General features: G+C 50.7%; 54 protein-coding genes and 1 pseudogene (1 of these 55 running past the window's edge). 29 read left to right on the forward strand and 26 right to left on the reverse strand.

Translation table 11 applies throughout. The features are described from left to right. A pseudogene (locus tag L2725_RS13095) lies at nt 1–786 on the forward strand (IS630 family transposase); the annotation flags it as partial. A 100-nt stretch (nt 787–886) separates the two neighbouring features. Next, nucleotides 887–1,171, forward strand: a complete 285-nt coding sequence (locus L2725_RS13100; protein WP_249249384.1) for a PliI family lysozyme inhibitor of I-type lysozyme — start codon at nt 887–889, stop codon at nt 1,169–1,171. A gap of 42 nt (nt 1,172–1,213) precedes the next feature. Here L2725_RS13100 and L2725_RS13105 read toward each other — a convergent pair whose 3' ends face one another. Together L2725_RS13105 and L2725_RS13110 are read right to left on the reverse strand one after the other, a co-directional pair. Further along, nucleotides 1,214–1,567, reverse strand: a complete 354-nt coding sequence (locus L2725_RS13105) for a hypothetical protein (protein WP_249249385.1) — start codon at nt 1,565–1,567, stop codon at nt 1,214–1,216. 189 nt (nt 1,568–1,756) lie between these two features. After that, nucleotides 1,757–2,788, reverse strand: a complete 1,032-nt coding sequence (locus L2725_RS13110) for a Leu/Phe/Val dehydrogenase (RefSeq protein ID WP_249249386.1) — start codon at nt 2,786–2,788, stop codon at nt 1,757–1,759. Nucleotides 2,789–3,112: 324 nt separating this feature from the next. On the opposite strand from L2725_RS13110, the gene L2725_RS13115 reads away from it, so the two are divergent. Beyond that, nucleotides 3,113–3,577, forward strand: coding sequence for a DUF4826 family protein (locus L2725_RS13115; protein WP_115137654.1), 465 nt, complete (start codon nt 3,113–3,115; stop codon nt 3,575–3,577). 87 nt (nt 3,578–3,664) lie between these two features. On the opposite strand, the gene L2725_RS13120 is transcribed toward L2725_RS13115, so the two are convergent. Then, nucleotides 3,665–5,164 carry a Ppx/GppA phosphatase family protein gene (locus L2725_RS13120; protein ID WP_249249387.1) on the reverse strand — a complete coding sequence of 500 codons (1,500 nt, stop codon included), beginning with the start codon at nt 5,162–5,164 and terminating at the stop codon, nt 3,665–3,667. Next, nucleotides 5,143–7,335 (reverse strand): polyphosphate kinase 1, encoded by a 2,193-nt coding sequence (gene ppk1 / locus L2725_RS13125; protein ID WP_249249388.1) that lies wholly within the window; start codon nt 7,333–7,335, stop codon nt 5,143–5,145. The genes L2725_RS13120 and ppk1 overlap by 22 nt, the downstream gene beginning before the upstream one ends. A 244-nt stretch (nt 7,336–7,579) precedes the next feature. Here ppk1 and yegD point away from each other — a divergent pair, with 244 nt between their 5' ends. Continuing rightward, nucleotides 7,580–8,950: a molecular chaperone gene (gene yegD / locus L2725_RS13130; protein ID WP_249249389.1), complete on the forward strand. Its 1,371-nt coding sequence runs from the start codon at nt 7,580–7,582 to the stop codon at nt 8,948–8,950. Nucleotides 8,951–8,962: 12 nt separating this feature from the next. Next, the gene (locus L2725_RS13135) at nt 8,963–9,427 is read left to right on the forward strand and encodes a CreA family protein (protein WP_249249390.1); all 465 of its coding nucleotides are present in this window, start codon (nt 8,963–8,965) and stop codon (nt 9,425–9,427) included. A 69-nt stretch (nt 9,428–9,496) separates the two neighbouring features. Here L2725_RS13135 and L2725_RS13140 read toward each other — a convergent pair whose 3' ends face one another. The 4 genes from L2725_RS13140 to pdsR all read right to left on the reverse strand — a co-directional run bounded on the left by L2725_RS13140 (nt 9,497) and on the right by pdsR (nt 15,184). Then, nucleotides 9,497–10,795, reverse strand: coding sequence for an anaerobic C4-dicarboxylate transporter (locus L2725_RS13140; protein WP_249249626.1), 1,299 nt, complete (start codon nt 10,793–10,795; stop codon nt 9,497–9,499). 208 nt (nt 10,796–11,003) lie between these two features. Then, a complete protein-coding gene (locus L2725_RS13145) occupies nt 11,004–12,197 on the reverse strand; it encodes a cystathionine beta-lyase (protein ID WP_249249391.1) in 1,194 nt (397 codons plus the stop codon). Nucleotides 12,198–12,317: 120 nt separating this feature from the next. Then, nucleotides 12,318–14,492 (reverse strand): proteobacterial dedicated sortase system histidine kinase, encoded by a 2,175-nt coding sequence (pdsS, locus tag L2725_RS13150; protein WP_249249392.1) that lies wholly within the window; start codon nt 14,490–14,492, stop codon nt 12,318–12,320. Further along, the gene (gene pdsR, locus L2725_RS13155; protein WP_249249393.1) at nt 14,492–15,184 is read right to left on the reverse strand and encodes a proteobacterial dedicated sortase system response regulator; all 693 of its coding nucleotides are present in this window, start codon (nt 15,182–15,184) and stop codon (nt 14,492–14,494) included. The genes pdsS and pdsR overlap by 1 nt, the downstream gene beginning before the upstream one ends. Nucleotides 15,185–15,403: 219 nt before the next feature. On the opposite strand from pdsR, the gene pdsO reads away from it, so the two are divergent. Genes pdsO through L2725_RS13170 form a run of 3 tightly spaced genes read left to right on the forward strand, consistent with a single transcriptional unit; the run spans nt 15,404 to nt 18,969 of the window. Further along, entirely contained in the window at nt 15,404–16,156 is a 753-nt protein-coding gene (pdsO, locus tag L2725_RS13160) for a sortase-associated OmpA-like protein PdsO (protein WP_249249394.1), read from the forward strand. 57 nt (nt 16,157–16,213) lie between these two features. Further along, complete coding sequence (locus tag L2725_RS13165; RefSeq protein WP_249249395.1) at nt 16,214–18,352, forward strand: marine proteobacterial sortase target protein; 2,139 nt, start codon at nt 16,214–16,216, stop codon at nt 18,350–18,352. Next, entirely contained in the window at nt 18,349–18,969 is a 621-nt protein-coding gene (locus L2725_RS13170; RefSeq protein ID WP_249249396.1) for a class GN sortase, read from the forward strand. The genes L2725_RS13165 and L2725_RS13170 overlap by 4 nt, the downstream gene beginning before the upstream one ends. A 61-nt stretch (nt 18,970–19,030) precedes the next feature. Here L2725_RS13170 and L2725_RS13175 read toward each other — a convergent pair whose 3' ends face one another. The 6 genes from L2725_RS13175 to L2725_RS13200 form a co-directional block, all read right to left on the reverse strand. Continuing rightward, nucleotides 19,031–19,642, reverse strand: coding sequence for a PqiC family protein (locus L2725_RS13175; protein ID WP_249249397.1), 612 nt, complete (start codon nt 19,640–19,642; stop codon nt 19,031–19,033). Further along, complete coding sequence (pqiB, locus tag L2725_RS13180) at nt 19,639–21,291, reverse strand: intermembrane transport protein PqiB (protein ID WP_249249398.1); 1,653 nt, start codon at nt 21,289–21,291, stop codon at nt 19,639–19,641. Before pqiB ends, L2725_RS13175 begins: the two co-directional genes overlap by 4 nt. Continuing rightward, complete coding sequence (locus L2725_RS13185; RefSeq protein ID WP_249249400.1) at nt 21,269–22,498, reverse strand: paraquat-inducible protein A; 1,230 nt, start codon at nt 22,496–22,498, stop codon at nt 21,269–21,271. Before L2725_RS13185 ends, pqiB begins: the two co-directional genes overlap by 23 nt. A 225-nt stretch (nt 22,499–22,723) precedes the next feature. Further along, nucleotides 22,724–23,749: a GGDEF domain-containing protein gene (locus L2725_RS13190; protein WP_248937063.1), complete on the reverse strand. Its 1,026-nt coding sequence runs from the start codon at nt 23,747–23,749 to the stop codon at nt 22,724–22,726. A gap of 147 nt (nt 23,750–23,896) precedes the next feature. Next, entirely contained in the window at nt 23,897–24,895 is a 999-nt protein-coding gene (locus L2725_RS13195; RefSeq protein ID WP_248937064.1) for an ATP-grasp domain-containing protein, read from the reverse strand. A 22-nt stretch (nt 24,896–24,917) separates the two neighbouring features. Then, a complete protein-coding gene (locus tag L2725_RS13200; RefSeq protein ID WP_205407347.1) occupies nt 24,918–25,340 on the reverse strand; it encodes a MaoP family protein in 423 nt (140 codons plus the stop codon). Between the two features lie 117 nt (nt 25,341–25,457). Here L2725_RS13200 and L2725_RS13205 point away from each other — a divergent pair, with 117 nt between their 5' ends. After that, nucleotides 25,458–26,312 (forward strand): LysR family transcriptional regulator, encoded by an 855-nt coding sequence (locus tag L2725_RS13205; protein WP_249249401.1) that lies wholly within the window; start codon nt 25,458–25,460, stop codon nt 26,310–26,312. A gap of 87 nt (nt 26,313–26,399) precedes the next feature. Here the strand turns inward: L2725_RS13205 and L2725_RS13210 are convergent, their stop codons facing one another. Continuing rightward, complete coding sequence (locus L2725_RS13210) at nt 26,400–26,771, reverse strand: diacylglycerol kinase (protein WP_248937066.1); 372 nt, start codon at nt 26,769–26,771, stop codon at nt 26,400–26,402. Nucleotides 26,772–26,916: 145 nt separating this feature from the next. Here L2725_RS13210 and L2725_RS13215 point away from each other — a divergent pair, with 145 nt between their 5' ends. Beyond that, nucleotides 26,917–27,765: a DNA ligase gene (locus L2725_RS13215; protein WP_249249402.1), complete on the forward strand. Its 849-nt coding sequence runs from the start codon at nt 26,917–26,919 to the stop codon at nt 27,763–27,765. 57 nt (nt 27,766–27,822) lie between these two features. After that, complete coding sequence (locus L2725_RS13220; RefSeq protein WP_249249403.1) at nt 27,823–28,284, forward strand: low molecular weight protein-tyrosine-phosphatase; 462 nt, start codon at nt 27,823–27,825, stop codon at nt 28,282–28,284. 56 nt (nt 28,285–28,340) lie between these two features. Here the strand turns inward: L2725_RS13220 and ylqF are convergent, their stop codons facing one another. Both ylqF and L2725_RS13230 read right to left on the reverse strand, forming a co-directional pair. Then, nucleotides 28,341–29,276: a ribosome biogenesis GTPase YlqF gene (gene ylqF, locus L2725_RS13225; RefSeq protein ID WP_115137674.1), complete on the reverse strand. Its 936-nt coding sequence runs from the start codon at nt 29,274–29,276 to the stop codon at nt 28,341–28,343. 106 nt (nt 29,277–29,382) lie between these two features. Beyond that, nucleotides 29,383–30,222, reverse strand: coding sequence for a 2OG-Fe(II) oxygenase family protein (locus L2725_RS13230; RefSeq protein ID WP_115137675.1), 840 nt, complete (start codon nt 30,220–30,222; stop codon nt 29,383–29,385). Between the two features lie 178 nt (nt 30,223–30,400). On the opposite strand from L2725_RS13230, the gene L2725_RS13235 reads away from it, so the two are divergent. Continuing rightward, nucleotides 30,401–31,309 carry a bifunctional methionine sulfoxide reductase B/A protein gene (locus tag L2725_RS13235; protein WP_249249404.1) on the forward strand — a complete coding sequence of 303 codons (909 nt, stop codon included), beginning with the start codon at nt 30,401–30,403 and terminating at the stop codon, nt 31,307–31,309. A gap of 63 nt (nt 31,310–31,372) precedes the next feature. Here the strand turns inward: L2725_RS13235 and L2725_RS13240 are convergent, their stop codons facing one another. After that, complete coding sequence (locus L2725_RS13240; RefSeq protein ID WP_249249405.1) at nt 31,373–32,932, reverse strand: SulP family inorganic anion transporter; 1,560 nt, start codon at nt 32,930–32,932, stop codon at nt 31,373–31,375. Nucleotides 32,933–33,137: 205 nt separating this feature from the next. Continuing rightward, nucleotides 33,138–36,557 carry a ribonuclease E gene (rne, locus tag L2725_RS13245; RefSeq protein WP_249249406.1) on the reverse strand — a complete coding sequence of 1,140 codons (3,420 nt, stop codon included), beginning with the start codon at nt 36,555–36,557 and terminating at the stop codon, nt 33,138–33,140. 592 nt (nt 36,558–37,149) lie between these two features. Here rne and rluC point away from each other — a divergent pair. Further along, nucleotides 37,150–38,115, forward strand: a complete 966-nt coding sequence (gene rluC / locus L2725_RS13250; RefSeq protein WP_249249407.1) for a 23S rRNA pseudouridine(955/2504/2580) synthase RluC — start codon at nt 37,150–37,152, stop codon at nt 38,113–38,115. Nucleotides 38,116–38,192: 77 nt separating this feature from the next. Continuing rightward, nucleotides 38,193–38,879, forward strand: a complete 687-nt coding sequence (locus tag L2725_RS13255) for an HAD-IIIA family hydrolase (RefSeq protein WP_249249408.1) — start codon at nt 38,193–38,195, stop codon at nt 38,877–38,879. A 96-nt stretch (nt 38,880–38,975) separates the two neighbouring features. On the opposite strand, the gene L2725_RS13260 is transcribed toward L2725_RS13255, so the two are convergent. Then, on the reverse strand, nt 38,976–39,563 hold the full coding sequence (locus L2725_RS13260) for a Maf family protein (protein ID WP_249249409.1): 588 nt from the start codon (nt 39,561–39,563) through the stop codon (nt 38,976–38,978). Nucleotides 39,564–39,849: 286 nt separating this feature from the next. On the opposite strand from L2725_RS13260, the gene yceD reads away from it, so the two are divergent. From yceD to L2725_RS13315, 11 genes are all read left to right on the forward strand, one after another. Then, nucleotides 39,850–40,374, forward strand: coding sequence for a 23S rRNA accumulation protein YceD (yceD, locus tag L2725_RS13265; protein WP_115137680.1), 525 nt, complete (start codon nt 39,850–39,852; stop codon nt 40,372–40,374). Between the two features lie 17 nt (nt 40,375–40,391). Further along, nucleotides 40,392–40,562 carry a 50S ribosomal protein L32 gene (gene rpmF / locus L2725_RS13270; RefSeq protein ID WP_011496728.1) on the forward strand — a complete coding sequence of 57 codons (171 nt, stop codon included), beginning with the start codon at nt 40,392–40,394 and terminating at the stop codon, nt 40,560–40,562. Nucleotides 40,563–40,576: 14 nt separating this feature from the next. Next, a complete protein-coding gene (gene plsX / locus L2725_RS13275; RefSeq protein WP_249249410.1) occupies nt 40,577–41,605 on the forward strand; it encodes a phosphate acyltransferase PlsX in 1,029 nt (342 codons plus the stop codon). A gap of 9 nt (nt 41,606–41,614) precedes the next feature. Then, nucleotides 41,615–42,574, forward strand: a complete 960-nt coding sequence (locus L2725_RS13280; protein ID WP_115137682.1) for a beta-ketoacyl-ACP synthase III — start codon at nt 41,615–41,617, stop codon at nt 42,572–42,574. Nucleotides 42,575–42,675: 101 nt separating this feature from the next. Then, nucleotides 42,676–43,602, forward strand: a complete 927-nt coding sequence (gene fabD, locus L2725_RS13285; protein WP_249249411.1) for an ACP S-malonyltransferase — start codon at nt 42,676–42,678, stop codon at nt 43,600–43,602. Between the two features lie 11 nt (nt 43,603–43,613). Continuing rightward, complete coding sequence (gene fabG, locus L2725_RS13290; protein WP_115137684.1) at nt 43,614–44,360, forward strand: 3-oxoacyl-ACP reductase FabG; 747 nt, start codon at nt 43,614–43,616, stop codon at nt 44,358–44,360. 165 nt (nt 44,361–44,525) lie between these two features. Further along, on the forward strand, nt 44,526–44,759 hold the full coding sequence (acpP, locus tag L2725_RS13295) for an acyl carrier protein (RefSeq protein ID WP_006081231.1): 234 nt from the start codon (nt 44,526–44,528) through the stop codon (nt 44,757–44,759). Nucleotides 44,760–44,940: 181 nt separating this feature from the next. Further along, nucleotides 44,941–46,182, forward strand: a complete 1,242-nt coding sequence (gene fabF, locus L2725_RS13300; RefSeq protein WP_249249412.1) for a beta-ketoacyl-ACP synthase II — start codon at nt 44,941–44,943, stop codon at nt 46,180–46,182. Between the two features lie 352 nt (nt 46,183–46,534). Next, nucleotides 46,535–46,903: a hypothetical protein gene (locus L2725_RS13305; RefSeq protein ID WP_248937080.1), complete on the forward strand. Its 369-nt coding sequence runs from the start codon at nt 46,535–46,537 to the stop codon at nt 46,901–46,903. Nucleotides 46,904–47,074: 171 nt separating this feature from the next. After that, the gene (locus L2725_RS13310; RefSeq protein ID WP_248937251.1) at nt 47,075–47,554 is read left to right on the forward strand and encodes an acyl-CoA thioesterase; all 480 of its coding nucleotides are present in this window, start codon (nt 47,075–47,077) and stop codon (nt 47,552–47,554) included. A 171-nt stretch (nt 47,555–47,725) separates the two neighbouring features. Continuing rightward, nucleotides 47,726–48,601: an NAD(P)-dependent oxidoreductase gene (locus L2725_RS13315; RefSeq protein WP_249249413.1), complete on the forward strand. Its 876-nt coding sequence runs from the start codon at nt 47,726–47,728 to the stop codon at nt 48,599–48,601. Between the two features lie 68 nt (nt 48,602–48,669). On the opposite strand, the gene cdd is transcribed toward L2725_RS13315, so the two are convergent. Further along, nucleotides 48,670–49,560, reverse strand: a complete 891-nt coding sequence (gene cdd / locus L2725_RS13320) for a cytidine deaminase (protein WP_249249414.1) — start codon at nt 49,558–49,560, stop codon at nt 48,670–48,672. Between the two features lie 30 nt (nt 49,561–49,590). Continuing rightward, entirely contained in the window at nt 49,591–51,006 is a 1,416-nt protein-coding gene (sbcB, locus tag L2725_RS13325; protein WP_249249415.1) for an exodeoxyribonuclease I, read from the reverse strand. A 307-nt stretch (nt 51,007–51,313) separates the two neighbouring features. On the opposite strand from sbcB, the gene rlmA reads away from it, so the two are divergent. Together rlmA and L2725_RS13335 are read left to right on the forward strand one after the other, a co-directional pair. Further along, complete coding sequence (rlmA, locus tag L2725_RS13330; protein ID WP_249249416.1) at nt 51,314–52,147, forward strand: 23S rRNA (guanine(745)-N(1))-methyltransferase; 834 nt, start codon at nt 51,314–51,316, stop codon at nt 52,145–52,147. Between the two features lie 299 nt (nt 52,148–52,446). Beyond that, the gene (locus L2725_RS13335) at nt 52,447–52,656 is read left to right on the forward strand and encodes a cold-shock protein (RefSeq protein WP_115137691.1); all 210 of its coding nucleotides are present in this window, start codon (nt 52,447–52,449) and stop codon (nt 52,654–52,656) included. Between the two features lie 266 nt (nt 52,657–52,922). Here the strand turns inward: L2725_RS13335 and L2725_RS13340 are convergent, their stop codons facing one another. The 4 genes from L2725_RS13340 to L2725_RS13355 all read right to left on the reverse strand — a co-directional run bounded on the left by L2725_RS13340 (nt 52,923) and on the right by L2725_RS13355 (nt 56,386). Continuing rightward, a complete protein-coding gene (locus tag L2725_RS13340; protein WP_249249417.1) occupies nt 52,923–53,834 on the reverse strand; it encodes an ABC transporter ATP-binding protein in 912 nt (303 codons plus the stop codon). Further along, on the reverse strand, nt 53,831–54,661 hold the full coding sequence (locus tag L2725_RS13345) for an ABC transporter permease (protein WP_249249418.1): 831 nt from the start codon (nt 54,659–54,661) through the stop codon (nt 53,831–53,833). Before L2725_RS13345 ends, L2725_RS13340 begins: the two co-directional genes overlap by 4 nt. Nucleotides 54,662–54,679: 18 nt before the next feature. Continuing rightward, nucleotides 54,680–55,324 (reverse strand): YceH family protein, encoded by a 645-nt coding sequence (locus tag L2725_RS13350; protein WP_248937087.1) that lies wholly within the window; start codon nt 55,322–55,324, stop codon nt 54,680–54,682. Nucleotides 55,325–55,552: 228 nt separating this feature from the next. After that, nucleotides 55,553–56,386 (reverse strand): CvfB family protein, encoded by an 834-nt coding sequence (locus L2725_RS13355; protein WP_249249419.1) that lies wholly within the window; start codon nt 56,384–56,386, stop codon nt 55,553–55,555. Nucleotides 56,387–56,840: 454 nt separating this feature from the next. On the opposite strand from L2725_RS13355, the gene L2725_RS13360 reads away from it, so the two are divergent. Together L2725_RS13360 and speE are read left to right on the forward strand one after the other, a co-directional pair. After that, nucleotides 56,841–56,987: a hypothetical protein gene (locus tag L2725_RS13360; protein ID WP_205407348.1), complete on the forward strand. Its 147-nt coding sequence runs from the start codon at nt 56,841–56,843 to the stop codon at nt 56,985–56,987. A gap of 107 nt (nt 56,988–57,094) precedes the next feature. Beyond that, a protein-coding gene (speE, locus tag L2725_RS13365) for a polyamine aminopropyltransferase (RefSeq protein ID WP_249249420.1) crosses the window boundary here: on the forward strand, nt 57,095–57,671 show its 5' portion. It continues 299 nt past the right edge of the window; only the first 577 of its 876 coding nucleotides appear in the window; its start codon is at nt 57,095–57,097; its stop codon lies beyond the right edge, outside the window.

The raw sequence follows: 57,671 nt of genomic DNA on the forward strand, positions 1-57,671 counted from the left end.
GACTCGCCAGATATATTAAGTTCAAAGCACAATCGGATGAGGGCGGCAGGCTAACCGGGGCAGATATCCAGCAATACATATCGAGTGAGTTTGGTGTTGAGTACCACCTCAATCATATCTACAAGCTACTCAAGAGCATGGGGTTCAGCTGGATAACCAGCCGCTCCAGGCATCCAAAACAGACTCGGGGCGTGCAGGACGCTTTTAAAAAAGTTTCCTCTGGAAACGATCCTTCACACACCTATTCATATACAACCACACCAGATTGATATTTGGTTTCAGGACGAAGCCAGATTCGGTCAGCAAAATACAACAACACGACTCTGGGCACCGAAAGGCAGTAGACCCAGAGCGCTAAAACAGCAGCAGTTTGAATATGCACACCTCTTCGGCGCTGTCTGTCCTGCAACGGGAGAAACTGAAGCGCTTATCACACCCTTTGTTAATAAGGACATCATGCGCCAGCACCTGGAACTGATCGCCAATCGCACGAAACCAGGAAGACATGCTGTGGTAGTAATGGATGGTGCAGGGTGGCATACCAATGACATTGCAGTTGATATCCCCAACTTATCGATACTCAAATTGCCACCCTATTCCCCGGAACTAAACCCCATCGAACAGGTGTGGAGTTGGCTGCGGCAACATCATCTCGCTAATCGCTATTTCAAAGGATATGAGGACATAGTGGATGCTTGCAGTCAGGCTTGGAACAACTTCATCAGCAGTACAAACCGAGTGATAAAGATGTGCGCCAGAGACTGGGCAAAGGTGACTGAACTTTAATGCGGAATGGTATGACCCGTCAGCCATTAACGTGTCAGCGAGCAGTCCAGCTCTTTCGCAATCTAATATACCGCCCCATGAGTCAGGGATATTCAGTCAGGTGATCAAGCTTGATGATGGCCGCGACCTGGTGATTACAGAAGGGAGTGATGAGCCCAGATCTATCGGCAGCGTGACGGCGCTGTTATATCGTAATCTGGACGTTGGTGACTTTGAAATGGGCCTGAGTTTTGCCCGGGACGGCTTTGTGACTGACGCCGTACTGCAAGAAAATGGAAAGGTAAAAGTGACGACAACCAGTGCCGGCAGTGGCAGTTACCGGCAGGAGTACTATATCTGCATTGGCAAAGCGTCTCTTAACTTGTGTGATGCCGGTTTGGAGTGACAATCTGAACATTCGCCCGGCAATGGGTCCATTCTTCCAGAGTTACCAAATCAGCAGTGTAAATGCTGAACCCATGGCGGCCGCTGACAGCAGATAGAGCCGGCGAGCCTGCCGTTGCTGGTGGTTTTTTCCCTGTTTCAGTGAGCATACATGCTCAAAGTCCCGGTTATGGTGGCGGTACAAGCGGCAAATTATCAATTGGCTGTCCGGCTCCACCAAAGTCGTAAGGCGATAATCATTGCCACTTTCCGTACTGACCTGGTATTCAGTCTGCCCTGAAATATTAAATCGCTGTGATACCAGTTTATCGTCGACCCACAGTTTCTCCCATCCAGCCCAGTTGCTCGCCTGCAACTTAAATGTATGACCGCGATCCTGATGGAGAAAACTGATCATTGGTGCCTTCCTTTGCGTGATGATGGAGTACTAAATTAAGCAAAGGAAGTTGAAGTTTTCCAGCGTCTAAATTCCGGATTGTAGGTATAGCTTTGTGGCTATTGGGAAAATTAATTTATAGCAAGAAGACATAAAAAAGGGAGCTGTAATAAGCTCCCGTTATCAAATCAAATAAGGTCTTGATGTGCCTTATTTTGCTGCATTGATAATGGCGCGAGCCATCTCATCTGCGACATCACCTGTGGTGCGGTTCTGTTCGTCAGCCTGTTTGAAAATGGTGCTCAAGGTATCATAAATCTTTTCAACCTTGGCCGTTGAAGCTGCGGCATCATATTCATTTTCAAAGGAAACATTGATAATGCCTCCTGCATTTATCACATAGTCCGGCGCGTACAGAATACCCATCTCTTTCAGCGCTTCACCATGACGACGTTCTGCCAGCTGATTATTGGCACAACCGGCCACAATGCTGGCTTTCAGCAGGGGCAGGGTATGGTCATTGATGGACGCACCCAGAGCGCAGGGGGCATAGATGTCGACATCCTGAGTGTAGATATCCTGAGGAGCAACCACAATGGCACCAAAGTCGTTCTTAACTGTTTCCAATGCCTCTTGATTTATGTCAGTGACGATCAGTTCGGCACCTTCTTCGTGCAGGTGTTTACACAGGTAATAACCTACATGGCCAATTCCCTGTACAGAGATTTTCAGACCTTTTACCGTGTCCAGACCTCGCTGATGCTTTACCGCGGCCTTAATACCCAGAAAAGTGCCCAGTGCGGTAAATGGAGAAGGGTCGCCACTCTTGCCCTCCAGGCCAGCCATATAAGGCGTTTCCTGATGAGCAATCATGATATCTGTAGTGGACACGCCCACGTCTTCTGCAGAGTAGTAACGGCCACCCAGGCTGTCTACGGCACGTCCGAAAGCGCGGAACAGTGCTTCTCTGTTGGCAGTTTTAGGGTCTGCCAGGATCACAGACTTTCCACCACCCATGCTCAGGCCTGCCAGGGCATTTTTATAAGTCATGCCCCGTGAAAGGCGCAGCACATCCGTCAGGGCCTCTTCGTCAGACTCGTACTGCCACATGCGGCAGCCGCCAACGGCAGGGCCAAGATTGGTGTTATGGACGGCGATAATGGCCTTAAGGCCGGATTCTTCGTCATGGCAAAACATGACATGTTCGTGATTGTCAAAAGAAGGGTGATTGAATACAGCCACTTGCTTGTCCCCACTGAGAGTGTGTCCTTGGCCAGCAACGCGGTGCTATGGGGCCGGACTTAGTGATATTGTTTGCGAAAACATAGCATTTCGGGATAAGCTCGACCAAAGACAGCCTGTATATTGAATGTGATCTGTGTGGCAATTTTGCTTTCCACTTTACGTTAACGTAAAGCTGGTCGGACAAGTTAATACAGCTTAAAACGACCCGGCAACATTCGGCAGGCGGTGAGTATGTCAGAGGTAAACAATAATAATCTAATCTGGCCGCTCTAAGCAGTGAAGCAGCATGAAACAATAAGAACACAAGAATTAGGAAGCAGTATGACTGAGCAGACAGTACCACCTACCTCCGAAGCCCCTCAATTGACACCAGAACAGGCTGCCCAGATGCAGCAGGAATGGGTGCGTGAACAGTTCCAGAAAGCCAACAAATTCCTGGCAGAAAAGGGAGTCATTCCCGGAAAGGTATTAACGGATCAAAGCCGTTATCTGGTGCCTTATGTTGCCGTATGGAAGATGGAATCCTCTCAACCAAAGAAAAAGCAGTTTTGGGTGATTTCCGGTGACTTGCCAACAGATTATGTGCCTGCGGATGTTGCGCCAAGCGCCCGTGAAGCCATTAAACACTTCTCTTTGACCTGGCAATTAAAGGCTGAAAACCTGATCCAAAGCGGCGCGGTTAAAGACCCGACTCAGGCCAAATTCGCCAATATGCTGGTCTCCCGTGCCCAGAGCCTGTACAAAATGCAGCAAGATGAAAAGCTGTGGGGCGAACAGCAGGCCTGATCTATGCCTTAGCACCTGTCTGAATCCGGTGTGTTTAAATACAACAAAGGACGCTACTGCGTCCTTTGTTGTATTCGGCTAAAGCACTCAGCTTTTTCTTTCAATCACAGCTGTGACAATTAGCTCTATCCCAAGAGGCTGCAGCCATCTGGCTTCCCGTTCCAGATCTGCCATCAGCAGAGTGATTTTTCGTTTGCCCCGGGGCAGGGCGATGTGCAATTGATTGGTATCTGCATTGATTTTCACACTAACGCTCTTGCCCTGTCGCCCCAGATTCAGCAGCACTGCCAGACGTAAAATACTGGTGAGGCGAGCCAGTGGCAGGTCCTCAGCCAGCGTCTCATCCGGGCGTTTTCTATGGTTACCTATCAGGCTTGCCAACTCCTGCTGCATCGCTTCGTCAAAGCCTGGCAGGTCAGCATTGCTGATGATATAGGCGCCATGGCGCTGGTGCGCCCGTGAGTTAATATGTATGCCGACTTCATGGAGTGTGGCAGCATAAGCCAACAGGCGACTGTAACCTCTGAGTTGCCAAGTGTCGGCCACCTGCTCAAACAGCTGCATAGCGGCATCCCGAACCCTGAACGCGTGGCTGCGGTCTACATGATAGAGACGGGCTATACTGTCGACGGTTCTGAGCCTGACGTCCTGATACTGGCCTATTTGGGCCATCTCATAGAGCACGCCTTCACGCAGAGCGCCATAGGTGTATTTAAGTGATTTAACCGATAAACGGCGGAAGAAGCTGATAAGAATGGCTAATCCTGCAGGCAGTATACCGGCACGTCTTTCATCTATGCTGGAAAAGCGTCCGTCGAGGTTGCCCCACTCAACCAGTTGCCGCTTGAGTTTTTTCAGGTTTGCGAGAGTGATTTCGCTGTCGTTATAGAGCTCATTCAATACTTCTGCAACCGCTTTGACTGTACCTGAACTTCCCAGCACCAGATCCCAGTCTTCGCTGAAATAGGCTTTGGACAGGGTTGCAAACTCTTCATCGGCAGCCCGCCCGGCAGAGTGAAATTGCTCCAGGGAGATGGGAGTATTTTTGAAAAACTTTTCGTTAAAGCTGACGCAACCACAGCTGAGGCTGGTTAGCTGACGGGACTTCTGACGTCTGCCAACAATGACTTCTGTTGAACCGCCCCCTATGTCTATAACCAGATTATTCTTTTCCAGTACTTCAGACTGCGCGATACCATGGTAGATGAGCCTGGCTTCTTCATGACCGGATATCACTTCAATGGGGTAGGGCAGTGCTGCTCTGGCCTGAGTGAGAAACTCGTTTCGGTTGGCTGCAACCCTCAGGGTATAGGTAGCCACTAAACGGATTTCGGCGTTACTAATGTCGGCAAACCTGAGGTTAAAGTTTTTAAGACAATCAAGGCCCCTTTGCATAGCGTCTTCGCTTAACCGGTTATTGTCATCCAGCCCCTGAGCCAGCTTAACCTGCTGCTTTTCCTTATGGACTATTTGTAGCTGGCCATCCTGCTCTCTGGCGATTACGAGATGAAAACTGTTTGACCCCATATCTATGGCGATATAGTGCTTGGGTCTTGGGTTCAAGGTTAAGGAGTTATTTTCTGGCATTTCAGAGGGGTACCTGCTTGCTTGTCGGCAGCGATAACCGGCTCACTTGTGTGTTTGTTGTCATTGCCGATTTCCTGCTCTGTATTCTCTTCCTGTTTTAATTCTGCCAGCTTTTTCTCTCTTTGTTGCAAATAATCCAGAATTGCAATTTGTGAACGTACTTTGCGTTTGTTACCCCGGGTGCGATAGGGGTTGGTTTGATCCTGATTAATCAGGCGATTTTTAGTGTTATCACTAAACTGTATCGCCATGATATCCATTATGGTTTGTTTGAGAGCTTCATCCAGTATTGGGGCGCCGACCTCAATACGCTCATCCAGATTTCGTTTCATCCAGTCAGCCGACGTGATAAAGATGCGGTTTTCACCACTATGATGGAAGTGCATGACTCTGGCGTGCTCCAAAAAGCGGTCGACCACACTGTATATCTGGATATTGTCGCTTATAGCTTTCACGCCGGGGACCAGCGCGCACATGCCCCGCACCATAAGACGTATTTTCACTCCGGCTGCCGATGCCTGATACAGCTTGTCGATAAGTGCTCTGTCCACCAGATTGTTGACCTTAAGGTTGATGGCGGCTGGCTTACGCGAACTGGCCTTCTCAATCTCGTGTTCTATCAGGGCATCAATTTTTTCCCTGACATTGTAGGGGGATACCATCAGGTGGTTGAATTGGTACCTGCGATAAGGGTGCTCTATCAGCTCAAACACCTGGGCGACTTCTGAGGCTATCTCCTGGTTGCCGGTAAAGAGTGAGAAATCGGTATAGATCCTGGCTGTGCTTTCATTAAAGTTGCCCGTACCAATATGGGCGTAAAGTCGGGTTTTTCCCTCTTCCTCACGGCCAATAATGCAGAGTTTGGAATGAATTTTCAGGCTGGGGATCCCATGGTGAACTCTAACTCCGGCCTCGGCTAAACGTTTACTCCATTCGATATTGGCTTCTTCATCAAAACGGGCTGCCAGCTCTACCACTGCAGTGACTTTCTTACCGTTTTTTACTGCTTCCATCAGGGAGTGCATGATTTGAGACTGCCTGGCGACCCGGTATACATTAATGCGGATAAACTTCACCGCGGGATCATAGGCGGCCTGACGAACCAGTTCCGTGAAGTGAGAGAACCTGTGGTAAGGGTAATAAAGTAAAATATCCTGGCGTGCCAACGCATCAAACTTGTTGACCGACTTGTAAAACAGTGGATGTTTGAGTGCCTTGAGCTTGGGGTGTTCAAGATACTTGCGTCCCGGGTTGGGAAAGCCAATAAAGTCTTTGAATGAGTGGTAGCGGCCACCTGGCACCAGACACTCGGTATTGCTGATCCCCAATCTATCGGTGAGCATGGTCAGCATGTGCTCGGGCATATCCCGGTCAAATACCAAACGCACCGGCTCAGCGGTCAATCGTTGCTTGAGTGCCTGAGTCATCTTTTCGAGTTGGCTGTGCTCCAACTCGTCATCCAGATCGAACTCGGCATCCCGGGTGATTTTCATGGAGTAAACTTCAATGCTGTTGTAGTCGAAAAAAGGGCTGAACAGCTCGTGCACACAGTGACGAATCACATTATCCAGCAAAATAAGGTGTTTTTTGCGTTTGGTTTGCTCCGTAGGTAACTCGACAAAGCGGGGAACATTCTTGGTGGGGACTTCAATCAGTGCGTACTGACGCTGATGATCGCTGTTGAGGCTCACCGCCAGATAAGTGGTATCGTCCCGCAGCAACATGGGAAGGTCCTGATGGCGGTTGATGATCAGCGGCGTAATATGCTGTCTGAGGTTATCTCTAAAGTGTTTTTTCAACCAGGGACTGTGGAATTCGCTCAGCTGCTGTTCGTTCACCAGAAAAATATTGCAGCGCACCAGTTCGCGCATCAGCTCCGCATACATGGCGTCGAACTTTTCCTGCAGTGCCAGCACCTTGGTCTGAATTTTTTGCAGCAAATGACGGTTTCTGTCCCTGTCGCTGGTAATACTGCCAAGTTGCAATCTACGTCTGACCGCCGCGACACGAACCCTGAAGAACTCGTCCATATTGTTGGAGTAGATCCCCAGAAAGCGCACTCGCTCAACTATGGGCACGTTGGGGTCACAGGCTTCCTGCAGTACCCGTTCATTAAAAGAGAGCCAGGATAGTTCTTTTTCTACAAGCAGTTTATCTGAACCCGTGGTCACGGCTTACCTTCCTTTGCCAAATATTATATCACTGGCCTTTTTCAGGCTGGGCCTAACAGCAGCTAAAGTTCACTTGTCCCATGCTGAACACCCTCGTGAAAACAGCTGCTACTCTAGCGACCCACCATGTCAGCTATATGACATTTATGACCGAAGTGTTACATGAAAAAGACTGAATTTACTGTGTCTTGCTCGTCGGTTTTGTGTTAGTTTTGCCGGCTTTTTCCGGGATCTTGGAGTCTTCATGTTTGTTGGTTTCGATTATGGCAGTGCCAACTGCGCTTTGGGGGTAATGACGGCTGATGGTGTGCAGCTGCTGCCCATTGCCGGTGACAGTCGTTATATGAGTTCGACTCTGTATGCTTATGACAGAGAGCTGATTGCCGAAGCCGTTTATCAAAGACTCGACGTCAGCCGTCAGCCTGACTATGCCAAAAACCGCAGCGCCCAGCTAAGCAGAGCCAAAGTGGTGCGCCGGGAGCTGGATTTGCTTCCATCAGATGAAGTGGTGTTTTTCGGCGAGGCTGCTTTTAATGCTTATATGGAAGTCCCGGAAGAGGGCTTTTATGTCCGATCTCCCAAATCCTTCCTGGGTGCCAGCGGCTTGCGTCCGGACCAGATTGCGTTGTTCGAAGACATAGTGACTCTGATGATGCTGCATATTAAAGCCTGTGGTGAAACGGCGCTGGGCAATGGTCAGCAGATCACCCGGGCAGTGATTGGCCGTCCGGTTAACTTTCAGGGGATTGGCGGCGAGCAGGCCAATGAACAGGCCGAAAGCATTCTGACCACTGCGGCGCAAAGAGCAGGTTTCAGCGAAGTGGCCTTTCTGTTTGAACCCATAGCCGCAGGTATGGACTTTGAAGCACAACTGACTCAGGACAAAACCGTGCTGGTGGTGGATGTTGGTGGCGGTACCACTGATTGCTCTGTAGTGAAGATGGGTCCATCCCGGGTGGGAAATACAGACCGCAGTGGCGACTTTTTAGGGCACAGTGGTCAGCGTATTGGTGGTAACGATCTGGATATCGCCCTGGCGATGCACAGCTTTATGCCACATATGGGACTTGGCAGCGAACTGGTCACAGGCAAGCCTATGCCCAGCAAGGTGTTCTGGAACTGTGTCGCGGTGAATGATATCGCGGCTCAGCGTGACTTTTCCTCTGTGACCTGCAAGAAGCTGATTGACGATTTGATTAAAGAAGCCCGTCAACCTGAGCTGTTGAAGCGCCTGCTTACAGTGCAGCGTAATCAGCTGTCATATCAGTTGGTCAGACAGGCCGAGGGCGCCAAAATAGCTCTGTCAGATGCACAGAGCACCCAATCACAGCTTGGGTTTGTAGAGGCGCAGCTGCAAGCTGATATCAGCGCCTGCCAATTTGTGACGGCCATTGATGACCCCCTGAGCCGGGTGGAGTCGTTAATGCACAGTGCGGTGGAAACCGCCGGAGTTCAGCCAGAAATCATCTATGTCACCGGAGGAACAGCCCGCAGTCCGGCCATTTACGAGCGTATCGCCCGCTGTTACCCTGAGTGTGAAGTGATAGTCGGGGACCACTTTGGCTCTGTCACTGCAGGCCTGACCCGCTGGGCAAACAAGATATTCAATGCATAAGGAAATCATTGCATGAAAAAACTGGTACTCCTGAGTTTGTTGGCGCTGACCGGCTGTGGTGGCGATGATGTTGCCAAGGTCAGTCTGGGGCTCTTCACCACCAAAGATGTGGTGATTGACGCCAGGCAAGACCCCAAGATCCCCGGGGTAACCTGTTATATCAGTCGTATTGAAGCTGATTTGTCGTTGGCGGATCCATCGGATATGAGTATTGCCTGTCGTCAGACAGGGCCCATTAGCGCAGCTGAGATCGCCAGTATTGATAAGAGCAAAGGCGGTGAAGTGGTCTATAAGGAATCGTTAAGCATTTTGTTTAAGAACCTTAAGGTCAGACGCATCTATGATGCCGAGCACCAGACGTTACTTTACCTCTCATACTCTACCAAGGAGAGCAGTGGCAGTCATAAACACGCGCTGTCGGCCGTGCCTCTGTACGGCACTGATGCCTGGCAGACTTCGGGCGCGGTTAACAACTGAATACATTTGCTCTAATAACAAAACGCAGCCAATTGGCTGCGTTTTTCACTTTAGAAACCTGGTTAAGCCTTACAACACCACAGACCCTATGGCAAAGCCGAAGGCGACCGCGAGTGAAATCGCCAACAGCCCCGGGATCATAAAGGGATGATTGAACACGGCTTTACCTATGCGGGTTGAGCCTGTGTCATCCATCTCCACCGCGGCCAGCAGTGTTGGGTAGGTAGGTAGTACAAACAGGGCTGACACCGCCGCAAACGAGGCGACAGCAGTGACCGGCGCCACTCCCAGTGCCAGTGCCGCTGGCAGCAGAGCCTTGGTAGTGGCGGCTTGTGAGTAGAGCAGCATGGCCGCAAAGAAGAGTACCACTGCCAGCATCCAGGGATATGCCGACAGCAAGCTTGAAGCTGTATGCTTGATGGCATCCAGATTGGCTTCAACAAAGGTATCACCCAGCCAGGCAACGCCCATTACACAAATACAGGCTGACATGCCTGAGCGGAAGGTGGCGGCAGTGACAATCTGCTCTGCATCCAGCTTACACACCATGGTGATAGCCAGAGCCGCAGTCAGCATCAGGGAGATAATTGCCTGATCCCGTGACAGAGTGGGATCGGTTATCAGGCCAATAGTGGGTGAAATCGCGGTGGCGTAAGCCATTACCGCCATAATGGCGATAACAAAAATCATCACAGAGAATTTGGCACCGGGTTTAATCTCAATCTGACTTTGATCCGGCAGCTTGATTTCGCCATTGGCCAGACGCTGTTGATAAACAGGATCATCCTTCAGCTCACAACCCAGATGATTGGCGACAAAAGAGGTCAGGATAACTGCAGCCAGGGTTGAGGTAATACAGATGCCCAGCAGTTCCAGATAGCTGACGCCCCTTGGCTCCATAATGCTGGCAAAGAACACCATAGCGGCAGAAACCGGTGATGCAGTGATGGCGATTTGAGATGCCACCACAGACACAGACAGTGGTCGTGAAGGGCGGATCTGCTGCTCTTTGGCAACCTGGGCGATGACAGGCAAGGTGGAGAAGGCGGTATGTCCCGTGCCGGCCAGCAGGGTCATAAAGTAGGTGATAAGTGGCGCAACCAGAGTGATTTTGTCAGGGTGACGGCGCATCATACGTTCAGCTAGATGCACCAGATAATCCATACCGCCTGCCATTTGCATGGCTGCAATGGCGGAGATGACTGACATAATAATCAGAATTACATCCCAGGGAATATTGCCTGGCTCAACCCCGAGCAGGGCCAACACCATAACGCCCAGGCCACCGGCAAATCCAATCGCTACCCCACCAAGGCGGGCACCAAGGAAGATACTGAGCAGCACGACGCCCAACTCTATCCACATCATCATTCGTAAGTCTCTTAAGGAGCGGGTGATACTGAGACGAGGGGCAGGGACAAGGTCGGCAGGGCGTTCTTGTTTGCACTATCCCTGCGCGTATCAGTAAAAAGAAAATTAATTCTACCTGAAGTGACTTTAAGATGGTCTGATCCTTATCAGACCATGGCAAAGAAATATTAAATTGTGATGTGCGTCGCTGGATTGGTGTGAATTATCAAGCCTGCATCACAGCATTAAAGCGCTCAAAGCCAGCTTCCAGATCGGCAATCAAATCCTCCGGGTCCTCCAGGCCAATATGCAGGCGGATTAACGGCTTGCTGCTGTCCCAGTCGGTGGCACTGCGGATCTTGTCTATGCCGTTTACCGACAGAATAAGACTTTCATAACCGCCCCAGGAGAAGCCCATCTTAAAGTGCGCCATCTGCTCGACAAAAGCTGTGGTGGCTTTGAGGTTGCCTTGTTTCAGCACGAATGAAAACAGTCCATTGCTGCCGCTGAAATCCCGCTTGAAAAACTCGTGTCCCGGACAGGTTTCAAATGCCGGGTGGCGAATATGGTCCACTTCAGGTCTGCTGGCCAGCCAGTGGGCTATGGTCAGTGCGTTTTTTTCATGTTGCGCAAGGCGCACGCCGAGAGTTCTCAGGCCCCTGGCAGCAAGAAACACGTCATCCGGGCTAGTGCACTGGCCCATAAGATAGGAATGCTCCTGCAGTTGACGCCAGTGTTTTTCATTGGCGGTGGCTGTGCCCATCATCACGTCGGAATGACCGACAATATATTTGGTGGCAGCCTGGATTGAGATATCCACGCCCATCTCAAACGGACGGCAATTAATAGGAGAAGCCCAGGTGTTGTCCAACATGGTGATTAAATCGTGCTCATGGGCGATACGACAAAGGGTCGGGACATCCTGAACTTCCATGGTGATTGAGCCGGGGGACTCGAGAAACAGCACCCTGGTATTGGGTCTGATAAGCTCGCGGATCCCTTCTCCTATCAAGGGGTCGTAATAGGTGGTTTCGACACCAAAGCCTGCCAGTACCTGCTCACACAAATCCCGGGTAGGTTCATATACGCTGTCCACCATCAGCAGGTGGTCGCCGGATTTCAGAAAGGACAATAAAGCACCACTGATAGCTGCCGCACCTGAAGGGTAAAGCGCTGTGCCGACGCCACCTTCAAGCTCGGCAATGGCAGATTGAAACGCAAAGTGAGTGGGCGTACCTCGGCGGCCATAGAACATTTCCCCATCGGCTTTACCTGCACTGGCCTGACGCATTTGATCCATAGTGTCGAAGACTATGGTTGATGCCCTGAATACGGGGGGATTAATGACCCCTTTGGTCCATTTACTGTCACGGCCGGCACTGACGATACGGGTATCTCTTTTATGATTCTTGTCGCTCATTGCTCAATCCTAAGCTCACTTTTTGATTCACTATCCGGGTTAATTAACCTGGTGCCTGTTACTGTTTGCAACTGTTTGGCACAGGCTACCACTGTTTTGGCGTTCTTGCCATCTGGATGGCTAAATGTTTTCTGACTTACCCAATGGCAGTCGGAGCTGAACTGTTACGCCCAAGCCATCTTCCCGGTTAACGGCTTTGATATTGCCATGGTGGAATTCAGCCACCAGACGGGCGATATACAGGCCCAGACCCAGGTGGGGCTTCTCACCACCCTGTGGCGTACGAACCGATACCATGGACTCAAATATCTGCTCCGCCATATTTTCCGGTAGCAGAGGGCCCATATTACTGACCTGCAGCAGCGCTTGTTTACCGCTGACGCCAAGGCTCACTTCAATGGCTGTACTATCAAGACTGAATTCGCTGGCGTTGGCGATTAGTTTGTCCAGCAATTGGGCAATATATTCCGGGACGCCATTTATCATTAATGGCTCTTTGGGCAATTTGACTTCGAACTTTCTGTCCGGGAAGGTCATTTGATAACCCTGCATACAACCGCTGACCACGTCCCGCAGTGGGAAGTCACTGCGCTCAGCCTGTGCCAGGCTTTGTTCCAGTCGGGTTGCTTCACTCATATTGTTCAGGATCAGGCTGAGGCGACTGACCCCTTCTTTAGCCCGGGCAACGTATTTGCTGCTGTTTTCGTCCACCCCCTGAAGCTCCAGATGTTCTAGGGAGGAACGCACCACAGCGACAGGGGTTCGCAATTCATGGGAAAGGCGGGATGACATATTCTCCAGATAATGGGTATAGAGCCCCAGACGCTGAACGATGCTGGCGAAACTGCGGGACAGGTCGCCGATTTCGTCACGGATCCTGGAAGGGGTAATGCCACTGCGGACTCTGCCCTGATTGTCGATGGCAAGCTCGGCTTCATCTCTTAATCTGCGTACCCGCCTGGAAATATTGGACGCAAAAATAAACAGCGACAGGGTGCCTACGCCCATCACAATCAAAATGATATTGAACAGTTTCTCCAGCGCCTTGTTACGCAGGGTGCGGATACCGTGTGTCGTTTCTTCAGCGATCACCACGCCCATTACCTTATCGTCAATCCAGATGGGGCTGGCGGCAGCCAGTACCACGGCCTTGCTGTCCGGAGTCAAACGCCAGGTCGAGCCGAGTTTTCCCTGCAGCGCTTTCTCGATATGGCTGCCGGTCAATTCAGTGGAGTCCTGCAAAGAGTCAATAAAGTCTCTGGGAGGCTGGGTCAAAATCCGGTAATAGAGTGGACGCAGATATTGTCGACTGAATTCGCCCCACAGGCTGGAGTCCTGCTCTTCTTCCAGATCCCGGGTCCAAACGCTGGAGTTGCTGCGGATATCACCGGACTTGGCCAGTACCCGACCATGTTTATCTACCACCCAGATGCGGGAGGTGTTGTGGCGCATACCTTTAATGATCTCTTCGATTTCCGGCGAGGGCACCAGCACAGTCCCCAGTTTCAGCTGATCATCAGTGGCAGAGGTACCGACAATGGCCTCAAGGCTGCCGGAGCGTCTGTCGTTAACATCATAGACGGCAAATCCCAGTTTGCTGCCCAGCATCTCCAGCGGGATCCTCAGCTCAATCACATAGCCCTTTGGGCTTCTTCGCCACTGACCCTGAATGCGGTTTTCAGGGGTGACAGGACGGGTCAGGGCAGGATCGGCAGGCAGCTCATAGGCACTTATCCAGCCATCTTCGATGGGGGTGATCAGATAACGTTTGAATTCGCCGGCGGCGGTCTGGGTTGCGACCATCAGACGGTCGCTGCGCTCAATGCTCAGACTGTTGGTACCACGATAGACAGGGCTGGGGTCGGTTACATCGAAAAAGCCATAGAGATAGCCGCCGTATTTACCCACCATATGGGTGAATGACAGCGAAAGAGGTCTGCCATCATCCACTTTATAGATTTCATGCTCATCGCTGTACTCAATAAACCTGTGGCGATAGATATCCCAATCCTGCAGCTTGCCATCAAGCTGGATCGGGCCAGCCAGAGGGTAGGCGTAGAGGTCCCGGCCTTTCTCGACCTGAGTTAAAAAACTCGCCTGGGAGTGAAACAGCTTGGGCCTTTCGTGCAGAGCGGTCGCCAGTGCCTGAGTTGTACCTTCCAGTGTCCGTTCCTGACCGTTTCTCAGGTACTTTTCCATCTCCCACACATACTCATACCCCAGCCAGGGCAGGCAGAGCAGAAACAGAGAGAGCAGAACAACTTTGGCTCTAAGACCAATTCTTGGGTGCCACATCAGACAGGCGTGTTCCAGCGGTAGCCCATGCCATAGACGGTATCGATACAGTCGAATTGCGGATCTATGGCCATAAACTTCTTACGAATGCGCTTGATATGAGAGGTAATGGTGCTGTCATCCACGTAGATTTTGGCATCCTGCATCAATTCAGTGCGGTTACGCACATGTCCCGGGTGTTTCGCCAGTGCATACACCATCCAGAATTCAGTCACAGTCAGCTCTACTGTGACTCCCTGCCACTGCACCACAATACGATTCTTGTCTATGGTCAGCGGGCCGCGTTCAATCAGGCTGTCTTTCAGCTCCTTTACGCCCATGAGTTCTGAGCGGCGGAACAGGGCAGCCAAACGCGCCAAAAGATGAGGAAAGCTGACATCCTTGGTGAGGTAATCATCGGCGCCAAGGCGCAGGCCACATACAGTGTCGAAGTCGCTGTCCCGGGCGGTTAAGAAAATAATGGGCAGGCTGCCTGACATGGCTCTGAGCGCCTGGCACAGGGTAAAGCCACCATCTATCTCGTTTCCCAGACCAATATCGATAATCGCCAGATCCGGCAAACGTGTGGTAAAGGCGGCCATAGCCTCAGGGCGACTGGCATAAGTTTGCACACTGTATCCCTGTGCTTGCAGTGCATCCTTGTAGTTTTCCCGGATAAGGGCTTCATCTTCAACTATGGCGATTCGTTTCATCTGACTTTGATATACGGTTTATTTCACTGACTTTGGGTGACTATACAGCAATTTAGCAGGCGTGGAACACGTCGGGGGCAATTGCCATTTTGTTGCCACATTTGATTGCCGGATTGCCATTTTTGTTCCCCTTCAATGCCTTTTCCACTGTGTTTAATGAGTTCCATCGAAACCGAGCCGCGGAACAAGTTACCGGGGCAAATCATGAGGGAACAGAAAATGACTCAATTCAATACTCAAGCCAAAACTCCAAACACCAAACGTAACGCTCTGGTGGGCGTGCTTATTGCCGGGATGCTGATGTCCCAGTCAGCGACAGCAGCAGAATCAACTGAACGTGAGCATACCGAAGAGCTGGTGGGTGTTGGCTCCGGTCTGGTACTGGGCGCGGTTGTTGGCGGGCCGGTTGGTGCATTTATCGGTGCTCTGACAGGTGGCCTTATCGGTCAGTCTGTCGGTGATGATGAAGAGATCAAACAGCAGCAGGAGATGCTGGCCAAACAGGATGTAGAGCTGCAATCACTGACAGCCAGAGCACGCCAGTTGGAACAGGAGTCAGATCTGCTGGCGATGGAAGCTGAGCGCCGTATTCAGGCGCAGATGGATGCGCTGGCGCTGGGATTGAATGTGCAGTTCAGAACAGGTTCATCTCAAATTGAGCCCCATTTTCAGCAGCAGTTGGATGATGTGGCCTATGTAATGGGCCTGTCTCCTGAACTGACCCTTGATTTGACCGGCTATGCGGACCGTCAGGGTAACAGTGATTATAACCAGGCTTTGTCAGAACAAAGGCTGGCCGAGGTGCGCAGCTATCTGGTGAAGCAGGGGGTTGCAGAGTCCCGTCTGAACGGACAGGCCTATGGGGATCAATCGCCACTCCATGAACAGGCTTCATTGGAGAATAACTTCTTCGACCGCAGGGTTACCCTCAAATTGCAAAATGGCCATGGCGCCATGACTGCTTCCCAATAAACGCATTCTACTGTGAACCAAAGTGAACCGGGGCATGTCCCCGGTATGGAGCTGACTATGTTTGGCATTTTTCAAAGCTTGCCGACTCAGACAGACGCGGGGATGCGAAGCGCCGGGGTAACGCACAATTCCCTGTTGACTGTGGTCGTAATGTTAATCGGGTTGGCAGCAGGTGATGTCAACGCCCGGGAGCAGGAAGAACTGCAGCAGGGCACTTTGATCATGCATGCACCGGATGGGAGCGAGGTGATGAGCCTGCCCGTCAGTACCAAGGTACGGATGCAGGTCAGTGGCTTGATTAACCGTGTCTGGGTGGAACAGACATTCCGTAATGGCAGCGAGTTTTGGCTGGATGGTCGCTACCTGTTTCCTTTGCCTGAAAACGCTGCAGTTGATGGTATGGAGCTCAAGATAGGTGAGCGCAAAATCCAGGGGCAGGTAAAAACGCGCGGGCAAGCCAAAGCGGACTATGAAAAGGCCCGGGCCGAAGGTAAAAAAGCGAGTCTGGTTGAGCAGCACAGACCCAATAAATTTTTTTCCACCCGGGTCGCCAATCTGGCGCCGGGGGAAGCGGTTCAGGTATCGATTCATTATCAGCAAACCCTGAGTTACGACAATGGCCGCTTTTCGCTCAGATTCCCCATGCTGGTGGCACCCAGATATCAAAGCCCGTCCGGCGAGCCGGAAACTGACCTTATCTCTGCATATGGCGCCGGGCAGCAAGCTGAAACCGATAATAGCGGTAAACAGGGCGGAGCTTCTCCTGGCACCGTAGACATTCAGGCTGTGTTTCATGGTGCTGGCGCGCTCGGGCAGATACTCAGTCCTCATCATTGGGTGACTGTGTCCCCGGGATCAGAGGATTCGCTGGAAGTGACACTGCTCGATGCCTTGCCCAACAGAGACTTTGTGCTTGAGTGGCAAATGGCTGACCCGGGCAGGCCTCAGGCTGTCAGCTATATGCAGTCAGGTATGAGTCATGTTCCGTCAGACACTTCTGTGGCCGAGCTTGAGCAAAACACTGAGTACGGCGTTGTCATGTTGGTGCCCCCCGTGACGGGTAATCATGAGTTCAATCAGGGGCGGGAACTGGTGTTGGTGATAGATGTCTCCGGCTCCATGGGTGGTGAATCAATCAGGCAAGCCAGACAGGCACTGGAGCGGGCGTTAACAACCCTGTCTTCCGCTGACCGCTTCAATATCCTGGCTTTCAGTGACAGGGTCACCTCATTTTCTGCGGCCAGTATTCCAGCCACAAAAAACAACCTCCACCGGGCTTATCGTTTTGTTGACAGTCTGGAGGCGGACGGTGGTACCGAGATGGCTCCGGCATTACTGCAGGCGCTTAAGGTGACTGAGGATAAAACAGGATTGAGACAGGTGATCTTTATCACCGATGGCGCTGTCGGTAATGAACGTCAGTTGTTTGAGTTAATCCGCAACCACCTTGGTGACAGCCGACTGTTTACTGTGGGGATTGGCTCTGCCCCCAATAGCTTTTTCATGGAGAAAGCCGCCCGCAGCGGTAAAGGCACCTTCACCTATATTGGCTCAGAGCAGCAGGTGGCCGAGCGCATGACGGAACTGCTGGACAAGATAGCCAGCCCTGTCATGACCAATCTGCAGTTGAGGTATGCCGATGGCACTGTGCCTGAGTACTGGCCTGCCAATCTGCCGGACCTCTACGCAGGAGAGCCCATTATGGTCAGTCTGCGGCAACAGGCGGGTCGCAGCGATGAGCTGATTGTCAGCGGAGATACCGGCGCGCTGGATGCCAGAAAGCAGTTTTGGCAAACCTCAATTGATTTGGGCAGGCAGGTGAAATCCCGGGTAGCAGGACTGGATCTGCTGTGGGCCAGGGAGCAGATGGCTGAATTGAGATTCAATGAAACCGGCACCAACCATCCCAGAGTCAAAGAGCAAATTACTGCGCTTGCTTTGAAATACCACCTTATCAGCCCATACACCAGTCTGGTGGCGATAGATGTGACACCGGACAAACCTGTCGATGCTGAAAGCCGTTTGGCAGAAGCCAGATTGATGCGCCCGGCAGGATGGTCCGGCGGGGCTTCAGGTCAGGTGATGCCGAAAACGGCCACAGGTAGTCCGGGAGAGTTGTTGGCTGGCCTGATATTAATGCTGACAGGGTTATCCGGCTACTACCTGGTCAGTCGCAAGCGGATGCTCAAAGCATGAAAAGCGTAAAGCTGCTGGCTATCGCCGTGATACTTGGCGGGTTGGCACTGTTTATCAAAGGAGGATATATGCAGGCTAAAGCACATTTTGCACAGTTTCTGGTGGCCAATGCCTGGCAAAAAACATTGGAGCAGGGAGGAGAACACAAGCCCTGGAGCTGGGCCGATACCTGGCCGGTCGCCCGTCTGTTTCTCCATTCGGAACACAAGTCATCAGCTTCGTTGCAGCACAATGACAAAGGGGCAAAGTCACTCTATGTACTGGCCGGTGCCGTGGGACGCACCCTGGCTTTCGGACCGGGAATGCTGCTGTCCGGGGCCAAACCCGGTGAGGCGGGCAATACTGTTATCGCAGGTCACAGGGATACGCATTTTGCTTCACTGCAATATCTTAAGCCGGGGCAGGTACTAAGCATGCAGATCCCATCAGGCGAGACGATTGAGTATCAGGTATTTGATGCCGGTGTTTACCATGAGTCTGACGCCTGGTTGATGGAGGATACCGATAGGTCGATATTAACCCTGATAACCTGTTACCCCTTCGATGCCCTGTTTGCCAATACGCCCTACAGGTATGTGGTCCGGGCCAGCCTGAGGCAAACGATAGAGAAAAGTTGAGTTAAGGGCTGGGTTGCCCGGAGCTGGAGTCACCTTTGGAAGGCTCCGGCTCCGGCGGAACTCAGGAGATATCAGTCAGTATGGCGTTAGCCAGCTCAGCAATCAGCTGCCGCATCTTGGCGACCGAGTGGGAAAAGCCATCACTGTCCATTTGGGTTTCAATAAAGAAATCTCTGGCCGAACCCTGGTAGGTATAGTTTCCCGCCAGAATCACTTCAGCACTCTGGGCAACATGGAAATAATCCAGCTGAATAATCAGCCCGGTATCCCCTTTGGTGAGCTCTGCACTATCGCCTTTGTCAGCAACAAAATGAAACTGGGCGGATTGATTAAGATCTTGCAGCAGCGCGGTTTCAGTGGCATCAGCCAGCGGCTCCGCCCACATATGAAAGGTGGCATAGTGCATTCTGTGATCATCTATCTGCATCACCAGATAGGGACTGTCGAGATATTCGGGCATTTGAACTGATACCATGACAGGTGTTTTGGCGTCAGCAACGGTTTTGTCACTCTGGTAATTTTTGGTTGCTGTGGGCTTGTTCAGCAGGTAATAGTGACTGCTGTCGGGTGAGGAGCCTGAACTGCACCCGGACAGGGCCAGTGTGCTTACCAGCGCAAGAGTGTATAAATGGCACCTGGCAGGGGCCAGCATTGTTTTGAGTCCGCTCATCATTGGTCCCCCTCCTGGTATTTTTTCGGTTCAAGGTTTGGTGCGCCTGAATCAAATATCAAGCCATTTGGCTGGTGCTTAAGCTGCTCCAGCAAAGGTTTAAGCTCATACATGGCTTCGGAGATACTCTTCAGTGTGACTTCCAGCTCCTCGTAGCCTTCTGAGCCGTCAGAGAAGTCTTTGGTCAGCGTAGATACGCTTTCCAGGGTATGTCTAAGTTCAGCAATCAGCTGTTCTTGCTGGGCGCTGATAAGAAGCTGGTCCAGGCTATTACTGGTTTTTTGCAGATCTTTCAGCAGATCAGAGGCGTTAACCAAAGTGGTGTTGGCATTGCCTGCTATTTCATCCAGTGGCAGTTGATTGACCTTATCGACAAACAGCCCCAGCTTGTCGGCAATCTGTGAAAACTCATCTTTCACCGTTGGAATGACCGCGTAACCTTCGTAGGTTTCCTGGGCCTCAAGTGGCGGCATATCGAAGTGCTGTAATTCGACAAACAGGCTGCCGGTCAGCAGGTTTCCGGTTTTTAAGCTGGCCCTGAGACCACTCTTAACCCACAGCATATTCTGCTCATTCATCAGTTGCACACCGCGTTCATTATCAGGCAAACCAACCCGACCCGGTTGCAGGCTGATCAGGACGGGAATACGTATCGCCTCGCTGTACATCATATCGGGATCCGCTGTGGCCAGATTGACGGAAGCCACTTCGCCGATAAGGACTCCCCGGTATTCCACTGGAGCGCCGACTTTCAGTCCTCTGATGCTGTCGCTGACAAACACCACATACTTGAGAGAGTGCTTGTATCTGGCGTTACTGGCGCTTTGGTAATCATCGAAAATATCGAAGTAGTCGCGGGTAACGACAGGCTCGCCCAAAGGCATGCCATCGGGAATATCAAAGGTAACACCATTGGTGAGCATGGTTTCAATATTGCCGGTTTTGACTGTAATCCCCTCAGCATTGAGGTCGACCGATAGGCCGCTGACATCCCAGAAACGGGTATTGGTGGTGATCAGCTTGTGGTAGGGCGCTTTGATAAAGGCGTTGTAATAGACCACCCGTTCTTCAAGGTTAAAGTAGACGTCCTCTATCTGACCTACTGTCAGCCCTTTGTAGATGATGGGATCGCCACGGGAGTATGCAAACTCTTCATTACTGTTGAGTGTGATATGCAGTCCCGGTGTACCCACCGGAGTGACAGGTGCTGACTCCAATGCGGTAAAACTGTCTTTTGATTCGTCCGAGGAGCCGGGGGCGATTTCGATATAAACCCCAGAGATTAGCGTATCCAGACCGGATACCCCTGACAGGGAGATTTTTGGGGTTACAATCCAGAACTGGGTATCCTCAACCAACATATAGTCAGTGTCTTTGGTCAACCTGGCGGTCACTGTGACGCCATCGCCAGCTTCGTTGAGGGCAATACTTTCAACTTCCCCCACATTCACATGACGGGATTTGATTTTGGTTTTACCTGCCTCCATTCCCTCTGCGGATTCAAACATGATGGTAATAACAGGTCCCTGATTACTCATGTGAAAATACACCATCCAGGCACCTATCAATAATGCGACGATAGGGACAATCCAGATGGCGGAGATGCCTTTGACCTGCTGAACATTGGCTTCAGCTTGTTGTTCTGTGTTCATACGCACTCTTGTCGTTATAGATAAGTCTGGGTTCAAAGCTCATAGCCGCAAGCATGGTGACCACCACCACACCGGTAAAAGCAAAGGTAGCGGCCCCCGGCACTATGCTCATGGTGTTGCCCAGTTGCACCAGGCTGGCCAGTACTATCACCACAAAGATATCTATCATCGACCAGCGACCAATAAACTCTGCGATGCGGTACAGGACAATTCGTTGCTGCTCAAGGCTCATGGAATTTGTCTGAACACTGTAGTTGAGCCAGATAAGCACCAGTATTTTGGCGATGGGCACCAGAATACTGGCGATAAAAATCACCATGGCGATGGGATAGGAACCATGGTGCCAAAGCAGCAGGACCCCACCAATGATAGTGCTGGGATCATCCTGTCCCAGCAGGCGGGTATTCATAATGGGCAGAGTGTTGGCTGGGATAAACAGCATGATAGAGGTGATGATCAGTGCCCATGTTCGTTGAATCGACAGGCTTGGATTGATGGCCTGATGTGGGCTTTCAACTGTTGCGCCTGTATCGGCGACGCCTTTAGCCCTGGTCGCAGCCAGCGCCAGGCTAAGCTGCCTTTTGTCGATATGCAGTAAGGTTGCTGTCATCGCAATGGAGAACAGAATAAACGCAAAGAAGGAGGGACCAAGAATGATATCCGCCAGTGACACGATTTTGATCAGACTGACCAGGGTTCCTACCAGAAAGATTTCTGCCATATTCCAGGGAATAAGCAGCAGGATCATATTCATCAGCCTGTCCCCTTGCCAGGGGTAGCGGCCATTACGAATAAATACCAGCAGGTAGATTAGGGCACACAGCACAAAAGCCGGGATAATAAATACTGTCACCAACTTAATTATGGCCAGTGCTATATAGCCGGAGTCCATCAGGATATCCAGGCTGTCCAACATCTTGACTTTATTTTCCAGACCACTGGATTTGAAGGAAATAAAGTCGAATGCTAAAGAGATAAACAGAAATATCAGTGAGGTGATGGCCAGAGCCTGAATTCGCGCCAGCGAGTTGGCACGGTTAGCTGAAAGCAGATAGCCACAACGGGGACACAGGGCTTTTTGATTTATCCCAAGTGGGGGAATTTCAACTTTTAGATCGCACTCATGACAGATCTCTGTATCCATCAGGTTGTGGTCTGGGGTCGCCTCATCCATCGCAATAAATACTCCGGCGTCGTGCCGCGCCATAGCTGACGACTGGCGTTCTCAGGGGAGCGACCAAGCGCAAAGAGATAGAGACTTTTTCAGCGTTTGTTGTTGGCATAAGTTGCTGTGAATTCTCGTTAAAGCAGGTATGTGTCTGGTTAAGTCGATAATAGATGAGAGTGACAGCATTGCAACAATTGGTCAACATGCCGGGGCAAGCCCCCGGCATGCGAGTAATTAATTACCAGAGGGCAATTGGGAGCAGGTTTAATTGGTGATGGGCATGACTCTGTTGCGGCCGAGGCGTTTGGCTTCATACAGCAGGCTATCAGCTTTCTCTATCAGCTGGTGGGCGTTGCCGCCTTGTTGCCACTGGGCAACACCGAATGACGCTGTGATACTGTCGACAGTACCGCCTTTACGTCTGTCTTTGATCGCCAGTTTTTCTATTCCGCGACGTAACGATTCTGCCAGGTGACGGGCCCGCTTAAGTTCGCTGCCCGGAATAATAATGGCGAACTCCTCACCGCCGAACCGGTAAGCTTTGGCACCATCCCGGCAAAAATCCCCCAGCCTTTGAGCCACAGTTTTGAGCACCTGATCACCAAGCTGGTGGCCAAAGTTGTCATTAAAGGCTTTGAAATGGTCAATATCCAACAGGATCAGGCATGTTCCTTCCGCTGCCTGATTAAGGAGCCCGGCCAGATCGGCATCAAACGCCCTGCGATTCAATGCGCCGGTCAGGGCATCGTGAAGCGAGTCTTTTTCCGTTTGCTCGAGTCTTTCTCTGAGATGGTGTATCTCATTCTCCGCCTTCTGCAGCTGGCCGATAAAGTAGGCAGTGGAAGCGCGTATCTTGTCTGACTCATTGACGAAATTTCGCACCAAATCCATTACCTGCTCCAGCGACAAGGCTTCCTCTTCCAGCTTGCCCAGCTTGGCAAAATTGGTTTTCACCTGCTTTTGAAAGATATCAGCATCCCGGTTGGTATCTTTCACCGACTGAGAAAGTTCAATCACCATAGCTTCCAGGTTTTGTTGTAACTGACGGACATCAAGCTCGACCGGATCGGAAACATACTCTCGATAGAGCAACTCAGTACGGCTGGGAGGGCAGGTTTGAAACTCTTCTAGCACTCTGTCCATTGCCTTGTTGAGCTCCGGAGACCTTTCGCCGACATAGGTGTACCACAGAGCATAGTTGGTGGGGGTGGTAGGAATTTGATGCTTTAGCATCAGTGGCACAGCTTTTTTAAGGTTCGCGGCAGCGACTTTCATAAGCTCATCGGACATAGCGGACTCAGGCGAGGTAGGTTATTGATGTTATGAAACTAAGAATAATGTGGCTTGGGTGGGTCTGCCAATGCAGTGGATGAAATTTATTCTGTTTCAGGCAATAAAAAACGCAGCCTGAGCTGCGTTTATTCATTAAGTCAGAGCTTACTCTGCACTTTTGATCTCTTTGATCACCTTGGTGCGCTCTATCTTCTCTTTTGCTGGTTGAGTAACTTTGGGGCTGCAGGCAGCGTCCTTGTTAAACATACCCAGACGGATACGGATAAAGTGCAGAATCTGCTGAGCAATATCCACATCCAGACAGGACTCAAGGCCTTCAAAACCTGGTGAAGAGTTGGCTTCACAGATTTTGTAGTGGCCGTTGTCAAACAGCAGATCGATACCGGCTACATCCAGATCCAACACGTTGGAAGTCTGAGTTGCCAGCCACTCGATTTCAGGCGTCACATCAAACGGACGGGCAGAGCCGCCGGCGCTGACGTTGGCCTTGAAGCTGTCTTCCTGGCCACGGCGCTCATAGCAACCTACCACTCGTCCACCTATGGTGAACACGCGCAGGTCACGTCCGTGACTGTTGGAGATAAACTCCTGCAGAATGATGTTGGCATTTTTGTTGGTTGCCTCAATCAACTGCATCAGGTCATCAAATTCCCGTGCCTTGTGGGACAGGAATACACCACTGCCCTGAGAACCAGACAGTGTCTTAATGACCACAGGGAAGCCCAGGTGACGCTCAACAAGAGCGATATCCACGGGGAATTTCACCAACATGGTTTTAGGCGTAGGCAGGTTCTTTTCAGCCAACAGCTGTTGAGAAAACAGTTTGTCTTTAACTGTCTCAATCGCCTTGGATGAGTTCAAACAATAAACCCCAAGCCTTTCCAGGTGGCGGATAATTGCCAATGCGAAGTAGGTGGTACCTGAACCCATCCGTGGAATAATGAAATCGGGCAACTCAACTGGTTGCCCGTTCAACAAGATACTCTTACTGTCCTCTCTGGTTACCGTCAGATCAAAGTCTTCTGGCGCGTACACTTCCAACTCAATGTTGTCCGCTTTTGCTGCTTCCAGGAGGCGTTCGATTTCATACAATTCAGGTTTCAGCAGGGTGGCGGTTTCTTTATATAAAATCCAGCCGCGCATTAGATGCAAACCTCAATTTTCATTAGTCTTCCTCAAGCCCTCGATAATGAGAGTCGTCCGGGTCGTACAATATGTTACTTGAATTCAGCCCCTGACTCCGTGGACTGTCACTTACGGAGTAGAAGGGCTTGCGATTACACAGTCTACAATATTTCAGCCAAATAAGCTCGAATAAAGTCTCTGCAACGCGTTTACCACTCAAAACTTCAACAAATTGAGTCTCTTCTACGGTCACTGGCAGGCGCTTGCCTTCAGCCAGCTCCCTCATGGCCCAACCATGATTTTCCAGTATTCCGGCCTCTTTGGTGGTGAAGTCACCACAACGGCTGAAGCCTCTGGGGAAATGCACATCATCGTAAAATTTACGTTGACAGATAAATCCGGCGTGGGCACTCAATGTTTGGTCCATGCTGGCAAGGTCAGGGGGTAAAACTGTTCTGGCCATGGTTATTCCTTTAATCAGTTCGCAGTATTGGATTGCAAAGATATCCACGCAGAGTATTGGTGAGTATCATTGATTTATAAATCAAAATAATTTGTCGCTCTCGGTAAAGAATTTTTTATGGACACAGATCTGCTGAAAACCTTCCTTGAGGTAGCCCGCACCCGTCACTTCGGCAAGGCTGCCGACAACCTGTTTCTGACCCGCAGCGCGGTCAGTTTCAGAGTCAAACAATTGGAAAGTGCGCTGGGCGTCGAGCTATTTGAGCGACAGCGAAACAATATCCAACCTACCAGCGCAGGTGAGCGGATGTTGATCCACGCCGAAGCGATTCTGACCGCCTGGGAAAGAGCCAAGCAGGATATCTCTCTCAGTAGTGAGCAAAGTATGCAGATGGCTGTGGGCATAGCCCCCAATGTATGGAGCGCTTACCTGCAGGGGGCGCTGCAGACACTGCACGATGGACTTGATGGCGTTGCACTGCGTACAGAAGAGTTACCTCATACCGTGATGGGCAGACAGTTACTGGCCCGAACCCTGGATATGATGATCTCCTTCGATGCCCCTCAGTTGGATGAACTGGAAGCGATTAAACTGGGAGAGATAGAGCTTTGTCTGGTATCCGGCGCCGGTCCAGCAACACTGCAAGAGGCGGCAGAGCTGCCCTATATCAAGGTGAACTGGGGAACCGTGTTCAATATCCAGCACGCCAAAGAGTTTGCTGAATTGCCCATTCCGATTATGCATACCGGCAGCGCTGCAATAGCACTGGACTTTCTGCGGGCCAATGGTGCTACCGCTTTCTTGCCTAAAAATATGGTTACCGGCTTGTTGGAATCCGGCGAGCTGCATTTGGTCGAGGGTGCCAGAGAACTGAGCCGCAGTTTATATCTGGCCTACTGGGGAGAGAATGACCGACTGGAGATTATTCGCTCGGCGGTGAAATTGCTGAGTCAGGTGGTTAAACAAGACTAACTGTTATAAAGCCGGAATCATACTGAGACAACAAAGCCACGACCTGAGTCGTGGCTTTTTGCTATCAACAGTCGTCGCTCTTTTCTATCAAAACAGCAGCGGCAGCAGGATTGCGCCCCAGGTCAGGCCGCACAGACACAGTGACAGGAACACTGCAGCAGAAGCAATATCCTTGGCCCGGCCTGATAGGGGGTGAATTTCATCGCTTATTCTGTCCACTACAGCTTCAATTGCTGAGTTGAGTAACTCTACGATAAGCACCAGAAACAGGGTGAAAATCATCAGGAGTTTTTCCGGGACGGATACATTCACCAACAGGGCGACAGGCAACATGAGTATCGCCAGAATTAACTCCTGACGAAAGGCTGCTTCATGTTTCCAAGCTGCGCTCAGCCCTTTGATGGAAAAGCCTGTGGCGCGAAAAATTCGTTTCAGTCCGTGATTATTGGCGGGTTTCATTGTGCAAGTCGTTCAGTGGTACCGGAAAAATGCCTGCGAGTATAACACCCAGAGTCTTAGCTGAGTATGTGGATTATAGATTTTGCGACCCACGAATTGCGTCAGCTGGACTAAGCTTTTTGGGACAGAAAAATGAGGGAACAAGATGAAAGGATTCATTGTCACCGCCTTATTTAGCTTGGCTCTGCATTTAGCAGGGGCCAACCCAGGCTGGGCGGATACCCCGGATTCCGGCGCGCTTCAACTGGCAACGAGTTTCAGAGAAGATATTGCCATTGAGCAGTATCTGGTAAGTGAGAAACTCGATGGTGTCAGAGGGCGCTGGACAGGTACCGAAATGCTGACTCGCTCTGGCCGCACAGTGCCGCTACCCAAGTGGTTTACTCAAGGCTGGCCTGATATCCGGTTAGACGGTGAAATATGGTTGGGGCGTAACCGGTTTGATGAAGTGTCGGCTTTGGTTCGCAGCGATGCTGCTGATGATATTCTCTGGCAGCAGGTACGCTTTATGGTGTTTGATATGCCGGACCCACAGCTGCCGTTCTCCCAACGTTATGACCTATTGCTGAAACTACTTGAAGGACAAACCCATATCAGGCCTGTTGCCCAGTTCAGGCTTGGCAGCCTTGAAGAGCTTAATGCTTTGCTCGATGAAAGGGTTAAAGCAGGTGCAGAAGGTCTGATGTTGCACCATCAGAATGCGGAGTATCGGGACGGCAGACAAAAGCAGTTGCTAAAACTTAAGCCTTTATATGACGCGGAAGCCCGGGTGCTTGCCCATCTTCCCGGTAAAGGCAAATACCAGGGCATGATGGGAGCCCTGTTGGTGCAAATGGCGGATGGCCGGGAATTCAGATTGGGAACTGGGTTCAGCGATGCAGACCGTGCAAACCCTCCACCAATTGGCAGCTTGGTGACATTTCAATACCGTGGCCTGACCTCAAACGGGCTGCCGAGATTTGCCGGTTTTTACCGTGTCAGGTCCCCGGATTGAGGCCGCTGTCATTCATAAGGTATGCTGGCACGCTGATTCAATGGACAGGAAGTGATCATGACCCCTTCGGTGCTGTTTGTATGTATGGGAAATATTTGCCGTTCGCCAACGGCTGAAGCTGTATGCCGGAAAATGGCGACGGAACGGGGAGTGGATGTCAGGATTGATTCGGCGGGAACCATTGCTTATCACGCCGGTGAAAAGCCTGACCCCCGCAGTCAGGCAGCAGGCGAAGCGAGAGGCTACGATTTTTCCGGGATCCGCGCCCGTCAGGTCAATGATGCGGATTTTGAACTGTTTGATCTGATTTTAGCGGCGGATAACAAGAATCTGCAGGATCTCGCTCAGCGTTGCCCGTCTCAGTACCAATCAAAATTGGCGCTGATGTTAGCCCCCTGTGAGGGCAATGAGACTCAGGTACCGGATCCCTATTATGGTGGTGAACAGGGTTTTGAGCATGTGCTCGATCTGTTGGAGGAAGCTTGCGGTAAGTGGTTGGATAAACTGACAGCTAAATAGAAGGCCCCGGATAGTAAAAAAGCCTGCAATGCAGGCTTTTTGTATATGAGAGAATATCAGTGACGTTTACCGGAGCGCTTGAGCTTCTCTGCAGCTTTCTTGGCTTCTTTTTCGGCTGCTTTTTCTGCCAGAATGCGTTCCACTTCCGCTTTCTCTACTTCCGCCATCTCAGGAGTTTCCAGTGACAGCAAGCCTATCTTGCCACTGCGAAATTCATGCAGCAGCAGCTCCGACACCTTGTGCAGGTCGATGTAACCACCTGCACGTTTGGCTCCGCGTTTGGCACCTATAGCTTCCAGCAGCTCGATATCTGTCTCTGGCAATTCATCAATCTTATATCTTTCTTTGATTGCTTCAGGATAAGCCTGCAGGAAATATTCGGCGGCAAACATGGCGACATCCTCATACTCCATTGCCGTATCTTTAATGGCGCCGGTGACGGCCAAACGATAGCTTGAGGCTTCGTTATCCACTTTGGGCCAGAGGATCCCCGGGGTATCTGACAGTACGATACCATCGCCCAGATTGATACGCTGCTGAGCCTTGGTTACTGCCGGTTCGTTACCTGTTTTGGCAATGGTACGACCCGCCAGGGTATTGATAATGGTGGACTTACCCACGTTGGGGATGCCCATAATCATGGTGCGCAACTTCTTTTCCTGGCCGACGCGCTCAGGCACCAGCTTGCGGCACAGATCGGGAATCTTCTTAATCATGGCGGGTTGCAGTGTGGTGACTGCCATCGCCTTTACACCTTGCTCCTGCTCAAGATATTCAACCCACTTGGCGGTGACTTCAGGATCTGCCAGGTCACACTTGTTCAGCAGCTTAATACAGGGCTTATCACCCCGGAGCTGAGCCACCATAGGGTTTTCACTGGAGAAGGGAATGCGGGCATCGAGTACCTCAATCACCAGATCGATTTGGGGCATAGCCTCGGCAATTTCCTTGCGGGCTTTGTGCATGTGACCGGGAAACCAATGAATGGCCATAGGGAAGATTATCCTCTGCGGGTTGTATTGCGGCGCTTATTGTAGCCTTTAATGTACTCATGTCATAAAAAAAGCGCCCTCAGGCGCTCTTTAGGTGACAGGGTGCTCAGATAACACCCAGTTCACGCAGTCTTTCCTGCAGGTAACTGCTGGCAGTGTGTCGCTCAGATAGCACCACATTGGGGTTTGGATGCAGAAACAGAGGTAAAGACAAACGGGATTTTCCTGTATCAGCCCCTTTAGGGTTCACCACTCTGTGGGTGGTGGAGGGGAAATATCCGGCTGAGGCTTCTTTCAGCATGTCGCCACTGTTGATAATCAGGTTGCCAAAATCACAGGGGACTTCGAGCCACTGGCCATCACGGGTCTTAACTTCCAGGCCAGGCTTGTTGGCCGCAGGCAGAATGGTCAGCAGGTTAATATCTTCATGGGCTGCAGCACGCACAGCGCCTATCTCTTCTGTGCCTGACAACGGCGGATAATGCAGAACCCGAAGCAGCGTCTTTTGGCTGTCCAGGATCATTTCCGGTAATGGCATGGAGAAGCCGGTCATCACCTCTTCAGGACACTCCTGATCGACCCAGTCCAACAGCTCTGTCGCCAGGGTGTTGGCATTGGCATAGTAGGCGAGAATATCCTGACGCAATGAATCCGGAATACGGCCCCAGGGATAGACATGAAAATACTCTTTGATGTCTTTTACCGTATGCCCTTTAGCGGTTTCGGACACTTCAGCCGGGAAAAATCCATCCTGAGTTTCAGGGTTAAAGAGATACTCAAGCTTGTTTTCACCATCGAAAAAAGCTTGCCAGTCCTGGTATATGCGGTCTACCAATTGCTGGTTTATCGGGTGGTTTTTTAATACTGCAAAACCTGTATTTCGCAGTGAATCCACAAACTGTTTTGCGCTGTCCGCTGCGCGGTAATCTATCACTGATAATTTCATGAGCAGTCACTTCACTGTTATTTGCCGCTGGGATTTTACCCGTTCGATAAATGTGACGCAAATCAAGATGATCTAAAGGATGTGATTCACGTAGGCCTAAAGTAAAGTAGAGGAATGAAATAAAGGGCAGGGCATTCAGGTCTATAACTGTCCCTTTAACAGAAGGAGAGCGGCAATTATGCGTAAATTGACTGACTTTGAACGTTATGTCATTGAAGAAAAAGGCACTGAGCGTCCATTCAGCGGGGAGTATCATACTCATGACGCCGCCGGTGTATATCACTGCCGAAAGTGCGATGCGCCGCTATATCTCTCTGAACACAAGTTTCAGGCACATTGTGGCTGGCCTGCGTTTGATGACGAGATCCCCGGTGCAGTAACCCGACATATGGATGCGGATGGACACAGAACAGAGATTGTCTGCAGCAACTGCGGCGGTCATCTGGGGCACGTATTTCAGGGGGAGTATCTCACTCCCAAAAACCTGCGCCACTGTGTTAACTCTGTCTCCATGGTATTCAAGGGGAAAGATGATATGGAAGAATCAAGCGACAGGACTGAACTGGCAACCCTGGGTGGTGGCTGCTTCTGGTGTATTGAGGCAGTATTCAGCAACCTTAAGGGGGTTATCAGCGTCAAGTCAGGTTATGCGGGCGGCTCGCCTGAAAAAGCTGACTATAAAAGTGTTTGCAGTGGGCATTCAGGTCACGCTGAAGTGGTTCAGGTGGAATTTAATCCACTGGAAATTAGCTTCAGAGAGCTGTTGGAAGTATTTTTTACCAGCCATGACCCGACCACGCTGAATCGTCAGGGCAATGATGTAGGCACTCAGTATCGCAGTGTGATTTTTGCCCATGATGCCAGTCAGCAGGATGTCGCTTCAGAGGTTATAACCAAACTCAATGAGTCTGGTCTCTGGTCATCGCCACTGGTCACTGAACTTGTCGCTTACTCAGGCTTTTACCCGGCGGAGGAGGTCCATGACGACTATTTTGCCCGCAACCCTCAGCAGGGTTATTGTCGACTGGTTATTGCGCCCAAGGTTGATAAGGTTAGAGCCCTGTTCGCGGATAAACTGAAGTCTTAGATTTGGTTTTTAGTTAGCGGACACAAAAAAGGCGGGGTAACCCGCCTTTTTTAATACACTCGCTTAAGAGTCCAGTTTGTCGTCTGCAACCTTGTAGGAGGGATCCTCAAGCAGATTGACTTCCACCAGGCCTTTGGCCTTTTTCAGTACCTTGGCACAGTCAGGTGACAGGTGACGCAGGTGCAGGCGTTTACCGGCAGCTGTGTAACGCTCAGCCAGAGTATCTATGGCTTCCAGTGCTGAATGATCAGCTACCCGGGAGTTGCCGAAGTCTACAATCACATCTTCAGGATCCTGCTTGGCATCAAACAGCTCCAGGAAGTTGGCAACCGAGCCGAAGAACAGCGGGCCATTAAGTTCATACACCTTCCAACCCTGATTATTGGTGTGGGTGTTGACGCCAATATGCTTGGCGTGCTGCCAGGCAAATACCAGTGCAGATACGATAACACCGACGAATACGGCAAATGCCAGGTCGGTAAACACAGTCACCACAGTCACTAATACAATCACAAAGGCATCGGAGCGCGGCACTTTGCTCATCATATTGAAGCTGGCCCATTCGAAGGTGCCAAGTACCACCATAAACATCACGCCCACCAGTGCAGCCAGCGGGATGATTTCAATAAAGGCAGCACCGAACAGAATAAAGGCAAGCAGCGCCAGTGCAGCTGTGATACCTGACAATCGGCCCCGTCCACCTGAGTTAATGTTAATCATGGACTGACCAATCATGGCGCAGCCACCCATGGCTCCGAAGAAGCCGGAAATGATGTTACCTGCACCCTGACCAACACACTCTTTATTGGAGCGGCCACGGGTCCCTGTCATCTCATCTACCACTGTCAGTGTCAGCAAAGACTCAATCAGGCCAACGGCAGCCAGAATGAAAGAGTAGGGCAAGATGATCTTTAAGGTTTCCAGCGTAAATGGCACCGACGGAATAGAGAAACTTGGCAGTGAGCCTGCGATAGTCGCGTTATCATTGCCACTCATACCCTTAAGGAAGTCCAGTACATTGCGGGTATCCAGATCCATACCCACCACAATGGCTGTCACAGTCAAAATTGCAGCCAGTGATGAAGGAATTGCCTTGGTGATTTTAGGCAGGAAGTGAATGATTGCCATGGTCAGGGCGACCAGTCCCAACATGATCACCAGCTCATTCATAGGGAGCCACTGCATGACTCCTTTGGCATCCGGGACTTGAAACTGGCCCAATTGCGCCAGGAAAATCACAATAGCCAGTCCGTTTACAAAGCCAATCATCACTGGGTAGGGCACGATACGAATAAACTTACCCAGTCTGAATGCACCGGCAGTAACCTGAATAAGACCGGCCAGCACCACAGCGGCAAACAGATATTGCACGCCATGCTCTGCAACCAGTGCCACCATGACTACCGCCATAGCGCCGGTCGCGCCGGAAATCATGCCGGGGCGTCCGCCAATCACTGCGGTGACCAATCCCATAATAAAGGCGGCGTAAAGACCGACCATAGGCTCCACACCCGCAACAAAGGCAAAAGCAACCGCTTCGGGAACCAGAGCCAAAGCCACGGTCAGACCGGAAAGCAGATCTGCCTTATGGCTGGCTGTCTTGTGACGAATAATATCGAACATTGGACCTCTAATGTCTGAAACCAACAGATTCCATCATAGGAACAAATTGGTATATATGTGATCTGGTTATAAATTTTAAGCCGCGCATACTAACAGAAAATGACATTGGCCGCAGTAATCAGGGTGAATTAAATTTCACCTGTGATTTATTCGGGCAATAAAAAAGCCATGCAATTGCATGGCTTTCTTGTCGGCAAAACTTCTGTTACGGACGTGCCATCTCAGAGTTTGCCTGGTTACCGCTTACCCTCTGGCTCTGCTCGGCACTGCCAGGCTGGTATTCACGACCTTTAGGTGTTTCAACCTGAGCACGGGTATCGATTTCTGGTTTGGTGGTCTGAGAAGACACCATGGTTCCAAAACGGCTACCGGAAGGTTTCGCTGCAGGAGCAGCTTCAACACTCTTTGGCTCTATGGCTTCGGCTGGTGCCGGGGCTTCAACAGTATCAGCTTGCTCAACGGCTTTAACAGCAGCTGGCTGACGTGTTGGCATCTGTACTGACGGTTTGGCCATAGGTGCAGAAGCCTGTTTAACCTTCTCTTCGGTTTCAACAGAAGTTTCTGCTTCTTTGGCTTCAGTGTCGACCTTAGCTTCACCCGCTTCAGCTTTGCTCTCGGTTTCGACTTTGGCCTCAACCACTTCAGCCTTAACCTGGGTTTCAACCTTAGCCTCAACAACTTCTGCAGTTGCTTCTTCAGTCTTTACCGTTTCCTGAGCAACAGCTTTAGCTTCAACTTTGGCTTCAGGAGCTGGCTGTGCAGCCACTGTTTCAGCAACCTCAGTCTGAGCTTCAGCTTTGACTTCAACCTTGCTTTCAGCCTCCGCAGCAGCGCTGGTTTCTGCCACAGCTTCCTGCTTGGCGCTTGCGTCTTCGCTCAGAGCTTCTGCTTTTACTTCAGCTTTGGCTACAGGTGTAGGACGAGCCGGGGCTGCAGAGGCGGAGCTTGCCTGAGCCTTGCGAGCTGGAGTTGCTGGCTTTTCCGCTTTCGCTTCAACAGCTTCTGTTTTAACTTCAGTTGCGTCGGCCTTAACTTCAACAGTCTCTTCGGCTTTCACTTCAGGCTGCGCAGTTTCCTGAGCAGAAGCCTGTACAGAAGCCACTTCGATGATCTCTTCGTTGGCTTCAACCACTGTAACTTCAGCAGATTCGTCAGATTCCTGCTTGGCAGCAGCTTCCTGCTCATCGCGACGACGGCGCTGACCGGCAGCACGCAGATGACGTGGGCTACGACGGCTGCGACGCTGGCTGTCACGCTGTGGCTTATCTTCACCAGACTCTTCAGTTGCGTCAGTTGTTTCAACTTTCTCAACCTGAGGCTTCTCGGCAGTTTCCTGAGGAGCGCTCTGGGCAGTCACTTCCGCGGCCTTGGTTTCTACTTCGGCTTTGGTTGCTTCTGCTTCAACAGCGTTGTCAGCCTGTTCAGGCTTACGACGACGCTGGTTACGCTTGTTCTCTTTGGCTTCAACCTGAGTCGCTTGCTCTTCAGCTGTGTCAGATGCCTGGTTGGTTTTTACTTCCGCTTCCTGAGCACCATCGTCCATACGCACTTTACGACGCATGTTACGACGCTGACGACGTTCACGAACGGCTTCCTGTTTAGGCTGCTTGGCTTCCTGCTCAGGCTTGTCGGACTTTGCAGTCTGCTCGGTATCACGCTCTTTAACCTGATCCTTCTGACGCTTGTCCTTATTACGTGGGTTACGCTCTTTACGCTCTGAACGTTGTTCGCCGGCGTTGTCAGCTTTGTTGCCACGACGCTTGTCCTGGTTACCATCAGCTTTTTCACCGTCAGCATTGCGGTTGCGGCGGTTATCATTGCGGCGGTTACGGCGGTTGGTGTTGGACTGACCGCGCTTACCAGACTGCTCATTACGGGACTTCTTGGTTTCTTCCTCTTTGTTGTCAGAGGAGAACAGGGAGCCAATCGCTTTGAACAGACGGCTCAGCAGGCCTGGCTTTTCTTCAGCAGGCTTGGCCTGGCGCTGAGGTTTAGCCTTGGGCTTGGCAGCAACAGCTTGCTCAGGTGGATTCTTAGGTGCAGAGAAACCTTTCAGTGCAGGTTCTGCCGGCGCAGCGCGCTCAAGCTTGCGAGGCTCGTACAGTTTGCGCTCAGGGGTCTCAGAACGCTTATAGCTTGCTTCCTGAATCTCATCATCTTTACGGTGACGGATAACCTTGTATTCAGGGGTCATCATATGAGAATCAGGGATCACGTATACTTCAACGCCATGACGCTGTTCAGTGATACGGATAGCTTTACGCTTTTCGTTCAGCAGGAAGGCGGCAACATCAACAGGAACAATTGCTTCAATTTGAGAAGTGTTCTCTTTGATTGCTTCCTCTTCCATCAGACGCAGAATAGACAGCGCCAGAGATTCGGTGCCACGAATGGTGCCCTGGCCATGACAGCGTGGACACAGGTGAGCAGCAGACTCTTCCAAAGATGGACGCAGACGCTGGCGGCTCATTTCCATCAGACCAAAGCGGGAAATACGGCCCAGCTGAACGCGGGCACGATCCTGATGAACAGCATCACGCAGACGGTTTTCAACTTCACGCTGGTGACGGGCTGGTGTCATATCGATAAAGTCGATAACCACCAGACCACCAAGGTCACGCAGGCGCAACTGGCGGGCGATCTCGTCAGCCGCTTCCAGGTTGGTATTCAGTGCGGTCTCTTCAATATCGCCGCCCTTGGTTGCGCGGGCAGAGTTGATATCGATTGAGGTCAGTGCTTCTGTTGGATCGATAACGATAGAGCCACCGGAAGGCAAACGCACTTCGCGCTGGAACGCAGACTCGATTTGAGACTCGATCTGATAGTGAGTGAACAGAGGTACTTCAGACTTGTACAGGCGAACACGCTCAACGAAATCAGGACGAACCAAACCGATATGCTGTTTGGCTTCTTCATAAATTTTGGCGTGGTCAATCAGGATTTCGCCAACGTCACGACGCAGGTAGTCGCGAATAGCACGCACGATAACGTTACTTTCCTGATGGATAAGGAATGGTGCAGGCGCACTGTCGGCAGCTTCTTTGATAGCAGCCCAGTGGTGCAGCAGGACATTCAAATCCCATTTCAGTTCAGCAGCTTCTTTACCAACACCTGCGGTGCGGACAATCAGACCCATGCCCTGTGGTACTTCCAGCGCAGACATGGCTTCTTTAAGCTCGTTACGCTCATCACCTTCGATGCGACGGCTGATACCACCTGCACGTGGGTTATTTGGCATCAATACCAGGTAAGAACCCGCCAGACTGATAAAGGTGGTCAGGGCTGCGCCCTTGTTGCCACGTTCTTCTTTGTCGATCTGTACGATAACTTCCTGACCTTCCTGTACCACCTCTTTAATGTTGGGGCGGCCCTGGAATGCATAGCCTTTGGGGAAATATTCGCGGGCAATTTCTTTCAGGGGAAGGAAGCCGTGACGCTCAGCGCCGTAATCGACGAAGGCAGCTTCAAGGGAGGGTTCTACGCGGGTGATCTTACCTTTGTAGATATTAGCCTTTTTTTGCTCATGGCCTGGGCTTTCGATATCCAGATCATAAAGCTGTTGCCCGTCAACGAGGGCAACACGCAACTCTTCCGATTGAGTTGCATTGATTAACATACGTTTCATGATGACGTCATTCTTCTTTAGATGTCATCAGCAACGTGATCGCTGCATTACGGGCCTGCGCATGGATAATCTACAGCCTCACGGCTGGTCTGCAGGCAAGGGGGAGCGCATTTCTGTTAGACGCATCGCTGCGTGTCGCATCCAATTTATGGCTTATTTTTAAATAAATACAAAAACAAGGAATTCGTTGTAAAACGTCAACCAACCCCATAAATTTCTAGCTAAGTCCGTTAATGCCGAAGTCGATCTCTGTTGTCTGACGACCGGTTAACATTTTATTCGAGTTCGGTGCGGTTTGTGAGCAAATTATGAACTGCAAATGGCAGTCTCATTCCGGTTTAACCTTAAAAACCTGTATTTTCTCTATTTTACCTTCTTCCAAGGTTTGCAAATCAGTGATTTGCGACCAGAGATGAGTTTTATGAATTTGCTGTCAACCCACTGATGAATGGTACATTTGCCACTGACTTTAGTCGCGGATTTTCCCCATTCGTCGGTGAAATATAGCAACAATCAAAAAAATCAGCAATGGAAAGCCGCAAATGAACCCTGTCTGATGTACAATGGCGCCGTGTTAATGAAGTGGTCCACCATGAATAAAGAACAAGCCCAACAGCAGGTCCGGATAGTCAGCATCGATGAAGATCACGCCGGACAGCGAATCGATAATTTCCTGATGACTCAACTGAAAGGCGTGCCAAAGAGCATGATCTATCGCATCGTTCGCAAGGGCGAGGTTCGGGTCAATAAAAAGCGTATCAAGCCGGAATATAAGCTGCAGATGGAAGATCAGGTGCGTATTCCACCTGTTCGTGTCGCCGAGCGCGATGAGCGTAAAGCGCCTTCCGCCGGGCTGAACCGGGTGTCCCAGCTGAAAAACAGAATCGTTTATGAAGATAAACACCTGATTGCCCTGAATAAGCCCGCAGGTATTGCCGTGCATGGTGGCAGTGGTGTGGATTATGGTGTGATTGAAGCCCTGCGGGTACTTTATCCTGACCAGAAGTTCCTGGAGCTGGTACACCGTCTGGATAAAGACACCTCAGGGATTTTGTTGATCGCCAAGAAGCGCAGCGCCCTGAAGCATATGCACGACCAGCTGCGTTATAAAAAGATGCAGAAGGATTATCTGGCTTTGGTGCGTGGCAGTTGGCAGGCTCACGAAAGAGTGGTTAAAGCGCCTTTATTGAAATTGACGCTGAAATCCGGTGAACGCATCGTGCGGGTAAACAAGGAGGGCAAGCCTTCCGAGACCCGATTTAAGATCATGCAGCATTATCATGGTGCCACCTTGGTCCAGGCCAGCCCTGTGACGGGGCGTACCCACCAGATTCGGGTTCACTGTCAGTATGCCGGGCATCCTATTGCCTGTGATGATAAGTACAGCGAGCAGAAGTTTGACGACAGCATGCGCGAACAGGGACTGAGTCGTTTGTTCCTGCACGCCGCTCAACTCAAGTTCATTCACCCTGAGACTGAAGAGTATATGACGGTGAAGGCGCCTCTGGATGAAAATCTTGAAGCCACTTTGGCTAAACTGACCAAAACCAAGCAGTAATCAGGCAATGAACTGAATAAAGCCGGGATGACCCCCGGCTTTTGTTTCAAGCAGTATTTTAAAGGATTAACCCCTCCATGACTCAGGCTACTAATCAGCTCCCCGCCCACTATGACCTGGTGATTTTTGACTGGGATGGCACCTTGATGGACTCAGTGCCCAAGATTCTTGCCTGCGTTAAAAGCCTGTCACTTGAATATGACCTGGATGTGCCAACCGACGATGCCATCCGCAGTATCATTGGCTATTCATTGGAAGAGGCGCTGACACGTCTGTTTGGCGAGCAGGTAAAAGGAGATATCCCACTGTTTGTTGAAGGCTATCGTCGCCACTATGTGGAGTTGGATTCTACTCCAAGTCCAATATTTGAAGGGGTCGAGTCTTTGCTGGAGGCCCTTTCAGCCCAGGGGTATAAATTGGCTGTCGCCACGGGCAAGGGCAGGGAAGGGCTTAACCGCTTACTGGCAGAGTCGGAGCTGGGAGGCTACTTCGTCGCCAGTCGCTGTGCAGATGAAGCTTTGAGTAAGCCCAATCCACTGATGCTGGAGCAATTGCTTAATGAGCTAGACGTCCCTGTATCCCGGGCACTGATGGTCGGTGATGCACTGATGGATCTGGAGATGGCCAACAACATAGGTATGGATGCCGTGGGTGTCAGTTATGGTGCATTCACCATAGCGCAGCTTAAGACAGCCTCACCTTTAGCGATTATCGATCATCCTCTGGAGCTGATGAAGGTGATCACCAGAGCTGAGGTTGCCTGAACGCTCTGTTTATAAAATCTCTACATATAACTAGAAAAGCCCTGCTGAGTTACAGCGGGGCTTTTTTATTCCTGTTTCATACAAGTTGAAACCTGGCTAGGCGGGAAGCTGAAGGCCCAGTTTCCTCAGGTGTTCACAAAGCAGGATTAATGGCAGGCCAATCAGGGTATTGGGATCCCGCCCTTGCAGTTTGTCGAACAGGGTAATACCCAGTCCTTCGCTTTTAAAGCTGCCGGCGCAGTACCAGGGTTCTTCGGCGTCGACATAAGCTTCAATTTCAGCCTGGGTTAACTTCCTGAACGTCACATGGAATGGTTCAACTTCCGCTTGCATTTGCTGGCTGGCTGTATCAAATACCGCAAGCCCGGTATAAAAGGTGATGGTTTTACCGCTTTGGGATTTAAGTTGCTCAATTGCTTTGTCGCGGCTTAACGGCTTACCGATAATCTTGCCGTCCACCACTGCGACCTGATCTGAGCCAATAATAATGCCGGACTGATTGTCGGCGACGGCAAGGGCTTTGGCTTTAGCCAGTCTCAATACCAGTGATTCAGCGGTCTCATTATCCAGCGGCGTTTCATCGGTTTCAGGAGACGCGGTAATAAAAGGAAGATGCAGCTTCTCCAACAGCGCTTTGCGAAAGCTTGAAGTAGAGGCCAGGATAATTTTTGGTGTTGTAGACATGATTGATGAGCTGTTGTGAAAATTGGCTGCAATTGTGCGATCATTGCAGCGATTTACGCAAGGCTGGTTTACCCGGATGCCAGAGTGGCGTAAATTCATTGCTGAAGGCACCGTAAGCGCTCTTATTTTGTACTTGTGGTGCTTGTCTGGATGCGGGGGCTTGGGTAAAATTTCGCGTCCGCCTATCCTGGGGTCGGCGGGCTAATGCCCCAAAGCGCAGTAATGCGAACTAAGGCGGAATTTTTTCTTTGACTCCGACGTTTTCAAACTATAATATGCGCGCCTTATGCAAACAGTAAAGATACCGGTCTCAATTGATCCTGCGCGTGCTGCCCAGTCTCGCTCTTCTTATGAGGGTGTAGTACCAGGTAAGCAGCTTAAGCGATTAAACGAGTTATGTGCCGGCGACTGTTCCGATGTGACTGTGTCACTGGAATGTGGTGTTGATCTACAGGGGATAGTCTACCTGAAAGGGAAGGCTGTGACGGAGCTCACTCTGCTATGTCAACGTTGCATGACACACTTTACCACTGAGGTTACGGTCGACTTTTGCTACAGTCCTTGCAGGACTCAGGCAGAAATCGATGAGCTCCCGGATGCGTATGACCCTATTGAGTGCAATGAAATCGGTGAAATCCGTCTGCACCAACTTATCGAAGATGAGTTGATTTTGGCCATACCTTTGATCCCTATGCATGACGATGAGGATTGCAATCAGGGCAGCAAAGATGTGGTTGTAGGCGAAATTGACCTCACTCAAGAGGAGCGTCCAAATCCGTTTGCAGTGTTAGAAAAACTGAAGAGCAAGTAATCTAGGAGACAGGTCAAATGGCTGTACAACAGAATAAAAAATCTCGTTCTAAGCGTGGTATGCGCCGTTCACACGACGCACTGAGCACTGCTCAGTTGTCTGTAGACGCTACCAGCGGTGAACTGCATCTGCGTCACAACGTGACTGCTGATGGCTTCTACCGTGGTAAAAAGGTAATCAACAAGTAATTGTTGCTTAGCTTATGACAAATCTGACGCTCGCGTTGGATGTAATGGGTGGCGACCACGGCCCCCATGTCACAGTGCCTGCAGCCTTGCAGGCACTGACAATTCAACCCAACCTCAATATCATTTTGGTCGGCGACAAGACCAAAATAGAGCCTTTGCTGCAATTGGCTGATACCAGCCAAATATCCCGCATAGAGATAGTTCACACCACAGAGATGGTGCAGATGAACGATCGCCCTATTCACGCTCTGAGACGTTACAAGCAAAGCTCCATGCGCCTGGCGATTGAAGCCGTTCGTGATGGTAAAGCTGATGCCTGTGTCAGTGCCGGTAATACAGGGGCCCTGATGGCGTTGGCCAAAGTGCTGTTGAAAACCTTGCCCGGCGTAGATCGTCCGGCGTTGGTTAGCAGTTTGCCGACATCAAAAGGAAATCCTGCCTACTTACTGGATTTGGGCGCCAACGTGACCTGCGATGCTGAAGCTCTGTTTCAGTTTGCAGTGATGGGCTCTGTGCTGTTTGAAACCGTTGAAAAACGGGAACGCCCCCGAGTTTCCCTGCTGAATGTGGGTAATGAAGAAATTAAGGGCAATGATAATGTGCAGCAGGCGGCTCAATATCTCCAGGATACCCCACAACTGAATTACGTCGGTTATATCGAAGGCGACGAAATTTACACAGGCAATGTCGATGTGATTGTCTGTGACGGCTTTGTGGGTAATATCACGCTGAAAACATCCGAAGGGATTGCCAGACTTCTGGTACATCAATTAAAAAAGGGACTGACAGAAGGCTTTCTTGTACGTTTCCTCGCCAGACTAATAGCGCCGAGAATTCAAAAAGTTCTCAGCCAGATGAACCCCGACCAGTATAACGGTGCAAGTCTGATAGGATTGCGCGGAATAGTCGTCAAGAGCCATGGTAATGCCGATCAGGAAGCTTACCTGCAAGCTATATGTCTTGCGGTAACTGAGGCACAACGTCGACTCCCTGAAATGATAAAAGATCGTTTAGAGTCGATTCTTTTAGATATAAACAGCTGATTTCTCCTTATGTATACAAAAATTCTTGGTACCGGCAGCTATTTGCCGGCGCAGGTGCGCAGTAATCAGGATCTGGAAAAGATGGTGGAAACCAGTGACCAGTGGATTATTGAGCGTACCGGGATCTCTGAACGTCGTATTGCAGGCAGTGAAGAATCCGTCTCCACCATGGGCTATGAAGCTGCTGTAAAAGCTCTGGAAATGGCAGGCCTTGAGGCCAGCGAACTGGATATGATTATTGTGGGCACCACCAGTGCTGACAACGCATTTCCTGCCGCTGCCTGTGAAATTCAGGCCAAGCTGGGTGTAAAGACTATTCCCGCATTTGATGTGGCGGCTGCCTGTTCCGGCTTTGTTTATGCACTTTCTATTGCTGACCAGTTCGTTAAAACAGGTGCAGCAGGAAAAGTGCTGGTGATAGGTGCTGACGTATTGTCACGCTTCTGCCAGCCGGAAGACAGAACCACAGTGATTCTGTTCGGTGATGGCGCCGGTGCTGCAGTGGTTGGTGCCAGTGAAGAGCCGGGCATCCTTAATACCCATATCTATGCTGACGGCCGTTATGCCGATCTGCTTAAGTGCCCAATGCCTTCCCGCGGCTTCGATAAAGAAGACGTCAATAATTTCATCACCATGAAAGGTAATGATGTATTCAAGGTAGCTGTGACCCAGTTGTCCCACGTGGTCACTGAAACATTGCGCCTTAATGAAATCGATAAGAGCGACATTGACTGGTTGGTTCCTCACCAGGCCAACTACCGCATTATCGCTGCGACAGCCAAAAAGCTGAGCATGAGCATGGATAAAGTGGTCGTCACTTTAGCCAAGCACGGCAACACCTCTGCAGCCTCAGTGCCTATCGCTTTGGATGAGGCTGTTCGTGACGGCCGTATCCAGCGTGGTCAGTTGCTGTTGCTGGAGGCGTTTGGAGCAGGTTTTGCCTGGGGCAGCGCCCTGGTCCGTTTCTAAACTCGGATCACTATAAGAATAACTGAGGGCCGGAGTGCTCCGGTCCTGATCACTGAACTTAGGTGCCAGTGTTTTGCTGGCACATCCTGAAGGTGAATTATATGGAAAAGACCGCATTTGTTTTCCCTGGGCAGGGTTCCCAGGCCGTTGGCATGTTGGCCGATCTGGCTGCTGAGCATGAAGTCGTGCAGGCAACTTTCGCCGAAGCCAGCGACGCTTTGGGTTATGACCTGTGGGCTTTGGTGCAGGATGGTCCTGCCGAGAAGCTGAATGAGACAGACAAGACCCAGCCTGCGCTGCTGACTGCCAGTGTTGCCATCTGGCGTGTGTATCAGGCCAGTGGCAAAGCTGCTCCTGCAGTGATGGCCGGACACAGCCTGGGTGAATACTCTGCACTGGTCTGCGCCGGAGTGATTGATTTTAAAGATGCGGTGAAGCTGGTTGAACTTCGCGGTCAGTTGATGCAACAGGCTGTGCCTGCCGGAACCGGCGCCATGTTCGCTATTATCGGTCTGGACAACGACGCTATCGCCAAAGTGTGCGAAGAAGCCGCTCAGGGCGAAGTGGTTAGCCCTGTGAACTTCAACAGCCCCGGACAGGTGGTGATTGCCGGTGCCAAAGACGCGGTCGAGCGTGCGGCTGCAGCCTGTAAAGAGGCTGGCGCGAAAATGGCCGTGGCTCTGCCGGTCAGCGTGCCTTCTCACTGTGCGCTGATGAAGCCTGCCGCTGAGAAACTGGCGGTAGCTCTGGAGTCTGTTGCCTTCAACGAGCCACAAATCAAAGTGATCAACAATGTTGATGTTGCCAGCCCAGTTGCTGCCGCTGACATCAAAGATGCATTGGTACGTCAACTGTACTGTCCGGTTCGCTGGAGTGAGACAGTTGAAGCCATGGCTGCTGAAGGTATCGAGCAGCTGGTCGAGGTTGGCCCGGGTAAAGTGTTGACCGGTCTGGCCAAGCGAATTAACCGTAGCCTGACTGCCAAGGCTGCCAACGATGTGGCATCGGTAGCCGCATTGACCGAATAAAGGAGTATCAAATGAGTATCTCTCTGGATCTGTCCGGAAAGGTTGCCCTGGTAACAGGTGCAAGTCGCGGTATCGGTAAAGCGATTGCCACCACCCTGGTGGAAGCCGGTGCTACTGTGATTGGCACTGCCACCAGTGAAAAAGGTGCCGCAGCCATCAGCGAATACCTGGGTGATAACGGCTTTGGTCTGGTATTGAACGTCACCAGCAGTGAGTCTGTGGCGCAAATGTACGCGGATATCAAAGAGCGTGTTGGTGATGTGGATATTCTGGTCAACAACGCAGGTATCACCAAAGACAACCTGTTCATGCGTATGAAAGATGACGAGTGGACAGATATCATTGATACCAACCTGACCTCACTGTTCCGCCTGTCCAAGCCTGTGATGCGCAGCATGATGAAGAAACGTTTTGGGCGCATTATCAATATTGGTTCCGTAGTAGGTTCCATGGGCAATCCAGGACAGGTAAACTATTGTTCAGCCAAAGCAGGACTGGTGGGATTCACTAAATCTCTGGCTAAAGAGGTTGCATCCCGTCAAATTACAGTCAATGCTATTGCTCCTGGATTTATCCAGACAGACATGACGGACGAGCTGACCGAAGATCAGCAGAAGGCCATCATGTCTCAGGTGCCAATGGAGCGCCTTGGGCAGGCTCAGGAAATCGCTAATGCGGTTGTCTTTTTGGCATCAGATACAGCTGCTTACATCACAGGCGAAACTTTGCATGTGAACGGCGGCATGTATATGGTTTAATGGCAAAACGCAGGGAATTTGCCGCGTTTGAGTGGGAGATTCCGCGGCAATTCAAGTATCAGGCTCGTGGTTAGACCACAAAAACTGGACTTGCATTGTCAGCTAAATCGAATAAACTACTCGCAATCTTACGCAAGTGCGTAATTTGAATAGGAAAGAAAACTAATGAGCAACATCGAAGAACGTGTAAAGAAAATCATTGTAGAGCAACTGGGCGTTAAAGAAGAAGACGTTAAGCCAGCGGCCTCTTTCGTTGACGATCTGGGTGCCGATTCTCTGGACACTGTTGAGTTGGTAATGGCTCTGGAAGAAGAGTTTGACACTGAGATCCCTGATGAAGAAGCAGAAAAGATCACTACCGTTCAGGCAGCGATCGATTACGTTTCCAAGAATCAGTAATCAGAATTCCTGAAAACAGGCGGCAATATGCCGCCTGTTTTTGTTTAAGGCTTAAGCGAGTATTCTGTTGTTAGTGCCATTCACCGTAACGTTCGGTGGTTGCTCCTGGTAAGCCGAGGTTTCGACCTGATCCCAATGGGGGACGCCGGGAAACAGAAAAGTTTGAAAGAAGGTAAATACAGTGACTAAACGTCGTGTCGTGATTACCGGCCTGGGTTTGGTGACCCCGGTTGGCAACACAGTAGATTCTACCTGGAAAGCCCTGCTGGACGGTAAAAGTGGTATCGCTCCTATCACCAAGTTTGATGCCAGTGAGTTTGGTACCCGTATCAGCGGCTCTGTAAAAGATTTCAATGTTGAGCAGTACCTGTCTAAAAAAGATGCCCGTAAGATGGATCTCTTTATTCAGTATGGTATTGCCGCAGGCGTGCAGGCGCTGAACGATTCAGGTCTGGAGCTGGACAAGCTCGACCTGACCCGCGCAGGTACTGCAATTGGTGCCGGTATGGGCGGTATGTGGTTGATTGAACAAAACCACAGCGCTTATATCAATGGTGGTGCCCGTAAGATCTCCCCATTCTTTGTGCCAAGCACCATTATCAACATGGTAGCTGGTCACCTGTCTATTATGTACGGTTTGCGTGGCCCTAACTTCGCGGTGACCACGGCCTGTACCACAGGTGTGCACAACATAGGTTTTGCAGCCCGTACTATTGCTTACGGTGATGCAGACGTAATGGTCGCCGGTGGTGCGGAAGATGTGACCAGCCCTATGGGTGTAGGTGGCTTCTCTGCAGCCAAGGCTCTGTCTACCCGTAATGACTCTCCTGAGCAGGCCAGCCGTCCATGGGATAAAGACCGTGATGGTTTTGTTATCGGTGACGGTGCCGGTGTGATGGTGCTGGAAGAGTATGAGCACGCCAAAGCCCGTGGTGCCACCATCTATGGTGAACTGGTTGGCTTCGGTATGAGTGGTGATGCTTTCCACATGACTTCACCTCCAGCTGATGGCAGCGGCGGTGCACTGGCGATGGAAAATGCCATTAAAGATGCCGGTATTGCCAAAGATTCTGTGGGTTATATCAATGCTCACGGTACCTCAACGCCAGCGGGTGATAAAGCCGAAGCCGCCGGTATGAAAACTGTATTTGGTGACCACGCTTATAACCTGATGGTCAGTTCAACCAAATCCATGACAGGCCACCTGCTGGGTGCCGCCGGTGCGGTAGAAGCTATCTTCACCGTATTGGCGTTGAAAGATCAGGCCGTGCCACCAACCATCAACCTGGATAACCCGGATGAAGGTTGTGACCTGGACTTTGTTCCTCACACTGCCCGTCAAACCAAAGGCCTGGAGTATGCTCTGTGTAACTCCTTCGGCTTTGGTGGCACCAACGGCTCTTTGCTGTTCAAGAAAGTGTGATGTCGAAAGACTGACAACATTCGCTCGATAAAAAGCGCCTCAATGGCGCTTTTTTAATGTCCGGCCCCCGTGTGCTATTTCTGAACTCCGGATGTGAGGCTTGTCTCATCTCCGGCTTTAGTCAGTTCAACCGACAATCACCAGGTTATTGGGTGAACCTGCTTTTTCGAGCCTGATTTGCGACTCGAATTGTCTCTCTGGGTGTATCTCGCAGCGCTTTGGCCAAGAGCCTGGCAGGCTGTAGTCCTTTTCCAAATTAATCAAGGGTTAACCTTTATTAACAATGCTTGGTTAAGGATGGATTGCTGCCAATAATGCAAGCCGTTAACTATTCTCAATGGACGCTGCAATTATGCTCAATCTACTTCTTTTGCCTCTGGCAACCGCCACTGGCGCGGTGACTGCCAATCTGACTGACTTTGTACGGGGCGAAACCTCTCAATATCATGAGGATTTGAGCCCGGACACATTAACCTTCTATCTGGCAGTATCAGCGTACATTCTTGTATGGTTTGGATTGCTTATCAGTGGCATTGAGCTGACGTCTGCCAAAGGACTGTGGAGTGGGGTTGAGTATATTGGCCTGTTCATCGCAGGCCTTGTAGCATATACCATGGCAAAAGGTGGCCGTATGGTGAGCCGTGGCGCACAGGTCTGGGTATGGCGTATGGCGTTACCTCTGGTGTTTATTACCTGTGGTCTGGCTATCTACCTGGGTTGATGATATCGGTTCAAACTCTATCAATCTCTCCTGTGTTTTCCCGAAAAGGTGCTGGTACGCTCAGTAAATGCGCTGATAAACCAGCACCTTAATTTATCTCTGTGCCCTTGTGTCTGTCTGACTTAAGCTATAGTGATACTAAGCAAGACCTTTTATGGCGGAATAACGATGATGACTGACAGGCAGCGTGAAATTACCCTGAGGTTCCTGGCCGAGCCTGCTGATGTGAATTTTGGCGGCAAGGTACACGGCGGCGCCGTGATGAAATGGATTGACCTCGCAGCCTACGCCTGTGCGGCGGGTTGGAGCGGCAAGTACTGTATTACTGCCTATGCAGGTGGTATTCGCTTTGTTAAGCCTATTCAGGTCGGCAGTTTGGTGGAGGTGAGTGCCAAGGTGATCTACACAGGACGAACCTCGATGCACCTTGGTATTGATGTCAGAGCCGGCGACCCCAAGCATCAGCAACGTCAACTGACTACCCATTGCGTGGTGATTATGGTGGCGGTCGATGATCATGGCCAGCCGACTCAGGTTCCTGAGTGGATCCCTGAGAGTCAGGAGGATATTGCGTTACGTGATTCTGCGATTCGCCTGATGGAGATGCGCAAGAAGATTACCAGCGAGATGGAAGCCCATATCAAGCAGTAGTCTATCCCATTCCAAACCATTAAAAGGTACCTCAGGGTACCTTTTTTGTTATGTCAGAATGTCATATCCAGCTGCCTTAACTTCCTCTGTGGCCGTGTTAAACTGCCTGCACTTTGATAATCAAAACAATAGAGATGGGGCCTTAAGCCACATCTGTACCCGGAGAATATTATGGCAAAGGTAGCGTTTATTGGTCTTGGCGTAATGGGCTATCCCATGGCGCGACACTTAAAGCTGGCAGGGCACGAGGTTAGTGTATATAACCGCACCACGGCGAAAGCTGAGCGTTGGGCGCAGGAGTATGATGGTACCTTTCAGGCCACACCGGCAGAGGCCGCCCGGGGAGCTGAGTTTATCTTTACCTGTGTGGGTAATGATGATGATCTGCGCCAGGTCGTGACAGGAAAGCAGGGCATCATGGATTCCATCGCAGCTGATGCCATTTTGATAGATAACACCACTACCTCGGCAGAAGTAGCCAGAGAGCTTAGTACTGCGCTTAAAGCCAAGGGCGCATACTTTCTGGATGCACCTGTGTCCGGAGGACAGGCGGGGGCTGAAAATGGCGTGCTGACTGTGATGGTCGGCGGTGAACCAGAGATCTTTGACCGCGCCAGGCCAGTGATTGATGCCTTTGCCCGTTGCTGTGAGTTGATGGGCGAGGTGGGCAGTGGTCAGTTGACCAAGATGGTGAATCAAATCTGTATCGCCGGCGTGGTACAGGGCTTGTCTGAAGGCCTTCACTTTGCCCGGAGCGCAGGTCTTGATGGTGAAAAGGTGGTAGAGGTGATCAGTAAGGGCGCGGCCCAAAGCTGGCAGATGGAAAACCGCTACCAGACCATGTGGGCCGGGGAGTATGACTTCGGTTTCGCCATCGACTGGATGCGTAAAGATCTGGGTATTGCCCTAGATGAAGCCCGACGTAACGGCTCAACCCTACCCCTGGCTGCCCTTGTGGATCAGTTTTATGCCGAAGTGCAGTCAATGGGGGGCAACCGCTGGGATACCTCTAGCCTGATGACCAGACTGGAAAAGAACCGTGGTTGATACCGTGACTTGCCATAAAAAAGGACAGCATCTGCTGTCCTTTTTTGTGACCGGGGTGACTACAGGTCTCAGCAGGGCTCAGCGACCACATGTTCAAGCTGAACCTGGGTGACAGCGCCCAGCGCCGCAACTGAGGCATTCGCCAGGGAGATTTTACCGGCGGAGGACTCAAGCAGTACCACACGCTCGATGGCGTCGAAGCCAAGGTTGTGGCGCATCAAACTGCCCAGTGCCATCTGCAAAGGCATCATGGATGGATTAAAGGCCGCGTTTTCGGCGTAACGCCCTACAAACACCTGCCCATCGTGAGTTTCAATAGCAACTGCAGCATGATTGCTGCTGTAGGGGGCATAACTTTGGTTGGCCTGGTCAAGGGCTTCAATCAGCAAGGGATCATCGGTTTCCAGTGCCAGCTCTATACTCTGAGGCGTAAGCAGTGGGGCAGTGATATTCAGATCTTTGGGACCAAACGCATAGGGCAGGTAATGCGCCAAAGGGGCTGTGGCCTGACCCGGCAGGTGGATACGGATATCTGAACCTTGCACCAGTTCATTGATAAACTGGCGACAGTGCCCACAGGGAGAGGCATTAACAATGATATCTTCGATACCTGCCTCACCTTTCAGCCAGGCGTGGCTGATGGCGTTTTGCTCCGCATGTACCGCCTGCCCCAGGGCTTCACCGGCAAGCTCCATATTGGCGCCCATATAGAGATCGCCTGAACTACCTATGGCGATAGCACCCACATAAAAATCACTGATAGGTGGATTGGCCAACGCTGCGGCAATGGGCAGTAGAGCCAGCAGCAGTTCATTTCTTTCCATGCCTGAATCGGCTATCAGGTTTTCCAGCTCAGCTTTGCTGATATGACCGGAGAAAGAAGCACCCAGTAAAGGGATAAGCGGGGTGGCCAGAATCTCTGGCACCTGGGTTATGCGTGCAACAAATCTGTCTTGCATTTCCCTTTCCTTACTAACAAATAAAGTTGATCACAGCGACTGCAAATATTGAACAAGGGCTCGCAGCAGCTTTTGTTTGTGCTCGTCCTGTGCAGTTTCTTCCAACAGGTTTTCCAGTTTGATGACATAGTCTGGATCTGCAGACAAACGTTGCTGACAGAATTCACGCCACCTTACTGACTCCTGATAATCCAGTGTCTCCGGATAGTTACGTGCTTTAAACCTGAACAACATCTCCTTTAGACGGGGGTCATCAAATTGCAGCTCCAGCGCGGCCAGATTCTGAGGTGCTGTATTGCGGATAATATCCATTTTGGCTTTATCTGCATGACTGAAGAATCCACCTGAGTAGAGCATAAAGTCAGGGTCGGTCTCTTTTGACTCATAACCCTCTTCAAACAATGCCACCAGTTTCTGGCGAATATCCGGATGTTGTTTTAACAACTTGTACTGCTCCCGGGCAAAATCTTTATCAAACCCAAGACGCCCTGCGTTCTCATCGGTAAGGGATTTGGCGGTGGCAACAAATGGACATTTATTGAGATGAACCTGCTTCACCGGGATCGGCAACTCATCCTCTGCCAAATCCCGGCGGGGTGTATACATTCGCTCCCGAATCGTCTCCACGTTCAGCTCAAACAGTGGGGACAGGTCCATCGCCAGGTTGACGCAAATAATGGCGTTTTTGTTGTCGGGATGATGGGCGACAGGAGCTATCAGAGTGGCACAACCATTGGCTGCACTTACTTTACTGCTGATATGCAAAAGAGGCTGCATATTCAATACATCCAGGTGCTTAGCCACTTCCTGCTTACGACGCAGACCAAAATAATACTGAAACAACTTGGGCTGCTTTTCTTTAATCAACTTAGCCATGGCGATAGTGGCGTACACATCGGACATGGCGTCGTGAGCCTTCTCATGACTCAGTCCATTGGCTGCTGTCAGGTGCTCCAGTTTAAAAGAGGGGGTGCCATCTTCTTTGGTTGGCCAGTTGATACCTTCCGGGCGCAGGGCATAACAGGCACGAACCAGGTCGATCAAATCCCAGCGGGAGTTTCCATCTTTCCATTCACGGGCATAGGGATCGATAAAGTTACGGTAGAAACCGTAGCGGCTGACTTCATCATCGAATCGCAGAGAGTTATAGCCAACAACACAGGTATTGGGCTGGCTGAATAGCTCATTAATCCGGCCCATAAATTCACTTTCCGGCATCCCTTTCATATTGGCCAGTTGCGGAGTGATACCTGTGATCAAAATGGCTTCAGGTGAGGGCAGGTAGTCTGGCGCAACCTGACAATAAAAGGTTTCTTCCTCTCCAATAATATTCAGATCTGCGTCTGTACGGATCCCGGCGAATTGTGAAGGCCGGTCTTTGGCTGGGCTGGCACCGAAGGTTTCGTAATCGTGCCAAAAGAATGTGGGCTCGGCGAATTTAGTCATCTGGTGTTATTGGCTGTTTGTTTTAGCTTGGCCGACAATGCCGGCATTGATGATGTACTGTGGCATGAGTGCGGCAGCATTGACAATCCGCATTCGGCTCTTGAATTTGCTGAGGATATTAGCCCATGCCAAGAGTTTCTCCATAGATAGTCGAAGCATATCATGAAATAACACTGATAAAGCTTATCTTGCCGGGCTTATCTCATCGCCCTGCTGCAGATTTGCTCATTTCCGCAGCCCTGATTGAACCAGTCGAGTCTGATTGGTGTATCATTCGGCTTTTCAAACGTGCTGGCCTTGATTTCCCATGAACTACATTTGCCCTTTATGCCGCTCCCAACTGTTTGACGCTGACAGAAGTCTGGCGTGCGCCAGTGGACACAGGTTTGATTTTGCCAAAGAGGGCTATATTAATCTGTTGCCTGTTAATAAGAAGAAGTCCAAAGACCCAGGTGACAATAAAGAGATGATGTTGGCCAGACGCAGTTTTCTGGACGCCGGGCACTATGAGTTTCTCAGTCAAAGAGTGGGTGAACTGGCAAAGGAATTTGCAAAGGACAGTACCCAGGTTTTGGATTTGGGTTGTGGTGAAGGGTACTACACCCAAAGGTTGCAGCAGGCGCTGTCGAGTGACGGCAATGAGCTGAGCGTTTATGGTCTGGATATTTCCAGAGCCGCGCTGCGTTATGCAGCCAAGCGCTACCGGGATATCCGCTTCAGCGTGGCCTCCAGCTATGATATGCCGTTTGCTGATGCCAGCTTCGACCTGATGCTGAGGATATACGCACCATCGAAAGCGGCAGAGATGGCGAGGGTGTTGAAACCCGGTGCCACATTAATTACCGTGTCTCCCGGAAAAACTCATCATTATGCGTTGAAGCAGATGATTTATGATGAACCGAGATTTCATGAAGTGAAAGACACAGCCTTGGAGGGCTTTGAGACGGTACATCAGGAAAACCTGACTTCCGTCTTGTGTTTGCCTCCAGGTGACATGGTTTTGCATTTTCTGGAAATGACGCCCTATGCCTGGAAATTTGCCAGCACAGAAAAACAGCAGTTGGCAAAAACAGGCCTGGAGTGCGAACTGGACTTTTTTGTTGAGGTCCATCGCAAAAACCATGATTTAGACGCAAGCTGATAATAAATTGTTAATTGCAAAAGGGATTTTGTTGGTTTTCAACGACATTGCTGGTCACTTTGGTACAAGTCGCGGATAAACTCACAAAGTCCAGAAAAAATAAAGGAAAATTAGAGTTCCAATAGGAATTATCCAGGTTGACTTAGCTGGAGAATAGTTTATATTCAGTATGGCTTGAAAGTTGGGCTTATATTATGTCTTCATTACGACCAGTTTCGTCCTGTTAACATAAGTAATACCGGCAATTTCAGCTCCACTGCCGTTTATGGCTTGTGTTTTAATTTAAAAGGATGACAATCATGTCTCAAGTAACTGGTACCGTTAAATGGTTCAACGCTGATAAAGGTTTCGGATTCATCGAGCAGCCAGGTGGCCCAGATGTATTCGTACACTTCCGCGCTATCCAGACTGACGGTTTCAAGACTCTGGACGAAGGTCAGAAAGTATCTTTCACTGTGACCCAAGGTCAGAAAGGTCCTCAGGCTGAGAACGTAACCGTAATCGGTTAATTTTTGCTTTAGCCTTTAGGGGCTTAGGTAAAAAACTAAAAAGCTGCGTTAATCGCAGCTTTTTTGTGTCTGGCGTTCAGACACAGAGCTTCAATACCAATCGTCCTTTTCTCCAGCCTCAGTTCACGCCTGTCCAATGTGGTTAACATTGGCACGTGTACCACAGCTTTATTATCTCTTTTTTACAGTTCCCCTTACGCGTGAGCCCGGAATATAAAAATGCCGGTCGCAATAGAACCGGCATGTGATACGGAGGCGACTGCCTGCTAGGACGAGGCAGAGAAGAGTGAGTCTTCCAGCGTTCTGCCATTGAGCAACATACGATACTGCCATCCGTGAGCTGATAGCAGTTGCAGTACCTCAGACTCAAGTTGATGCCCCTGTCTGGGTTGTGTCTGCAATACAAACTCACCCGCAGCCGTTTGCTCAACCTTGCTGACGCCGGTCAGACGTTCCAGTGCCGGTAACAGAGTCTGATCGTCGGCATTCATCATTTTAAGCGTGAGGTAACTGACGCCCGCATCAGCAGACTCAACCGCCATGGATTTAGTCAGCTGGCCTTTGTCGATATAGAGTACTGAACTGCAAAGTTTCTCCAGCTCATCCAGATTGTGGGAGCTGATCATAAACTGAGTCTGATCTTTCAGACTCTTAATTAACTCCCTGATGGCTTTGGTATTGGCGGGATCCAGGCCTGCGGTAGGTTCATCAAGCAACACCAACTCAGGGTTGCCGAGCAGAGCCTGGGCGATACTGACACGCTTGTTCATACCGTGGCTGAGCTCAGAAGGCTGTTTGTCTGCGATGCCTTCAAGATCCACCAAAGCCAATACTCGCATCGCTTCAGTCTGTGCCTGCTTGGCTGACATTCCCTGCAGGCGGGCAAAGTAGGTTAGCTGAGCCTTGATGCTGAATCTGGCATCCAGTTTGGCGTCCTGGGGCAGGGCGGCCAAGCGGCCAGCCAATGCTGCAGAGCCGGGGGCATGACCCAACACGCTGATGCTTCCCGAGTCAGGGCGCTGGTAACCGCACAGGCAGCTGAACAGGCTGGTCTTACCGGCGCCGTTGGGGCCGACCAGAGCGACAGGGCCGCCGGATTCCACGGTAAAGCTCAAACAATCAAGCGCCCGATGGCTGCCATAACTCAGGCTGACTTGGTCACATTTAATCAGGCTCACAGGCGTTTCCTCCAGAAGATGATGGCGCCGGCGGCCAACAGAAGTAAAGATTGGATAACAGGGATGAGTATATGGCCCAGGACTCCCGCCCCTTTGGTGTTGATCATAGCGCTCAGCTGACTGCCGGGAATGATATCTGTCATAAACGACAGTATCGGCAAGTTATAGGTCAGCAGCTGTATCACCAGACCGCCCAATAACAATATGATGATGGCCCAAAGTATGCTCATTCTTGAGGAGCGGCAAACCACAGACAACAGCGCCATTAACGCCAGATAGGGCAGCGCGTTAATAACCAGTGCAGGCAACACCCATAGGGCTTGTTGTAACCCTGCCGCCAGGGTATCAGCCTGTCTGAGCATTGCCATTAACAGGGTTGCGGCAATGGCGAGCGCAATAAGCAGAGTTTGCAGGATCAGGTGGCCCAGTAAGCGTCCCCAGAAAATCTCGTGCCGACTGGCTCGCTGGAGCAGAAATCTTAACGTTCCCTGTTGTCTGTCGGTGGCAAACATATCCGCTGAAACCATTAATACCGACAGGGGGAACAGATACAGCGCCAGTACCCAGAACATGGCCATTTCGGGGACTTTCCAGCTGAGGATTTCATTGGCCTGGCCTTCGGTAAACGCCCGGACCATATCGATAAAACCCGGCTGAGACAGCCAGTTTGCCGCGCTGCCTATGGGGTAAATCAGCAGCACCAGCCAGCAGAGGATAAAGGCGCCCAGGCCGATCAGCCCACGGGTACCGCTGAGGGCTTTTCTTAATTCAAATTGCGCGATAAGCCAGAGGCTGGCTGGTCGCGGGATGATGGTCTGGTTTGTCATTCATAATCCTTGTTATAATTATTCAAGCAGTGCTTTTAGTTCAGCCACCTGGGCTTTCAGCTCAGTCACTTCCAGCTCGAGTTGGGTAACCCGCTCTGCCAGCGCCGGAGACGCGGGTTCAGCAGAAGCTACCGGGAGCTCACCAGTCGGAAGGTTCGCTGCCTCCTCACTGAAGAGTTCTGTGTAACGGCTCTCTCTTTTCCCTGGCTCTCTGGGCAGAATTTTCACTATTGGCTCTTCGCGTCCGGCCAGTGCACTCAGGGCTTTTTCCACCTCTTCGATGGCAGAAAACTCATACAGGCGACCGGCTCGGGTACGCAGTTCGCCCGGGGTTTGAGGACCACGCAGCAGCAAGAGACAAACAATGGCAAACTCGGCCTTGCTCAGCTGAACGTCTGAAAACTCGGTATTGCAGAATCTGTGCTTGTACTTGACGACGCGACTGCCAAAACCGGACTGCTCGCTGATCAGGCGTTTCTTGTTGAGGCTGTCGAGCCCTGATTGTACGTCCACTTCGGACAGCGCCATAACTGGATCCCGGCTGGTTTTCTGATTACAGGCCTGGGTCAGCGCATTAAGGGAAAGGGGATACTGCTCTGGGGTGGTAACTTCTTTTTCCAGCAGACAGCCAATAATGCGTCCTTCGATACTGTTCAATTGCATATTCACTTCTCATTATGCGGATACCTTAGTCTGTTATATCACTGCTACCTGGGTCCGACCATAGACAAGCTGCTGATTATCTCAGGATAAAAGTGTAATTGAATGCGAATTAAGCAGAGGTTTATGTGCTGATAAATGTAAGCCCCGGCTTTAACACTCCGGTGCATGCCGCCACCAGGGCAATAAAAAAGCACTCCGTTGGAGTGCTTTAGTGCAGTGTTTTTCGCCTTATTCAGTCAGGTGTAAACCATCGTCGGCAATGGTCAGCTTGCCTTGCTTGTACAGGCCACCAATGCTCTTTTTAAAGGCTTTCTTACTCATGCCCAGCTGCTGGTAAATCACATCAGCGTCGGTTTTGTCTGTAAGCGGCAGGAAACCACCGGCTTTTTGCAACTTGCTCAGGATCAGTGTTGAGAACTGATCCAGCTCCGCTTTTGAGCCACGCTGCAACTGCAGGTCTACTTTGCCATCGTGGCGAACCTGCTTAATGTAAGCCTTAAGGCGCTGACCATACTTCAGCGGCTTAAATACTTCGTTGGTATAAATCACACCTGTGTGGCGGTTGTTGATAATCGCCTTATAGCCCAGATCTGTTGTGCCGGCGATAATAATATCTACCTGCTGACCATCTTTATAATGGGCAGGGATTTTATCGAGAAACTTATCAATTTTCGCTGACGCCACGATACGCTCGTCGGCGCGGTTGGTGTACACATGCACCAATACGCCGCGGCCTTCTTCCGGAGGGCGTACCTGCTCAGCAAACGGCAGCAGCAAGTCTTTATCTAGTCCCCAATCCAGAAACGCACCGATGCGTCCCACAGACACTATTTTCAACAGGGCAAACTCACCAATCTGAGCTTTGGGTTTCTGGGTGGTAGCAATCACCATATCGTCGGAATCCAGATAGAGGAAAACTTCTACCTGCTGACCCACTTCCAGCTCCTTTGGTGCCAATTTGTTGGGCAGCAATACCTGACCCAGTTCGTGAGCATTGAGATAGAAGCCGAAGTTGACCTGTTTGACCACGTCCAGCGTGTAGGTTTTACCGATTTGAATCATGAATTATCCGATTACTAAACATTGATTGGGATCGGCGGCAATTATAAGGCAATCAAGGAGCGTATGCTCGGATTTTCCCGAGTCGGATGATTTCCCGCTCAACATCGACATAATAGGTCAGGCAAGTGACTGTTTTACCGTGGTCTCAACCAGCTTGTTAACATTCGCCATATTTGGATTGTGGATGGCTAACTGTCTATTGAATAAGTGAAATTTAATACAGGATTGGCGATGGGAGCGGCATATGAATCTCAACGCGCAAAAAAATGATTAAATCCGTTAAATTCACTCTTGCAATCGGCGGGATTGAGGATACATAATTGCGCCGTTTTTTCGGGCAAACCTGCCTAACATTCGGAAATTACGTGAGTAGTTAAGGTTCATATGGTTCACAAGGCATTAACCGTGTAAATGACAGCGACATTTACACGGTGATATTGAGGATTTTCAGCACATGTTCCAATCTGTTCTTGCTGCACTGTTTATCAAAGTGCGTCTGCGCCACCACCTGGCACCGGTATTTTTTGACAATACCGATCGCAAGCATCTCACGTTAATTCGCATCAATTCCGGCCGCGAAGAGGCCAATAGTCCCATCTGATCCGCAGACCCTTGTCGGCGGTGTACTCCTTTTGCCCGGAGCGTCTTTGATGACGTTGTCTGGGAGACACTTATTTTAAAAATTTTTACCCTAAGTCTGGACCCAGGATGCATAACAAGCACATTTATTACGAGACGCTGCACAGCAGTTATGGCCAGTACTTCGAAGTGGACGAAGTGCTGTTTGAACAGAAAACGGATCAGTGGCATCTGACCATCTTCAGTAACCCCCGCCTGGGCCGGGTAATGGCGCTTAATGGCGCGATTCAGACAACTGAGCAAGACGAATTTATTTATCACGAGATGCTGACCCATGTGCCTGTGCTGGCTCATGGCAAGGTAAAGTCAGTGCTGATTATTGGCGGCGGTGACGGCGGTATGCTGCGTGAAGTGATCAAGCATCAGAGTATCGAACAAATCACCATGGTTGAGATTGATGGCGCCGTGGTGGATATGTGTAAGACCTGGTTCCCTCAGCATTCACAGGGTGCCTATGATGATCCCCGTGTTGATCTGGTTATCGACGACGGCATGGCGTTTGTCGCCAATACCGACAAAAAGTTCGATGTGATTATTTCTGACTGTACCGACCCGGTTGGTCCCGGTGAGGTGCTGTTCAGCTCCGACTTCTATGCAGGTTGCAAGCGCTGCCTGAATGAGGGCGGTATTTTTGTGGCGCAAAATG

The organism is Shewanella corallii, from assembly GCF_023349125.1.
In the GTDB taxonomy this organism is placed as follows: Bacteria; Pseudomonadota; Gammaproteobacteria; order Enterobacterales; family Shewanellaceae; genus Shewanella; species Shewanella corallii.

Coding starts and splice junctions, on each gene's coding strand:
- L2725_RS13105 (WP_249249385.1), bottom strand. CDS start 1,567: ATGATCAGTTTTCTCCATCAGGATCGCGGTCATACATTTAAGTTGCAG.
- L2725_RS13115 (WP_115137654.1), top strand. CDS start 3,113: ATGACTGAGCAGACAGTACCACCTACCTCCGAAGCCCCTCAATTGACA.
- L2725_RS13120 (WP_249249387.1), bottom strand. CDS start 5,164: ATGCCAGAAAATAACTCCTTAACCTTGAACCCAAGACCCAAGCACTAT.
- yegD (WP_249249389.1), top strand. CDS start 7,580: ATGTTTGTTGGTTTCGATTATGGCAGTGCCAACTGCGCTTTGGGGGTA.
- L2725_RS13135 (WP_249249390.1), top strand. CDS start 8,963: ATGAAAAAACTGGTACTCCTGAGTTTGTTGGCGCTGACCGGCTGTGGT.
- L2725_RS13140 (WP_249249626.1), bottom strand. CDS start 10,795: ATGATGTGGATAGAGTTGGGCGTCGTGCTGCTCAGTATCTTCCTTGGT.
- L2725_RS13145 (WP_249249391.1), bottom strand. CDS start 12,197: ATGAGCGACAAGAATCATAAAAGAGATACCCGTATCGTCAGTGCCGGC.
- pdsS (WP_249249392.1), bottom strand. CDS start 14,492: ATGTGGCACCCAAGAATTGGTCTTAGAGCCAAAGTTGTTCTGCTCTCT.
- pdsR (WP_249249393.1), bottom strand. CDS start 15,184: ATGAAACGAATCGCCATAGTTGAAGATGAAGCCCTTATCCGGGAAAAC.
- pdsO (WP_249249394.1), top strand. CDS start 15,404: ATGACTCAATTCAATACTCAAGCCAAAACTCCAAACACCAAACGTAAC.
- L2725_RS13165 (WP_249249395.1), top strand. CDS start 16,214: ATGTTTGGCATTTTTCAAAGCTTGCCGACTCAGACAGACGCGGGGATG.
- L2725_RS13170 (WP_249249396.1), top strand. CDS start 18,349: ATGAAAAGCGTAAAGCTGCTGGCTATCGCCGTGATACTTGGCGGGTTG.
- L2725_RS13175 (WP_249249397.1), bottom strand. CDS start 19,642: ATGATGAGCGGACTCAAAACAATGCTGGCCCCTGCCAGGTGCCATTTA.
- pqiB (WP_249249398.1), bottom strand. CDS start 21,291: ATGAACACAGAACAACAAGCTGAAGCCAATGTTCAGCAGGTCAAAGGC.
- L2725_RS13185 (WP_249249400.1), bottom strand. CDS start 22,498: ATGGCGCGGCACGACGCCGGAGTATTTATTGCGATGGATGAGGCGACC.
- L2725_RS13190 (WP_248937063.1), bottom strand. CDS start 23,749: ATGTCCGATGAGCTTATGAAAGTCGCTGCCGCGAACCTTAAAAAAGCT.
- L2725_RS13195 (WP_248937064.1), bottom strand. CDS start 24,895: ATGCGCGGCTGGATTTTATATAAAGAAACCGCCACCCTGCTGAAACCT.
- L2725_RS13200 (WP_205407347.1), bottom strand. CDS start 25,340: ATGGCCAGAACAGTTTTACCCCCTGACCTTGCCAGCATGGACCAAACA.
- L2725_RS13205 (WP_249249401.1), top strand. CDS start 25,458: ATGGACACAGATCTGCTGAAAACCTTCCTTGAGGTAGCCCGCACCCGT.
- L2725_RS13210 (WP_248937066.1), bottom strand. CDS start 26,771: ATGAAACCCGCCAATAATCACGGACTGAAACGAATTTTTCGCGCCACA.
- L2725_RS13215 (WP_249249402.1), top strand. CDS start 26,917: ATGAAAGGATTCATTGTCACCGCCTTATTTAGCTTGGCTCTGCATTTA.
- L2725_RS13220 (WP_249249403.1), top strand. CDS start 27,823: ATGACCCCTTCGGTGCTGTTTGTATGTATGGGAAATATTTGCCGTTCG.
- ylqF (WP_115137674.1), bottom strand. CDS start 29,276: ATGGCCATTCATTGGTTTCCCGGTCACATGCACAAAGCCCGCAAGGAA.
- L2725_RS13230 (WP_115137675.1), bottom strand. CDS start 30,222: ATGAAATTATCAGTGATAGATTACCGCGCAGCGGACAGCGCAAAACAG.
- L2725_RS13235 (WP_249249404.1), top strand. CDS start 30,401: ATGCGTAAATTGACTGACTTTGAACGTTATGTCATTGAAGAAAAAGGC.
- L2725_RS13240 (WP_249249405.1), bottom strand. CDS start 32,932: ATGTTCGATATTATTCGTCACAAGACAGCCAGCCATAAGGCAGATCTG.
- rne (WP_249249406.1), bottom strand. CDS start 36,557: ATGAAACGTATGTTAATCAATGCAACTCAATCGGAAGAGTTGCGTGTT.
- rluC (WP_249249407.1), top strand. CDS start 37,150: ATGAATAAAGAACAAGCCCAACAGCAGGTCCGGATAGTCAGCATCGAT.
- L2725_RS13255 (WP_249249408.1), top strand. CDS start 38,193: ATGACTCAGGCTACTAATCAGCTCCCCGCCCACTATGACCTGGTGATT.
- L2725_RS13260 (WP_249249409.1), bottom strand. CDS start 39,563: ATGTCTACAACACCAAAAATTATCCTGGCCTCTACTTCAAGCTTTCGC.
- yceD (WP_115137680.1), top strand. CDS start 39,850: ATGCAAACAGTAAAGATACCGGTCTCAATTGATCCTGCGCGTGCTGCC.
- rpmF (WP_011496728.1), top strand. CDS start 40,392: ATGGCTGTACAACAGAATAAAAAATCTCGTTCTAAGCGTGGTATGCGC.
- plsX (WP_249249410.1), top strand. CDS start 40,577: ATGACAAATCTGACGCTCGCGTTGGATGTAATGGGTGGCGACCACGGC.
- L2725_RS13280 (WP_115137682.1), top strand. CDS start 41,615: ATGTATACAAAAATTCTTGGTACCGGCAGCTATTTGCCGGCGCAGGTG.
- fabD (WP_249249411.1), top strand. CDS start 42,676: ATGGAAAAGACCGCATTTGTTTTCCCTGGGCAGGGTTCCCAGGCCGTT.
- fabG (WP_115137684.1), top strand. CDS start 43,614: ATGAGTATCTCTCTGGATCTGTCCGGAAAGGTTGCCCTGGTAACAGGT.
- acpP (WP_006081231.1), top strand. CDS start 44,526: ATGAGCAACATCGAAGAACGTGTAAAGAAAATCATTGTAGAGCAACTG.
- L2725_RS13305 (WP_248937080.1), top strand. CDS start 46,535: ATGCTCAATCTACTTCTTTTGCCTCTGGCAACCGCCACTGGCGCGGTG.
- L2725_RS13310 (WP_248937251.1), top strand. CDS start 47,075: ATGACTGACAGGCAGCGTGAAATTACCCTGAGGTTCCTGGCCGAGCCT.
- L2725_RS13315 (WP_249249413.1), top strand. CDS start 47,726: ATGGCAAAGGTAGCGTTTATTGGTCTTGGCGTAATGGGCTATCCCATG.
- cdd (WP_249249414.1), bottom strand. CDS start 49,560: ATGCAAGACAGATTTGTTGCACGCATAACCCAGGTGCCAGAGATTCTG.
- sbcB (WP_249249415.1), bottom strand. CDS start 51,006: ATGACTAAATTCGCCGAGCCCACATTCTTTTGGCACGATTACGAAACC.
- rlmA (WP_249249416.1), top strand. CDS start 51,314: ATGAACTACATTTGCCCTTTATGCCGCTCCCAACTGTTTGACGCTGAC.
- L2725_RS13335 (WP_115137691.1), top strand. CDS start 52,447: ATGTCTCAAGTAACTGGTACCGTTAAATGGTTCAACGCTGATAAAGGT.
- L2725_RS13345 (WP_249249418.1), bottom strand. CDS start 54,661: ATGACAAACCAGACCATCATCCCGCGACCAGCCAGCCTCTGGCTTATC.
- L2725_RS13350 (WP_248937087.1), bottom strand. CDS start 55,324: ATGCAATTGAACAGTATCGAAGGACGCATTATTGGCTGTCTGCTGGAA.
- L2725_RS13355 (WP_249249419.1), bottom strand. CDS start 56,386: ATGATTCAAATCGGTAAAACCTACACGCTGGACGTGGTCAAACAGGTC.
- L2725_RS13360 (WP_205407348.1), top strand. CDS start 56,841: ATGTTCCAATCTGTTCTTGCTGCACTGTTTATCAAAGTGCGTCTGCGC.